The 57,671-nt window shown below is 38.5% G+C and carries 56 protein-coding genes and 2 riboswitches (1 of these 58 running past the window's edge); of the genes, 50 read left to right on the top strand and 6 right to left on the bottom strand.

Annotation, left to right across the window (positions count from 1 at the left end):
• The 23 genes from trpA to acpS form a co-directional block, all read left to right on the top strand.
• Positions 1-540, top strand: the 3' portion of a protein-coding gene (gene trpA / locus ACYQ1N_RS01490; RefSeq protein ID WP_459831899.1) for a tryptophan synthase subunit alpha. Its footprint begins 240 nt before the window's first position; 540 of the gene's 780 nt are visible here — the last part of the coding sequence; the start codon falls outside the window, past its left edge; it ends in the stop codon at positions 538-540.
• A gap of 102 nt (positions 541-642) precedes the next feature.
• Positions 643-739, top strand: a riboswitch (THF riboswitch).
• 79 nt (positions 740-818) lie between these two features.
• Complete coding sequence (locus ACYQ1N_RS01485; RefSeq protein ID WP_459831896.1) at positions 819-1,352, top strand: folate family ECF transporter S component; 534 nt, start codon at positions 819-821, stop codon at positions 1,350-1,352.
• A gap of 206 nt (positions 1,353-1,558) precedes the next feature.
• Positions 1,559-2,131, top strand: coding sequence for a DJ-1 family glyoxalase III (locus ACYQ1N_RS01480; protein ID WP_459831894.1), 573 nt, complete (start codon positions 1,559-1,561; stop codon positions 2,129-2,131).
• An 18-nt stretch (positions 2,132-2,149) separates the two neighbouring features.
• Positions 2,150-3,265 carry a D-alanyl-D-alanine carboxypeptidase family protein gene (locus tag ACYQ1N_RS01475; RefSeq protein ID WP_459831891.1) on the top strand — a complete coding sequence of 372 codons (1,116 nt, stop codon included), beginning with the start codon at positions 2,150-2,152 and terminating at the stop codon, positions 3,263-3,265.
• Between the two features lie 128 nt (positions 3,266-3,393).
• A complete protein-coding gene (gene tig / locus ACYQ1N_RS01470; protein WP_459831888.1) occupies positions 3,394-4,926 on the top strand; it encodes a trigger factor in 1,533 nt (510 codons plus the stop codon).
• A gap of 103 nt (positions 4,927-5,029) precedes the next feature.
• Positions 5,030-5,617 carry an ATP-dependent Clp endopeptidase proteolytic subunit ClpP gene (gene clpP, locus ACYQ1N_RS01465; protein WP_177956265.1) on the top strand — a complete coding sequence of 196 codons (588 nt, stop codon included), beginning with the start codon at positions 5,030-5,032 and terminating at the stop codon, positions 5,615-5,617.
• Positions 5,618-5,871: 254 nt separating this feature from the next.
• Positions 5,872-7,131 carry an ATP-dependent Clp protease ATP-binding subunit ClpX gene (gene clpX / locus ACYQ1N_RS01460; RefSeq protein ID WP_459831885.1) on the top strand — a complete coding sequence of 420 codons (1,260 nt, stop codon included), beginning with the start codon at positions 5,872-5,874 and terminating at the stop codon, positions 7,129-7,131.
• 17 nt (positions 7,132-7,148) lie between these two features.
• Positions 7,149-9,482 (top strand): endopeptidase La, encoded by a 2,334-nt coding sequence (lon, locus tag ACYQ1N_RS01455; protein ID WP_459831882.1) that lies wholly within the window; start codon positions 7,149-7,151, stop codon positions 9,480-9,482.
• A gap of 46 nt (positions 9,483-9,528) precedes the next feature.
• Positions 9,529-10,017 carry a MarR family winged helix-turn-helix transcriptional regulator gene (locus ACYQ1N_RS01450; protein WP_459831880.1) on the top strand — a complete coding sequence of 163 codons (489 nt, stop codon included), beginning with the start codon at positions 9,529-9,531 and terminating at the stop codon, positions 10,015-10,017.
• A 309-nt stretch (positions 10,018-10,326) separates the two neighbouring features.
• Positions 10,327-10,869: a biotin transporter BioY gene (locus ACYQ1N_RS01445; RefSeq protein ID WP_459831878.1), complete on the top strand. Its 543-nt coding sequence runs from the start codon at positions 10,327-10,329 to the stop codon at positions 10,867-10,869.
• 213 nt (positions 10,870-11,082) lie between these two features.
• Positions 11,083-11,307 (top strand): acyl carrier protein, encoded by a 225-nt coding sequence (locus tag ACYQ1N_RS01440; protein ID WP_459831875.1) that lies wholly within the window; start codon positions 11,083-11,085, stop codon positions 11,305-11,307.
• A gap of 266 nt (positions 11,308-11,573) precedes the next feature.
• Complete coding sequence (gene accB / locus ACYQ1N_RS01435; protein ID WP_459831872.1) at positions 11,574-12,044, top strand: acetyl-CoA carboxylase biotin carboxyl carrier protein; 471 nt, start codon at positions 11,574-11,576, stop codon at positions 12,042-12,044.
• Between the two features lies 1 nt (position 12,045).
• Positions 12,046-13,413 (top strand): acetyl-CoA carboxylase biotin carboxylase subunit, encoded by a 1,368-nt coding sequence (gene accC / locus ACYQ1N_RS01430; protein ID WP_459831870.1) that lies wholly within the window; start codon positions 12,046-12,048, stop codon positions 13,411-13,413.
• Entirely contained in the window at positions 13,397-14,260 is an 864-nt protein-coding gene (gene accD, locus ACYQ1N_RS01425) for an acetyl-CoA carboxylase, carboxyltransferase subunit beta (RefSeq protein ID WP_459831867.1), read from the top strand. The genes accC and accD overlap by 17 nt, the downstream gene beginning before the upstream one ends.
• Position 14,261: 1 nt before the next feature.
• Complete coding sequence (locus tag ACYQ1N_RS01420; protein WP_459831864.1) at positions 14,262-15,080, top strand: acetyl-CoA carboxylase carboxyltransferase subunit alpha; 819 nt, start codon at positions 14,262-14,264, stop codon at positions 15,078-15,080.
• Positions 15,077-16,045, top strand: coding sequence for a beta-ketoacyl-ACP synthase III (locus tag ACYQ1N_RS01415; RefSeq protein ID WP_459831861.1), 969 nt, complete (start codon positions 15,077-15,079; stop codon positions 16,043-16,045). The genes ACYQ1N_RS01420 and ACYQ1N_RS01415 overlap by 4 nt, the downstream gene beginning before the upstream one ends.
• Positions 16,046-16,186: 141 nt before the next feature.
• The gene (locus ACYQ1N_RS01410; RefSeq protein WP_459831859.1) at positions 16,187-17,077 is read left to right on the top strand and encodes a nitronate monooxygenase; all 891 of its coding nucleotides are present in this window, start codon (positions 16,187-16,189) and stop codon (positions 17,075-17,077) included.
• Entirely contained in the window at positions 17,074-18,159 is a 1,086-nt protein-coding gene (locus tag ACYQ1N_RS01405; protein WP_459832134.1) for an NAD(P)H-dependent flavin oxidoreductase, read from the top strand. The genes ACYQ1N_RS01410 and ACYQ1N_RS01405 overlap by 4 nt, the downstream gene beginning before the upstream one ends.
• 2 nt (positions 18,160-18,161) lie before the next feature.
• Positions 18,162-19,082: an ACP S-malonyltransferase gene (gene fabD / locus ACYQ1N_RS01400; RefSeq protein WP_459831857.1), complete on the top strand. Its 921-nt coding sequence runs from the start codon at positions 18,162-18,164 to the stop codon at positions 19,080-19,082.
• A complete protein-coding gene (fabG, locus tag ACYQ1N_RS01395) occupies positions 19,079-19,810 on the top strand; it encodes a 3-oxoacyl-[acyl-carrier-protein] reductase (RefSeq protein ID WP_459831854.1) in 732 nt (243 codons plus the stop codon). The genes fabD and fabG overlap by 4 nt, the downstream gene beginning before the upstream one ends.
• 9 nt (positions 19,811-19,819) lie before the next feature.
• Positions 19,820-21,058 carry a beta-ketoacyl-ACP synthase II gene (gene fabF / locus ACYQ1N_RS01390; protein ID WP_459831851.1) on the top strand — a complete coding sequence of 413 codons (1,239 nt, stop codon included), beginning with the start codon at positions 19,820-19,822 and terminating at the stop codon, positions 21,056-21,058.
• Positions 21,059-21,487 carry a 3-hydroxyacyl-ACP dehydratase FabZ gene (gene fabZ, locus ACYQ1N_RS01385; protein WP_459831848.1) on the top strand — a complete coding sequence of 143 codons (429 nt, stop codon included), beginning with the start codon at positions 21,059-21,061 and terminating at the stop codon, positions 21,485-21,487. It begins immediately after the preceding gene.
• Between the two features lie 132 nt (positions 21,488-21,619).
• On the top strand, positions 21,620-21,955 hold the full coding sequence (gene acpS, locus ACYQ1N_RS01380; RefSeq protein ID WP_459831846.1) for a holo-ACP synthase: 336 nt from the start codon (positions 21,620-21,622) through the stop codon (positions 21,953-21,955).
• A 128-nt stretch (positions 21,956-22,083) separates the two neighbouring features.
• On the opposite strand, the gene ACYQ1N_RS01375 is transcribed toward acpS, so the two are convergent.
• On the bottom strand, positions 22,084-23,022 hold the full coding sequence (locus ACYQ1N_RS01375; RefSeq protein WP_459831843.1) for a biotin--[acetyl-CoA-carboxylase] ligase: 939 nt from the start codon (positions 23,020-23,022) through the stop codon (positions 22,084-22,086).
• A 231-nt stretch (positions 23,023-23,253) separates the two neighbouring features.
• Between ACYQ1N_RS01375 and yihA the strand changes: the two genes are divergently transcribed.
• From yihA to ACYQ1N_RS01340, 7 genes are read left to right on the top strand one after another with little or no spacing between them, the layout of a single operon-like run.
• A complete protein-coding gene (yihA, locus tag ACYQ1N_RS01370; RefSeq protein ID WP_459831841.1) occupies positions 23,254-23,853 on the top strand; it encodes a ribosome biogenesis GTP-binding protein YihA/YsxC in 600 nt (199 codons plus the stop codon).
• Between the two features lie 9 nt (positions 23,854-23,862).
• The gene (gene trmD / locus ACYQ1N_RS01365) at positions 23,863-24,585 is read left to right on the top strand and encodes a tRNA (guanosine(37)-N1)-methyltransferase TrmD (protein ID WP_459831839.1); all 723 of its coding nucleotides are present in this window, start codon (positions 23,863-23,865) and stop codon (positions 24,583-24,585) included.
• A gap of 32 nt (positions 24,586-24,617) precedes the next feature.
• Positions 24,618-25,256, top strand: a complete 639-nt coding sequence (gene nth / locus ACYQ1N_RS01360) for an endonuclease III (protein ID WP_459831837.1) — start codon at positions 24,618-24,620, stop codon at positions 25,254-25,256.
• A 57-nt stretch (positions 25,257-25,313) separates the two neighbouring features.
• Positions 25,314-26,273, top strand: coding sequence for an AIR synthase-related protein (locus tag ACYQ1N_RS01355; protein WP_459831835.1), 960 nt, complete (start codon positions 25,314-25,316; stop codon positions 26,271-26,273).
• Positions 26,263-26,775: an Lrp/AsnC family transcriptional regulator gene (locus ACYQ1N_RS01350; RefSeq protein WP_459831833.1), complete on the top strand. Its 513-nt coding sequence runs from the start codon at positions 26,263-26,265 to the stop codon at positions 26,773-26,775. Before ACYQ1N_RS01355 ends, ACYQ1N_RS01350 begins: the two co-directional genes overlap by 11 nt.
• A complete protein-coding gene (locus ACYQ1N_RS01345) occupies positions 26,772-27,929 on the top strand; it encodes an aminotransferase class I/II-fold pyridoxal phosphate-dependent enzyme (RefSeq protein ID WP_459831831.1) in 1,158 nt (385 codons plus the stop codon). The genes ACYQ1N_RS01350 and ACYQ1N_RS01345 overlap by 4 nt, the downstream gene beginning before the upstream one ends.
• On the top strand, positions 27,922-28,422 hold the full coding sequence (locus ACYQ1N_RS01340) for a tRNA (cytidine(34)-2'-O)-methyltransferase (RefSeq protein ID WP_459831828.1): 501 nt from the start codon (positions 27,922-27,924) through the stop codon (positions 28,420-28,422). Before ACYQ1N_RS01345 ends, ACYQ1N_RS01340 begins: the two co-directional genes overlap by 8 nt.
• 662 nt (positions 28,423-29,084) lie before the next feature.
• Here ACYQ1N_RS01340 and ACYQ1N_RS01335 read toward each other — a convergent pair.
• From ACYQ1N_RS01335 to ACYQ1N_RS01325, 3 genes are read right to left on the bottom strand one after another with little or no spacing between them, the layout of a single operon-like run.
• Entirely contained in the window at positions 29,085-30,533 is a 1,449-nt protein-coding gene (locus ACYQ1N_RS01335; RefSeq protein WP_459831825.1) for a sensor histidine kinase, read from the bottom strand.
• Positions 30,534-30,537: 4 nt separating this feature from the next.
• Positions 30,538-31,233 carry a response regulator gene (locus ACYQ1N_RS01330; protein ID WP_459831822.1) on the bottom strand — a complete coding sequence of 232 codons (696 nt, stop codon included), beginning with the start codon at positions 31,231-31,233 and terminating at the stop codon, positions 30,538-30,540.
• Between the two features lie 24 nt (positions 31,234-31,257).
• Entirely contained in the window at positions 31,258-33,618 is a 2,361-nt protein-coding gene (locus ACYQ1N_RS01325) for an endonuclease MutS2 (protein WP_459831820.1), read from the bottom strand.
• A 385-nt stretch (positions 33,619-34,003) separates the two neighbouring features.
• Here ACYQ1N_RS01325 and ACYQ1N_RS01320 point away from each other — a divergent pair, with 385 nt between their 5' ends.
• The 3 genes from ACYQ1N_RS01320 to rlmD are packed head-to-tail and all read left to right on the top strand — an operon-like array spanning position 34,004 to position 37,745.
• Complete coding sequence (locus ACYQ1N_RS01320) at positions 34,004-35,230, top strand: S1C family serine protease (RefSeq protein ID WP_459831818.1); 1,227 nt, start codon at positions 34,004-34,006, stop codon at positions 35,228-35,230.
• A 41-nt stretch (positions 35,231-35,271) separates the two neighbouring features.
• On the top strand, positions 35,272-36,213 hold the full coding sequence (locus ACYQ1N_RS01315; RefSeq protein ID WP_459831815.1) for a 3'-5' exoribonuclease YhaM family protein: 942 nt from the start codon (positions 35,272-35,274) through the stop codon (positions 36,211-36,213).
• Complete coding sequence (rlmD, locus tag ACYQ1N_RS01310) at positions 36,213-37,745, top strand: 23S rRNA (uracil(1939)-C(5))-methyltransferase RlmD (protein ID WP_459831812.1); 1,533 nt, start codon at positions 36,213-36,215, stop codon at positions 37,743-37,745. The genes ACYQ1N_RS01315 and rlmD overlap by 1 nt, the downstream gene beginning before the upstream one ends.
• Positions 37,746-37,914: 169 nt before the next feature.
• On the opposite strand, the gene ACYQ1N_RS01305 is transcribed toward rlmD, so the two are convergent.
• Positions 37,915-38,505, bottom strand: a complete 591-nt coding sequence (locus ACYQ1N_RS01305; protein WP_459831810.1) for a class I SAM-dependent methyltransferase — start codon at positions 38,503-38,505, stop codon at positions 37,915-37,917.
• Between the two features lie 229 nt (positions 38,506-38,734).
• Positions 38,735-38,807, top strand: a riboswitch (Fluoride riboswitch).
• A 39-nt stretch (positions 38,808-38,846) separates the two neighbouring features.
• Here ACYQ1N_RS01305 and ACYQ1N_RS01300 point away from each other — a divergent pair.
• From ACYQ1N_RS01300 to ACYQ1N_RS01220, 17 genes are all read left to right on the top strand, one after another.
• Entirely contained in the window at positions 38,847-40,088 is a 1,242-nt protein-coding gene (locus ACYQ1N_RS01300; protein WP_459831807.1) for a chloride channel protein, read from the top strand.
• 346 nt (positions 40,089-40,434) lie between these two features.
• A complete protein-coding gene (locus ACYQ1N_RS01295; protein WP_459831805.1) occupies positions 40,435-41,484 on the top strand; it encodes an iron-siderophore ABC transporter substrate-binding protein in 1,050 nt (349 codons plus the stop codon).
• 3 nt (positions 41,485-41,487) lie between these two features.
• Positions 41,488-42,486: a FecCD family ABC transporter permease gene (locus ACYQ1N_RS01290; protein ID WP_459831803.1), complete on the top strand. Its 999-nt coding sequence runs from the start codon at positions 41,488-41,490 to the stop codon at positions 42,484-42,486.
• Positions 42,483-43,508 (top strand): FecCD family ABC transporter permease, encoded by a 1,026-nt coding sequence (locus ACYQ1N_RS01285; RefSeq protein WP_459831801.1) that lies wholly within the window; start codon positions 42,483-42,485, stop codon positions 43,506-43,508. Before ACYQ1N_RS01290 ends, ACYQ1N_RS01285 begins: the two co-directional genes overlap by 4 nt.
• Positions 43,509-43,513: 5 nt before the next feature.
• Complete coding sequence (locus ACYQ1N_RS01280; protein WP_459831799.1) at positions 43,514-44,350, top strand: ABC transporter ATP-binding protein; 837 nt, start codon at positions 43,514-43,516, stop codon at positions 44,348-44,350.
• 400 nt (positions 44,351-44,750) lie between these two features.
• Positions 44,751-46,562, top strand: a complete 1,812-nt coding sequence (locus ACYQ1N_RS01275) for a hypothetical protein (protein ID WP_459831796.1) — start codon at positions 44,751-44,753, stop codon at positions 46,560-46,562.
• 435 nt (positions 46,563-46,997) lie between these two features.
• Positions 46,998-48,008: a hypothetical protein gene (locus ACYQ1N_RS01270; protein ID WP_459831794.1), complete on the top strand. Its 1,011-nt coding sequence runs from the start codon at positions 46,998-47,000 to the stop codon at positions 48,006-48,008.
• Between the two features lie 109 nt (positions 48,009-48,117).
• Entirely contained in the window at positions 48,118-48,648 is a 531-nt protein-coding gene (locus ACYQ1N_RS01265; protein WP_459831791.1) for a hypothetical protein, read from the top strand.
• 72 nt (positions 48,649-48,720) lie between these two features.
• Positions 48,721-49,068, top strand: coding sequence for a hypothetical protein (locus ACYQ1N_RS01260; RefSeq protein ID WP_459831788.1), 348 nt, complete (start codon positions 48,721-48,723; stop codon positions 49,066-49,068).
• 5 nt (positions 49,069-49,073) lie between these two features.
• Entirely contained in the window at positions 49,074-50,684 is a 1,611-nt protein-coding gene (locus ACYQ1N_RS01255; RefSeq protein ID WP_459831785.1) for a caspase family protein, read from the top strand.
• Between the two features lie 191 nt (positions 50,685-50,875).
• Positions 50,876-51,304, top strand: a complete 429-nt coding sequence (gene rplM, locus ACYQ1N_RS01250; protein WP_459831782.1) for a 50S ribosomal protein L13 — start codon at positions 50,876-50,878, stop codon at positions 51,302-51,304.
• A 16-nt stretch (positions 51,305-51,320) separates the two neighbouring features.
• Positions 51,321-51,725 (top strand): 30S ribosomal protein S9, encoded by a 405-nt coding sequence (gene rpsI / locus ACYQ1N_RS01245; RefSeq protein WP_459831779.1) that lies wholly within the window; start codon positions 51,321-51,323, stop codon positions 51,723-51,725.
• 248 nt (positions 51,726-51,973) lie between these two features.
• Positions 51,974-52,204, top strand: coding sequence for a hypothetical protein (locus ACYQ1N_RS01240; protein ID WP_459831777.1), 231 nt, complete (start codon positions 51,974-51,976; stop codon positions 52,202-52,204).
• 215 nt (positions 52,205-52,419) lie between these two features.
• The gene (locus ACYQ1N_RS01235; protein ID WP_459831775.1) at positions 52,420-52,740 is read left to right on the top strand and encodes a phage scaffolding protein; all 321 of its coding nucleotides are present in this window, start codon (positions 52,420-52,422) and stop codon (positions 52,738-52,740) included.
• Between the two features lie 442 nt (positions 52,741-53,182).
• Positions 53,183-53,572 (top strand): hypothetical protein, encoded by a 390-nt coding sequence (locus tag ACYQ1N_RS01230; protein WP_459831773.1) that lies wholly within the window; start codon positions 53,183-53,185, stop codon positions 53,570-53,572.
• 257 nt (positions 53,573-53,829) lie between these two features.
• Positions 53,830-55,521 carry a CoA-disulfide reductase gene (locus tag ACYQ1N_RS01225; RefSeq protein ID WP_459831770.1) on the top strand — a complete coding sequence of 564 codons (1,692 nt, stop codon included), beginning with the start codon at positions 53,830-53,832 and terminating at the stop codon, positions 55,519-55,521.
• Between the two features lie 138 nt (positions 55,522-55,659).
• The gene (locus ACYQ1N_RS01220; protein ID WP_459831768.1) at positions 55,660-56,307 is read left to right on the top strand and encodes a trimeric intracellular cation channel family protein; all 648 of its coding nucleotides are present in this window, start codon (positions 55,660-55,662) and stop codon (positions 56,305-56,307) included.
• A gap of 253 nt (positions 56,308-56,560) precedes the next feature.
• Here ACYQ1N_RS01220 and ACYQ1N_RS01215 read toward each other — a convergent pair whose 3' ends face one another.
• Positions 56,561-57,220, bottom strand: coding sequence for a Crp/Fnr family transcriptional regulator (locus ACYQ1N_RS01215; RefSeq protein ID WP_459831765.1), 660 nt, complete (start codon positions 57,218-57,220; stop codon positions 56,561-56,563).
• Positions 57,221-57,671: the final 451 nt, after the last annotated feature.

Below are 57,671 nucleotides of genomic sequence, written 5' to 3'. Positions count from 1 at the left end.
ATGGTAGAGGAAATCAGGGAAAAAGTCAGTATACCCATGGTATTTATGACATATGCAAATGTTTTATATTCATACGGAATTGAAAAATTTGCAAAAAAATGTGAAAGTGTCGGAATACAGGGAGTAATACTTCCGGACGTTCCGTATGAGGAAAAGGAAGAATTTGACTCCGTTTTAACCTTGCACGGAGTAGACTTAATTTCTCTTATTGCTCCTACATCAGAAGACAGGATTACGGAAATAGCAAGTGAAGCAAAGGGATTTATATATCTTGTGTCATCTCTCGGAGTTACGGGTGTAAGAAGTTCCATAACAACGGATATCGGTGCCATTTGCAAAAAAATAAAAAGCGTAACGGATGTACCCGTAGGAGTCGGATTCGGTATATCCACGCCCGAACAGGCCGCAAAAATGGCGTCAACGGCAGACGGAGCGATAGTAGGAAGTGCGATAATAAAGATTATCGAAAAAGAGGGAGAGAACGCTCCGAAGCATGTGGGTGAGTATATAAAGAGCATGGCAGATGCCGTACATGCCTGAAAATCATCAGTCCATGTACTTGACTTTATTAGTTTCATTTGTTAACTTATCTTCGTAACAAATGATTTGTTGTTCATAATTTTGAATGACATAATATTATATTGCAGAGTAGAAATTAAAGCGTGAAGTGCTGTGCGGACGGGGAGTTGCTGCACAGACGAAGGATTTATCTGCGGTTTTAATTTCGCATCCCGCTGCTACATAGTTATAGAGAATTATCCTGAATATACAGATAACCTCCTATGTAGTTTACGAGAACTGCAAAGGAGGTTTTTTTTATGAAAAGTAAGAGTACAAAACTGATTGCCGTAGCCGGGCTTCTTATTGCCCTCGGAACGGTGTTGAGCTTCTTCAAGCTTCCGATAAGCAACATTGCGGAAGTAAGATTTACATCATTTGTATTTGCCGTGGCAGGTTATATAATCGGTCCGGTATGGGGCGGAGTAGTCGGAGCGGCAACAGACATTTTAGGTTGGCTTGTAAAACCGACGGGTGCTTTTTTCCCGGGATTTACAATCAGCAATGTGGTTACGGCCGTTATTTACGGACTGTTCTTTTATAAGAAAAAAGTCAGTTTGTGGAGAGTTATTCTTGCCGAAGTGATTAATATGGTACTTGTATATATACTTATGAACAGCTTATGGCTTAATATACTCTACGGAAAGGGATTCATCGCTCTTATGGGTGCAAGAGTAGTCAAGCAGCTTGTTTCGGCGCCTATATATGCGGCGGCAACCTACTTTATTCTTAAGATGCTGGAGAAAACTCCGGTTGTAAGGACATTTTTTATTCCGTCAAAGGAAAAAGGGTAAATAAGTCTTAGCAGTATAAATATTTTACGTTAATTACGAGATATAAGAAAAATCTCCTTAAGCAGAACTACTCTGTTTGGGGAGATTTTTTTGTAAAGTCGTGAAGTTTTCAAATTTATATTTTTGTATAAAAACTATATGAAAAAACATCCAAAACACATATAATAGAACCAATGTAAAATATATGTAATATTGGAGATAAAGATATGAAAGTAAATACATATTTAACAGACGGCTTTGAAACCGTAGAAGCCATGGCTGTTATAGATATATTAAGAAGAGCGGGTATAACAGTTGACATTGTCAGCGTTACGGGGGATACAAAGGTTACAAGCGCCCAAAATATTATTGTGGAAGCCGACAGACTGTTTAATGATGAAAGTGAAGAAGCGGACATCCTTTTTCTTCCCGGAGGGCCGGGCACACCTTCATATAAGGAGGTTGAGGGATTAAAAGAGCTTTTTATTTCGCAGTCGGATCAGGGGAAGGGAATAGCCGCAATATGCGCGGCTCCGAGTGTGCTGGGAGAATGGGGGCTCCTTGAAGGAAAGAACGCAACCGCATTCCCGGGATTTGAAAGTAAGCTTATCGGAGCAAAGGTACACAAAGCTCCTGCAAGGGTAGTTGCAGACGGGAATATTATAACGGCAAGAGGAATGGGAACTGCCGTGGATCTGGGGCTTGCATTGGTTGAATACCTTAAAGATGAAAACAGCGCAGTGGAACTCGGAGTGGAACTTCAATATCTCGAAGAATCCGAGAAAAAATTACTGAATTAAAGGGAAAAGGGATATTGAATGCAAAAAAATGACAACAGAGATAAGGAAAAAGAATACCTTAGAAAGTATAAATTAAACCTGAAAAAAAAGGAAAGAGCGCGGAAAAGAAGAATAAAGACAACGCTTTTTCTAACCGTCCTTGCGGCTGTTGCCGTCGTTGTTTCGGTGGTCTTATTTTCATTTGCCGGCGGAAGGACTTCTACCATGGCTGACGAAGCGCAGAGCGGCGCCGAATCCGGTGCAAACGGCGAATCAGATGTAAACAACGAAACAGAGGCATTTACGTCTCAAAATAATTCCAACAGGACAAAAACCATTTTGCAGGACATGGCATATCCGTACAGATCCGCATCATATAAAGAAATGAAAGATATAACATCGGATTTTGCGGCAGTGCTTGATGTTGAGAAAAATGAGTTTATCGCGGGTAAAGCGGATAGCGCAAAGATGTATCCCGCTTCCATGACAAAGGTTATGACTCTGCTTACCGCCAACGATTTTATAAGCAGTCCGGATAAAGTGTATGAATTTACATTGGAAGCATCCGACTATTGTTATGTAAGCGGCGCGTCGCTTGCGGGTCTGCTGGTAGGCGAAAAGGTCAGCGCAAAGGATTTGTATTACGGACTGATACTTCCGTCAGGCGGTGACGCGGCTCTCGGTATTGCGGCGGCAACCACTGATAACGTGGATTTTAAGTACTTTGCTGATCTTATGAACCTCGAAGCACTGATGATGGGTCTTAAGAACACCCATTTTACCAATCCGGTAGGTTTGCACGACGAGAACAACTATTCCACTGCCTGCGACATTGCCGTATTGTTAAATTATGCAATGCAAAATGTCGATGCGGCTCCGGTTCTTTCGGCCGAAAGATATTTTATGTCGACACCGTCCATGCATGAAAACGGTATCGGACTGTACAGCCTGGTTTATAAATATTTTTACAGATATAATATCAACAACGTAAAATTATTGGGCGGAAAGACAGGTTATACAACCGAGGCAAGGTCATGTATGGTGGTTGAAGTAGAGAAAAACGGCAAAAAGTACATTGTATGTACCGCTCACGCTCCTTCACAGTCCGACATGATGGAAGATCACAGAAAAATATATGATAACTATTGTATTTAATGGAGTCATTAAATGTTGTAATACTGATTATTTATATGTTATAATTCTCAGCATGTGAATTTTGAAAGTATTTTACATTTTAAAAGTATTTTACTATTTTAAATTTTTGGGAGGAATTCTTTAAAAACATGAACGTTAAGGTTGAGCAATTAGGTGATAAGAATATGTACCGTCTCGTTGTTGAGGCATCGGCTGAGGAAGTTGAAAAGGGTATTGAAAGAGCATATAAAAAGGTTAGAAACCGTGTTAATGTTCCGGGATTCAGAAAGGGAAAAGCTCCTCGTAAAATCATTGAGCAGATGTACGGAAAGACTGTTTTCTATAACGACGCTGCAGATGAGATAGTACCTGAATTATATGAAGCAGCCGCTAAAGAAAGCGGACTTGACATTGCATCACATCCAATCTTAAAGGTTATCAAGATGGATGATGAGAACCCAATGGTGTTTACGGCCGATGTTGCCGTTAAGCCTGAAGTTGAACTCGGTACATACAAGGGTGTTGAGGTTGTTAAGCAGGAAACATCCGTAAGTGATGACGAAGTTAACGCCGAAATCGAAAAGACACAGAATCAGAACTCAAGAACAGAGGCTGTTGAGGGAAGACCTGTTCAGGATAAGGATATCGTAACAATCGATTTTGAAGGATTTATCGATGATGTTCCTTTTGAGGGAGGCAAGGGTGAGAACTATCCTCTTACAATCGGATCACATACATTCATTGACAATTTTGAAGATCAGCTTATCGGTTTATCCGTAGGAGACGAGAAGGACGTTAAGGTTACATTCCCTGAAGATTACCAGGCAGAAGCTCTTAAGGGCAAGGAAGCCGTATTCAAGGTAGTTGTTAAGGAAATCAAAGAGAAGATTTTACCTGCACTTGATGATGAATTTGCACAGGATGTATCAGAATTCGATACATTTGCCGAATACAAAGATTCTGTTAAGAAGAATCTTGAAGAAAATAAGAGAATCAATGCAAAGAATCTTAAGGAAAGATTTGCCATCGATCAGGTTATTGCAAACGCTAAGATGGACATTGCAGAGCCTATCGTTAACGATCAGATTACAAGAATGATTAATGATTTCCAGAGAAGCATTGAGCAGCAGGGCATGTCCGTAGAGCAGTATCTCCAGTATGCAGGCGCAACAATGGATCAGTTAAGAGATACAATGAGACCGGATGCGTTAAAGAGATTACAGCAGAGATATGCGGTAGAAGCTATTGTTAAGGCTGAGGGAATCGAAGTTTCCGATGAAGAATTTGAAAAGGAACTTGAATCACAGGCTAAGAATTACAATATTGAATTGTCAGACTTCAAGAACATTCTTGACGATGAAGCAAGAGCTCAGATCAGAGAAGATGCCGCAATCCGTAAGGCAATAGACCTTGTTGTAGATACAGCTGTTGAGGTTGAGGCTAAGGCTGAAGAGGCTGCCAAGGAAGAAGCGGAAGAGAAGAAGCCTGCTAAGAAGACAACAAGAAAGACAACTGCAAAGAAGACTGCAGACAAGGAAGAAGCAGAAGAGAAGAAGCCTGCAAAGAAGACAACGGCAAAGAAAGCCGCAGATAAGGAAGAAGCTTCAGAAGAGAAAAAGCCTGCAAAGAAGACTTCAACAAAGAAGACTTCAACAAAGAAGGCGGAAGAGGCTGAAAACTAATATTTGCTGATTTATAAGCTGATATATAATAAGAATTAACACCGGCTGAATTTATAGTCGGTGTTATTCTACAATTTACATACATTGAAACGGAGGTGTAATTATGGCATTAGTTCCTTACGTCGTTGAACAGACAGGTCAGGGTGAAAGATCCTATGACATCTATTCCAGACTTTTAAAAGACAGAATTATTTTCTTGGGTGAAGAAGTTAATGACGCAACGGCAAGTCTTGTTGTTGCACAGTTATTATTCCTGGAATCCGAAGATCCGACAAAGGATATTTATTTATATATCAACAGTCCCGGTGGATCTGTAACAGCCGGCTTTGCTATATACGACACTATGAATTACATTAAGTGCGACGTATCAACAATATGTATCGGAATGGCCGCAAGTATGGGAGCATTCCTTTTATCCGGCGGTACAAAGGGCAAGAGACTTGCGCTTCCTAATGCTGAGATTATGATTCACCAGCCATCCGGAGGAGCGAGAGGACAGGAAACTGAAATCAGAATCGTTGCCGAAGAAATTTTGAAAACAAGAAAGAAACTTAATGAGATTCTTGCAGCTAATACAGGCAGGACATTTGAGCAACTTGAAGTTGATACCGAACGTGATAACTACATGACGGCGCAGGAAGCGCTTGAATACGGCCTTATCGACAGAATAGTAGAGAACAGGGAAAAGTAATTGACTGACAGATCAGATAATATCTAAATAAGTATTTATACCGTGTTCTTACCGTATAGCGGTTTTGTTATTATATTTTAATAAGGGGCTTGCCTTTTGTGGCACAGTCCCTTATTTTATCTATTATATGAATATTTAGTAATCAGGTAATATGTATAATTATTGCTTATATGAGCGTAATTGTGTATTGATATCAATATAATTTTATGCAATAAAATATATGTGGGTGATATTATATTTCGAAATGGAGTATTATGGCTGGAAAAAAGAATGATGATGAACTTCGCTGTTCGTTTTGTAATAAAAAACAGAGTTTAGTTAAAAAATTAATTCAAGGTCCTAACGGGGTATATATTTGCGATGAATGCGTAGATATATGCTCGGAAATCATTAATGAACAGTTGGTGAATGGAAGTGATTACGATTCCTTCGAAGGCGATCTCGAAGATATCAAGCTTTTGAAGCCAAAAGAGATAAAAGAATACCTGGACGACTTTGTTGTCGGTCAGGATGAAGCTAAGGTATCTCTTGCCGTAGCGGTATACAATCACTATAAAAGAATATTACATAAGACGGATTCCGATGTGGATATACAAAAGAGTAATATTTTATTACTCGGTCCTACAGGTTCCGGTAAGACTTTTCTTGCCCAAAACCTTGCAAAGCTTCTCAACGTTCCGTTTGCCATTGCCGATGCAACGGCCCTTACGGAGGCGGGATATGTAGGCGAGGATGTGGAAAACATCCTTCTTAAGCTCATTCAAGCAGCTGATTTTGACATTGAAAGAGCTCAAAAAGGAATTATATATATTGATGAAGTAGATAAGATTTCCAAGAAATCAGAAAATGTTTCCATTACAAGAGACGTGTCCGGAGAAGGCGTTCAGCAGGCCCTTTTAAAGATACTTGAGGGTACTGTTGCGAGTGTTCCGCCTCAGGGAGGAAGAAAACATCCTCAGCAGGAACTTATTCAGATTGATACAACGGATATTTTATTTATATGCGGAGGAGCATTTGACGGGCTCGGCAAGATAATTGAGAGAAGAATGAATTCCAATTCCATAGGATTCGGAGCGGAACTGGCTTCAAAGGAAGAGAAGACGGTAGGCGAATTGTATCATGAAGCATTGCCTCAGGATATTATCAAATACGGACTTATTCCGGAATTCGTCGGAAGAATACCTGTTATAGTGGCATTGGATTCACTTGATGAAGATGCTCTTATAAGAATTCTTACGGAACCTAAGAATGCAATAGTAAAGCAATACCAGGCTCTGTTTGAAATGGACGGAGTTGAACTGGTGTTTGAAGAAAAAGCCCTCAAAGCAATAGCAAAAAAGAGCTTTGAGAGAAATACAGGCGCCAGAGGTCTCAGGGCAATCCTTGAATCCGTAATGAGAAATGTAATGTTTAACATACCTTCCGACGATAACATTTCAAAGTGTACAATAACGGAAGAATCGGTTATCGAAGGGAAGGAACCGTTAATAGAATATAAAGATAAAAAAGAATAATTAAATCGGAGGTGGCCATGATAGATATAGAACTTGTTGATTATGAGTTGCCGCTTGTTGTTGTTGAAAAAGCAACGGTTATTCCGGGAGGTTTTCTTTCGGTAATAATCTCAGGTGACAAAAATATAAGCGCGTCAAAGAAAGGATTCGAAAGCGATAATAAGCTTGTATTTGTTGCAACAAAGAAGGAATCAGGACCACAACCTTTTTTCGGAACAGGAACAATATGCGAAGTAAATGATGTCATTGACAGAGAAAAGGGATATGCCCAATTCAATGTTAACGGCATAAGAAAAGCATTGATAAAAGATGTGCACATCGATGAAGAATACGACACGGTTACGGTACATCCCGAAGACATAAATATCATTCAAAGGGAAGAGGACAACGATCCGATAGTTACGGAGGCGCTTAAAAGAGAGCTCAGAACCATAATGGGTGAATATATGCAGCTTTCGGAAATGACGGATCAATATAAGAGAACGCTCATTTCAAAGTGGATAAAAATTGAAAGACTCTCGGAACTCATGGAATCAATTGTGGCAAATATTCCGATTGACTACAAGATTAAGCAGTCATTTTTGGAACTTTCAAGCCTTAATCCGCGTTTTGAGATATTAGGATCCACTATCTCCAATGAACTAAACATTGAGAGAATAAAGAGAAATATTGATCAGAGAGTCCGTCAAAACATGGACGAAAGCCACAAAAAGTTTGTCCTTAAGGAACAGCTTAAAGAAATTAATAAGGAATTGTACGGAGACGACGGCGAAACGGAGGATGAGGAATTCACCAGAAGACTCGAAGAGCTGGATGCTCCGGAAGAAGTAAAAGAGAAGATTGAAAAAGAGATCAAGAGATTTAAGAAATTATCCGACAGTTCTCCGGAATCAAATGTAAGCCGTACATATATTAATACTCTTTTGGATATTCCATGGGAAACGGAAACACCCGAGAGAAATGATTTGGATGTTGTTCAAAAGGTGCTTGACGAAGAACATTACGGTCTTCAAAAGGTGAAGGAGAGAATTATCGATTCTCTTGCGGTAAGAAATATTACAAACAGCGGAGATGTTCCTATAATATGTTTATTCGGCCCTCCGGGAACAGGTAAGACTTCCATTGCGCAATCTGTGGCAAAGGCTCTGGGTAAGGAATACGTAAGAATTGCTCTCGGCGGCGTTAAGGATGAAGCTGAAATCAGAGGACACAGAAGAACTTATGTGGGAGCAATTCCGGGAAGAATAATAAACGGAATAATTGATGCAAAGGTTAAAAATCCGCTTATATTATTTGATGAGATTGATAAAGTCGGAACGGATTACCGTTCCGATACATCCGCGGCACTTCTTGAAGTACTTGATGCCGAGCAGAACTCACATTTTGTGGATCACTATGTTGAATTGCCTTTTGATCTTTCAAAAGCATTATTTATATGCACTGCCAATGATTTATCCACAATGAGCGAACCTCTTCTTGACCGTATGGAAATTATCGAACTGAACAGTTATACGGAGAATGAAAAACTTCATATAGCAAAGGATCATTTAATTCCTAAACAGTTACAGAAAAACGGTATTACCGGCGACAATCTCGTAATAACGGATGATGCAATAAGTTCGATTATTAATGAGTACACCATGGAGGCCGGAGTAAGAAGTCTTGAAAGAAATATTGCAACCATATGCCGTAAGGCAGTAAGGAAACTGTATAATGAAGGAGTATTAAAGTCTGAGAAATTAACGGTTTCAAAGGATAATCTCGAAGAATACCTGGGCAGGCAGAAGATTCACAAACCTGAATTCAATCATGTTCCTATGGTCGGAAGAGTTCACGGCCTTGCATGGACCAAGGTAGGCGGTACCGTTATTGAACTCGAGGTAAATGAAATGCCTGGTAAGGGAGACCTTATTTTAACGGGACAGATGGGCGATGTTATGAAGGAATCAGCAAGAATTGCTCTTTCGTTTGTTCGCTCTATTGTAACGGATACGGAAGATGAGCGTTTCAACACTAAGACGATACACTTGCATATTCCGGCGGGATCCGTGCCTAAGGACGGACCTTCCGCAGGTGTTACAATGTCTACTGCTTTCTATTCCGTGTTAACGGGAAAGAAGGTTGCGGGAGACGTTGCCATGACGGGCGAAGTTACTCTTACGGGCATTGTACTTCCTATAGGCGGACTTAAAGAAAAACTTCTGGCAGCCAATAAGGCCGGTATGACGAAGGTCATCGTGCCTGCGGCAAACAGAGGGGACGTAGAGGAATTGGATCCTGAAATTATCGGCGATATGAAGATAGTTTATGCAATGACAATGGATGATGTTCTTAAAGAAGCGATAATATGATATACTGATAATTGTTTAATTCAACCGGTTCTTGAAGGAGATGGCAATGAGCACACCAAGGCATACATTAAATGAATTATTAGTGGGTCTGTTCCAGTTTATTTTATATATTGAAGAGAGGAATATCAGAAGCAAGGGCATAGACCTGTCCATGAATGATGTTCATATTCTTGAAAATATATCAAAAGCAAGCGATAACAGTATGTCTCATATTGCTGCAAGAATGATGGTTACACAGGGAACGATGAGTACCAATATTTCCCGTCTTATTAAAAAGGGATATGTCGTTAAATATCGTGATGACGCCGACAAAAGGGTTCAGAGATTAATTAATACCAACAAGGCAAAGCCGGTCCTTGAGATACATGAAGAATTCCATAAAAATATGATTGATAAAGTCATAAAAGATATGGGATTGGAAGAAAATGAATTATTAAATGAATCTCTGGAAAGAATTCTTGCTTATTTTAGAGAGCAGTATTCGGATGTGGAACTTACCCGAAACGAAGAAAAAGAAAAAGAAAAACAAAAGTAAAAAAAATCATATCAGGTGCATTTTGGGGATGACCTGATATGATTTTTTTATGTCTGACTAAATTTGATTATATATCGTGTTATCTGGAGCCTCGTTTAATTCGAAAATTTAATTCTTAAATAATCTGCAAGTCGGTTAGATTAATAATATTACTAAATAGAAAATAGAAAATAAAATAATAAATATAATATTGTAAATATTTTATATCATAAAAATGTTAACTAAAAATAAAAATAGGTTTACAATTATTTTATCGTATGTTATTCTAAAGAACATAAAATATTAATAATTCAAACAGGGAGAGAAGATATGAAATATACGACAAAAGAATTGACTCTGACTGCTTTGTTTGCGGCGCTGGTTGCCGTGGGAGCATTTATTAAGCTTCCTATATCCATAGTGCCGGTAACTTTGCAGACTTTATTCATTTTTTTGGTTACATTTACAACTTCGAGGAAAGTAGCTGTTTCCTCAATGATTGTATACCTTGCAATAGGACTGGCGGGCGTTCCGATATTCGCCAGCGGCGGCGGCTTCATGTATGTGTTGGTTCCTTCGTTCGGTTATCTTATAGGCTTTTTGGTTGCAGTTATTGTAGGCAGCACGCTTTTAAAAATAAAAAATAATATTTATACAAGATTTTTAATCGGTTTGCTTGAATTGGGAATTATTTATGCAATAGGAATATTATATTTTATATTCATTATGAATGTTCATTACGGAAAGACTTTTGATGCTCCGTATATTCTGTACAACTTATTCTGGGTATATATACCGGGTGACATTATAAGTCTTGCGGTAGCGGCATTTGCAAGCGCAAGATTAAGATTTCTCAATACTTCCGCCGCATAATTACAAAAATATATTTAAATCTATGTACCGTTTCCGTTGATGATAATATTTCATGCAGCGGAAGCGGTTTTTTATTTTAAAATAAATTGTAATTTGCTATTTACTTTGATTATCGAACTATGTATAATGAACAAGAAATTTTGAATATCAAACTATTTAATTTGATTTTCAAACTAAATAGAACATAACATGGAACGCTTTAGGAGGATAAGTATGTTAGAGCAGATTAAAAAGGTATTGACAGATGCAATCAATGTTGATGAGGCATTGGTTACGGAAGACGCAAACTTAAAGGACGATCTTGATATCGATTCTTTATCGGCCGTGGAGCTTGCTCTGGAACTTGAAACAGAGTTCAATATCACCATTGAAGACGAAGAACTGGCTAAGCTTGAGACTGTTAAGGATATTATGGATCTTATCGCTTCAAAGCAGTGATATGTGATTTAACATTTCGTTATTATTTTTGAATTATATTTTTAAAGCCCTTTTTGTAAGGAAGTCCGAAAATCAGATTAAGATCTGACGACGGGATCCGATACAAAAAGGGCTTTTTATTTCGATTACAAATTTAAAGTTTTGATAATCAAAGTATTTACTTTGATTATCTAAGTATGTATAATGATAAAGAATTTTGACTATCAAACTATTTTACCGGATGTTTTGACATTCGTGAATGTGTAAGTAAGTGTATGGAGAAGATTATGGAAACTAAGAATATAGAAGAGATTGTAAATATATTTGAAAAGAGCAATGTTGCCAAAATGGAGCTTGAGGCAGGCGACTTAAAGATTAAGCTTGAAAAAAACATTGTTGCACATTCGGAAGATACGACTCCCGTTGCTAATGCCGTATATGTCGGAGAGCAATCCGATTCAACGGTTGCAGATCGGAAGCCGGCGCAGGCGGGAAATGCAGCCGCATGTGAAGAAACACATAAAGCTTACATTAAATCTCCTATTGTAGGTACATTTTATCAGGCAGGCGCCGTGGGAGCGGAGCCTTTTGTAAAAGTCGGCGACATGATTAATGAAGGCGATGTTGTCTGTATAGTTGAAGCCATGAAGGTAATGAATGAAATAAAGTCGGATAAATCGGGGATTTTAAAAGAGGTACTTGTAAAAGACGGTTCGATGGTGGAATATGACGCACCGTTATTTGTAATCGGAGATTGATATGATAAAGAAATTACTTATAGCAAATCGTGGCGAAATTGCCATAAGAATAATAAGAACGTGTAAGGAAATGGGAATAAAGACGGTAGCCGTATACTCCAAAGCGGATGCGGAATCGCTTCATGTTCAGTTGGCAGACGAAGCCGTATGCATTGGAGCACCGAGAGCCGTCGACAGCTATTTGAATATGAACAACATTATACAGGCGGCATGTTCAACCGGATGCGACGCAATTCATCCCGGTTTTGGTTTTTTAAGTGAAAATCCGGAATTTGCGAGATTGGTAGAGAAATGCGGTCTGATATTTGTGGGGCCAAGCGCAGACATTATTGAGAAGCTGGGCAATAAGTCAACCGCAAAGAAAATTATGAAAGAAGCCGGAATCCCCGTGGTTCCCGGAAGCAGGGACGTTATTGAAACAGTTGAAGAAGGTTTGGAACGCGCAAAAGAAATCACATATCCTCTCATGATAAAGGCGAGCGCGGGCGGCGGCGGACGAGGAATGAGAATAGTTCACCGTGAAGATGAATTCGTAAATGCATTTAACAGCGCAAAAAGCGAGGCCTTAGCGTGCTTCAACAATGATGAGGTATATCTTGAAAAATTTATAGAAGATCCAAAACATATTGAAGTTCAGCTGATAGGAGACCGTTTCGGCAATGTAATTCATCTCTATGAAAGAGACTGTTCATTTCAAAGAAGAAATCAAAAGCTTGTGGAGGAGGCTCCCTGCTTTACATTAAGCGATGAAATAAGAACAAGAATGACTGATGACGCTGTTAAAGCATGTAAAGCCGTGGGATATGACTCTGTGGGCACCATAGAATTTCTTCTGGATAAGCACGGTAATTACTATTTTATGGAAATGAATACAAGAATTCAGGTAGAGCATCCCATTACGGAAATGATATGCAACATAGACATAGTAAAACAACAGATAAAAATTGCCGAAAATAACAGACTGACCATAAAGCAGGAAGATATAAAAATTAACGGATATGCTATGGAATGCAGAATAAATGCGGAAAATACAAAAGAAGATTTTAAGCCGTCACCGGGAAAGATAACATTTTTAAATCTCCCGGGAGGAAGAGGAGTAAGAAATGAAACGGGTGTATATAACGGATACACCATACCTCCGTTTTATGACGCGATGATTATTAAAGTCATAACATTTGCTCCCACAAGACTTGAGTGCATTAAAAAAATGCGTATTGCTTTGGAAGAACTGATTATTGAAGGTATAGATACCAATATAGAATTTCACTATCTGCTTCTTCACCATAAGAATTTTATAGACGGAAGATATACAACAGGTTTTGCGGCTGCTTTTATCGAGGAGTTAAAGGAAAATGAAGAATATATTTAAAAGAAGAAGAGAACGTATAACTTTATTTAACGTCCGCAGTAAAAGAGAGAATAATTACAGCGCAAAGGAAATTCCGGACGACCTGTTTAGGATATGTAAAAGATGCAAAAGCACTGTACAGACGGAAGTATTTAAAAGCAATTTATATGTATGTCCGGAGTGCGGCTCTCACGTAAGGATAGGCTCAAGGGAACGAATCAGGCAGATTGTCGATGGAGGGACGTTTAAAGAAACGGATGCGGATGTTACGACAACCGATGTTGACTTTGAAGGATATTCTGAAAAGCTGGATAAATACAAAAACGACACCGGTTTAAATGAAGCCGTAATATGCGGTATCGGCAAAATAAACGGCGAAGAAACAGCCATAGCCGTTATGGATTCCTATTTCATGATGGGAAGTATGGGAAGTGTGGTCGGAGATAAAATAACAAGGCTTATAGAAATGGCGGATGAAAACGCCTTGCCGTTGGTTATATTTTGTGCAAGCGGCGGAGCGAGAATGCAGGAAGGTATAGTGTCACTTATTCAAATGGCGAAAACAAGCGCTGCGCTTAAGCGGTTTGGCGATCACGGAAATCTTTACATAAGTGTCCTTACTAACCCGACGACGGGAGGGGTAAGCGCAAGTTTCGCAATGCTGGGAGATATTATTATTGCAGAGCCCAGGGCACTCATCGGATTTGCCGGAAGACGTGTTATTGAAAAGACAATAAACGAAGAGTTGCCTAAAGAATTCCAAAGAGCAGAATTTGTTAAGGAAAAGGGCTTTGTGGACATGATTGTTGAAAGAAAAAAATTGAAAAAGACACTTAGTGATTTAATCAGATTACACGGAGTTAAATGATATGGATATAAGCGTTAACGGGTCAAAGATTACCGCTTGGGAGAGAGTCGGGATTGCAAGGCAGACAGACCGCCCGAAATCACAGGATTTTATTAAAGAATTATTCAATGAATTCCATGAATTTGCAGGAGACAGGCTGTTCGGCGACGACAAGGCAATAATAGGCGGTATAGGTTCTTTTCACGGTATTCCGGTTACGATAATAGCAGAATCAAAAGGTAAATCATTGGAAGAAAATCTGAAGAAAAATTTCGGAATGGTAAGTCCCGAAGGTTACAGAAAGGCTCTAAGACTTGCAAAACAGGCCGAAAAATTCAACAGACCGATTATTACATTTGTGGATACGGCGGGAGCATATCCGGGCAAAGGAGCGGAAGAAAGAGGTCAGGCGAGCGCAATCGCCGAGTGTCTGTATACATTTTCCGACCTTAAGGTTCCCGTAATTGCCGTTGTAATATCAGAAGGCGGAAGCGGAGGAGCTCTTGCGCTTTCCGTGGCTGACAGAATAGTTATGTTTGAAAATGCCATATATTCCATTCTTTCACCGGAGGGATTTGCAAGCATACTTTGGAAAGACGCAACGAGAGCAAAAGAGGCAAGTGAAGTCATGAAATTAACTTCATTTGATTTATACGAAAAGGAAATAACGGACAAAATCATTGCCGAGCCGGAGGGCGGAATACAAAAAGGCATGGAGGATGCAGTCAGAGAACTGGACGAGTACCTCATAAAGGAGCTTAAAACACTTAAAGCCATGAAAACAGAGGTGTTGCTTGAAGACAGATATAACAAATATCGCAGAATAGGTAAATTTGTATGAAAAACATAAGAATAATCGGCGTAGGTCATAAGGCAGCGGAAACCTGCGTTACAAACGATATGTTGTCCGAAATCGTGGATACAAATGATGAATGGATAACCACGAGAACAGGTATCAGAACAAGATATTTCAGTGAAAATAAAAATACAAGCGAACTGGGATATGAGGCTGCGTGTAATGCAATAAAGGATGCGGGAGTTGATAAAAAAGAAATTGAAGCAATAATAGTTGCAACCATGACTCCGGACAATGCAATGCCGTCCACGGCCTGTCTTATTCAGGATATGTTGGGCCTGAATGAACAAAAAATTATGGCGTTTGACGTAAATGCCGCATGTAACGGTTTTATTACGGCTTTACAGGTGGGTTCGTCGTTACTTGGAAGATTTAAAACGGTTCTCATTATCGGAGCGGAAACCAACAGTAAAATACTTGATTATTCTGACAGAAGTACATGTATTTTGTTCGGTGACGGAGCGGGAGCCGCAATACTTAAATACGAAGAATGTGAAAAAGAAACATTTATGTACAGCAACAGCATGGGGGATAACAGAGGCGTATTAACATGTAAAAATAACGGCTTAACGCCTTTAATGATATCAAACCGAGCAACGAACAATTACATGACCATGCAGGGTAATGAGGTATTCAGATTTGCAATAAGAGTTATGGAAGAGGCCGTTGCGGAAGTACTTAAGGAAGCAAAACTTACGATAGATGACATTGATTGTATAATTCCTCATCAGGCAAATATAAGAATAATAAAGCATGTCGCAAAAAGTATGAACCTTCCGATGGAGAAGGTATTTGTAAATCTGGATAAGTACGGCAATACATCTTCGGCAAGCATCGGAATTGCGTTAAGCGAAGCCAAAGAGCAGGGCGTAATAAAAGAAAATGACAGAATCATACTGGTGGGATTCGGCGGAGGTTTTACTTACAGTTCCTACCTATATCAAGTATAAATTTAAAGACGATTAACATAATTATTACAATACCGCATTTGCACTGCGGAGGTTCAGAACAATCAGAGAATGTTGAGAAAGGCACATTTATATATGATTAATAAATTATTTGGTGTTAAATATCCCATTTTTCAAGGGGCAATGGCACATATAGCTACAGCCGAATTTGCGGCAGATGTATCTGAAGCGGGGGCAGTGGGAATAATAGGAACCGGAGCCATGAATGCCGAAGAAACAAAAGAAGCAATACACAAATGTAAAGAATTAACGGATAAACCTTTCGGTGTAAACGTTATGCTTATGAACCCACATACGGAAGAAATCATGAAAGTGATTGCAGAGGAAAATGTGGCGCTTGTAACAACAGGTGCGGGTAACCCGGGTGTCTATATGGAAATGCTGAAGAACAGCGGTGCAAAGGTAATTCCCGTGGTTGCAAGTGTTGCTCTTGCAAAAAGAATGGAACGTGTGGGCGCGGATGCTGTAATTGTTGAAGGAGGCGAAGCGGGCGGACATGTGGGTGAGCAGACAACAATGGCCCTTGTTCCGCAGGTTGTCGACGCCGTAAGTATTCCCGTAATCGCAGCCGGAGGAATAGGAGACGGAAGAGGCTTTGATGCGGCGATTTGTCTTGGTGCGGAAGGAGTTCAGCTCGGGACATGTCTTCTTGCAAGTAAAGAATGCCCGATTCATGAAAATTATAAACAGGCAGTTCTTAAAGCCAAAGATACGGATACGGTAGTTACGGGCAGAACGGCGGGTTCACCTGTAAGGGTGCTTAAAAACAGATTAAGCAGAGAGTACATGAAACTGGAAAAGCAGGAAGAAAGTCAGGAAGAACGCGAAAAACTCACCATAGGGGCATTGTGTAGAGCGGTAAAAGACGGAGACGTTCGGGACGGATCGGTTATGATGGGTCAAATCGCAGGAATGTGCAAAGAAATAAAACCTTTATCACAAATATTTGATGAAATGGTTACCGGATCTAAAACGGTATTAAGCGAATTAGAAAGAAAAATCAGAGATATATAATGTTAAAAGAAATAAAATTCAGAAATAGAAAATTATCGGTTCCCATTATACAGGGAGGAATGGGAATCGGAATTTCTCTGTCAAATCTTGCGGGGAGTGTAATGAGAGAGAGCGGAATGGGAGTTATAAGCGCTGCTCATCCGGGCTGTTACAAAGAGGGTTTCAAGACAAATACATTTCAATGTAACATGGATGCATTTGCGGAAGAAATACGTAAGGCAAGATATATTTCTGAGGGGAGAGGATTGCTTGGCGTAAATATTATGTGTGCAAGCGAAGACTATGACGATTATGTCAAAGTTGCATGCAGGGAAAATGTGGATGCAATCATATCCGGTGCAGGTCTTCCGCTTAAATTGCCTTCTGTTGCGGACAATAAAGATGTGCTTCTTGCCCCGATAGTATCAAGCGTTAAAGCCTTTAACGTAATTGCAAAGTATTGGGATAAACATTACGGAATATGTCCGGATTTTATAGTTATTGAAGGCAGTATGGCGGGAGGCCATTTAGGATTTAAAAAAGAACAGATATTAAACGGAAATTGCGAAAGCGCAGAAAGCATTTTATACGGAATAAGGGATGCAAAAATACCGTATGAAAACAAATACGGCTTTAAAATTCCGATATTCGTTGCAGGAGGTATATTTGACGGGAAAGATATTGCAAAATATTTAAAACTCGGAGCCGACGGAGTACAGATGGGTACCCGTTTTATTGCCACACATGAATGTGACGCAAGTAATGAATTTAAGAATGCGATTATTAACTGTAAAAAAGACGATATTGTGATTATAGATTCACCGACGGGATTTCCGGGGAGAGCATTAAAAAACAGGTTTACGGAGAGTATAAATCCTGATTTGAAAGCGGAGATAACTCACTGTTATAACTGCATGATACCGTGCAATCCGAGCAATACGATTTATTGTATAAGCGACGCACTGATAAATGCCGCAAAGGGCGATACGGAAAACGGAGTCGTATTTGCGGGAGAAAATGCTTACAGAATAAAAAAGGCTGTAAGCGTAAAGGAATTAACGGATGAACTGATCCGTGAAGCAAATGAATCATTAGGGAGGTAATAATGAAGACGGGTATTCTGTTTGCAGGGCAAGGCTCTCAATATGCGGGCATGGGCAAAGATTTTTATAATAAATATGATGAGTGCAGGGAAGTATATGACAATGTAAATGTCGATTTCAGTTTAAAAAATCTTTGCTTCGAAGGACCCAAGGAAATGCTTGATAATACTGCATACGCCCAAAGCTGTATTTTAACAACGTCCATGGCAATATCAGCATTACTTAAAAAAGGCGGTATAAAGGCAGATTACGTTGCGGGCTTAAGTCTCGGAGAGTATTCCGCACTTACATATGCCGGTGTATTAGACTTAAACGACGCCGTAAAGATTGTCAGGGAACGCGGGAAGATTATGGACAGTGCGTTCACGGGTAAAGAGGTCATGATGGCAGCGGTTCTCGGATCCGATGAAAATACAATTAAGGAAGTAATCGAAGAGGTCAGAACGTTGGGAGTTTTGGAAATCGCAAACTATAATTGTCCGGGGCAAATAGTAATAAGCGGTGAAAAAGCCGCCTGTGAAAAAGCTGCGGAAAAGTTATCGGAGAGAAATGCAAGAAGAATTATCCCTCTTCAGGTAAGCGGAGCTTTTCATACATCGCTTTTGGAAGATGCGTCGGTCAGTCTAAGTAAAGAGCTTTGCAAATATACATTCGGAAAACCGGAGATTCCCGTTGTTTATAATTATACGGGTGCGGAATCGGATGAAGATATCGTAAATATTCTTACAAAGCAGATAAAAAGCAGCGTACGCTTTTCTCAAACAATAGAATATATGATTTCACACGGAGTTGATACATTTATAGAAGTCGGCCCCGGTAAAGTATTGTCGGGATTCGTTAAAAAAATAAATAAAGACGTAAAAGTATACGGCATTGATACGGTTGAAGATTACGAAAAAATGATGAAAGGATTAGGTTTATGAGAAAAACGGCACTTGTAACCGGCGGTTCAAGAGGAATAGGTCGCGCAATCGCAACAGCACTGTCACATGAATATAATGTTGTAATTAATTATTGCGGAAGTGAAGAAAAGGCAAATGAAATACTTGCCGAATGTGAAAAAAACGGAAGCGACAGCATGATTTTTAAGGCGGACGTAAGCGACTCCTCCGCGGTGAGAAGTATGACAGAATCAGTTTTGGAAAAATACGGCAGTATTGACGTTGCGGTTAATAATTCAGGGATTACAAAGGATAACCTTATCCTCAGAATGAGCGAAGAGGATTTTGACAGGGTAATGGATATAAACTTAAAGGGATGCTTCAATGTAAGCAAAGCCGTTTTTAAACAAATGCTTAAGCAAAAGAGCGGATCCATAATAAATATGGCGAGTGTTGTGGGAGAAATCGGCAATATCGGTCAGGCAAATTATGCGGCAAGCAAGGCGGGAGTTATTGCATTGACAAAGACAATCGCCAGAGAAGGCGCGCATAAAAACGTGAGATGCAATGCAATAGCACCCGGATTTATACAGACGGAAATGACTGATGTTCTTTCGGACAGTGTTAAAGAATCGGTATTAGCAAATATTCCGATGAAGAAACTCGGTAAACCGGAGGATATTGCAAACCTTGTTTTATTTTTATCAGGTGATAACAGCCGATATATTACCGGACAGGTTATCAACGTGGACGGCGGAATGGTAATGTAAGGAGCACAAATGAAAAGAAGAGTTGTTATAACGGGATTAGGAGCATTGTCACCTGTCGGAAACGATGTTCCGACTCTTTGGGATTCAATAGTTAATTGCAAATGCGGTATAGATAAAATAACAAAATTTGATACATCCGAATATAAAGTTAAATTAGCAGGAGAGGTTAAGGATTTGGATGTTGAACGGTATTTTGACAAAAGAAGCGTAAAGTTCAACGACTTATTTACGGTATATGCAAGAATAGCCGCAAAGCAGGCGTTTGAAGATTCAGGTATAGATACGGAATCAATTGATAAGACAAGATTCGGCGTAATATTTGCAACGGGAATAGGCGGTATAAGAACAATCGAAGTAACGGAGGATAAATTGCAATCTCAGGGACCGGGAAGAGTATCTCCTTTCTTCATTCCGATGTCGATTGCAAATATGGCGGCGGGAAACGTGGCTATTGATTTAGACGCGCAAGGTCACTGTTCAAGCGTAGTTACCGCATGTGCGGCGGCCACAAACGCAATAGGTGAGGCCTTCCGTAAAATAAGAGACGGATATGAAGATATAATGATGGCGGGCGGATGCGAAGCGGCCGTTACGCCGTTGTCCGTTGCCGGATTCCAGGCCATGAAGGCTCTTCATGTGGGAGATGATGTTAATCGTGCAAGTATTCCTTTCGACAAGGACAGATCGGGCTTTGTTATGGGGGAAGGAGCAGGTGCTCTTGTTCTTGAAGAATATGAACACGCCAAAAGGAGAGGTGCAAAAATCTATGCCGAAATCGCAGGTTACGGTGCAACATGCGATGCTTTCCACATTACGGCTCCGATGGAAGACGGGGCAGGAGGTGCGAGAGCAATGATTAAAGCATTAGAGGACGCGTCAATACAACCATCTGACATTGATTATATTAATGCCCACGGAACAAGCACGCCTCTTAACGACAAGACTGAAACAAAGGCAGTTAAGACGGCATTCGGCGAACATGCGAAAAATCTGTTAATATCAAGCACAAAGGGAAACACCGGACATTTACTCGGTGCAAGCGGAGCCGTAGAATCCGTAATATGTGTAAAGGCAATAGAAAACAGCTTCGTTCCTCCTACAATAAATTATATAAATCCGGATGAAGAATGCGACCTTAATATTGTCGCGAATACTCCTATAAAAAAGGATCTCAGATATGTAATGAAAAATTCATTGGGATTCGGAGGACATAATGCATCGTTGATTTTTAAGAAAGCAGAGGATTAAATGTTATATAATTCAAACCAAATTCAGGAAATAATCCCTCACCGTTATCCTATGTTGTTGGTGGACACAATTGAAAGCATAAGTGAAGACAAAACATGCATAACGGGAACTAAATGCGTAAGCGCAAATGAGATGTTCTTCATGGGCCATTTCCCTCAGAAACATGTTATGCCTGGAGTTCTTATCGTTGAAGCTCTTGCGCAGACCGGATGCGTTCTTCTTTTATCTCGGGAAGAAAATAAGGGTAAAATAGGTTATTTCGCGGGAATCAATAAAATGCGTTTCAAGACACAGGTAGTTCCGGGAGACATTCTGACTCTTAAGGTTACTTTTACAAAACAGAGAGCGGGTATTTATTTTGCGGATGCGGAAGCAAGCGTAAACGGCAAAATTGCCGCAAGCGGTGAAATAATGTGTGCCATAGGCTGATTGTGCGGATGATGTCGAGGATGGGTTTATAAACTTAAAAAGTTCGGTTATAATTTAACCGTTAAGTTATAGAATATATTTTAACTTAATATGCCGATGTATTACGGTATATTATTTGATAAGGATTCAATTATGATTATAGGTGTCGGATGCGATATTTGCCAAATAAGCAGATTAAAACATAATTTCGAAAAGACGGCAGAGAGGCTGCTTACGGACAATGAATATAAGATATTTTCAGGCTTTCAAAGCGAGAGAAGAAAAATCGAATTTCTTGCCGGGAGATTTTCGGCAAAAGAGGCTGTTGTTAAAGCTTTAGACGTGCCAATGCTTATAAAAAACATTGAAATTTTAAATGATGAAAACGGAAAACCATACTGTACATTAGACGGATACAAGATACATATTTCCATATCCCACGAGAGAGAATACAGTTGCGCATATGCTTTATGTGAAAGCGCGGATTAATATTCAAAAAAGTGAAACATCTGAAAGCGGATCTTAATAAACATTTACAATAAGAATCCGTTTTATCAGATGTTTCACTTTTTAATTATTTGAGCTGAGCAAAATGCAGCCCGCACATAATATGACGTTTAAAGTCTTATGCTTATTTCGTTGCCGGAAAGTGTTACAGAGGCTCCGTCTTCCTTTCTGATAATAAGATTTGCCAAATTATCAATGTCTTCAACATATGCGTTATATGTATTATTTTTTTCATATACGGTAATATTCTTATGAAGCACTATGGAATATTTTTTATATTTTTCAATCAGAGAATCATCATATATGTTCTTATAGTTGTAATGAAAGTGATTGAGTACAGAAACTATCAAATCATTTCGGTGTCTGAATGTATCGGTAAAATCCTCAATGCTTGATGCAATACCGTTTGTAAATTGAGAGTTATTGATATGATGTACGTTTATTCCGATTCCGACTACCATATATTCAAGACTCATGGATTGAAGCTCAATGCCGGCTTCGCATAAAATACCGGCCAGCTTTTTCTTTTTATAATATATGTCATTTACCCATTTAATCCCCGTTTCTATTCCGTATACATCCTTTATTGCTTCAACAATGCTTACTCCGGCACATGCCGTAATAAGAAGAGAAAGATCAAGGGGTATATCGGGTTTTATCAGGACGGACATATAGATTCCTTTGTTTTTTTCGCAGTAAAACGGTCTGCCGTTTCTTCCCTTGCCTCCAAGCTGGTTATTGCTTATGAGTACAGAGCCTTCCGGAAGGGATGATGCACGTTCCTTTATGTCGGCATTTGTTGACGACGTGCTGTCAAGCACCGTTATATTTTTATAGAAAGAATCGGTATTATCTTTGATGTACTGGTCCGAAAGATAATCATTTTCATTTATAAGCATATATCCTTTGTTTTGCTTGGATAATATATCATATCCCTCATTTCTCAATGTTTTTATGTTTTTGGAGATGCTTACACGGCTGACATTTAATTCATTTGCGATACTTTCGCCGGATACATATTTATTTTCGTTGTTTATCAGTATATTCAAAATTTTGTTTTTCATGATTACAATTATATATTAACGGGAGTAAGTATCAAGTATATAGATGTATGTTTATTTATAACCGATTAAATAAATTCCCGATTAACAACGAAAAATAACATAACGGTATGTTATGATAGTAAATGCTTTAACAGTATATGTTTTATCTGATAATATACATACGGATAATTATTTAAAATAAACCGATAATCGGTTCTACAGGAGAACTTTTAATAAATGAAGATTAAAAAAGTAAATCTTGATACGGTAATAGGTATAACAAGCGATATTCCGGAAACGGAATATCCCGAGATTGCATTTGCCGGTAAATCAAATGTAGGCAAGAGCTCAATAATCAACGCCTTAATGAACAGAAAATCATACGCAAGAACATCCGAGAAGCCGGGTAAGACTCAAACCATTAATTACTATAACGTAAACGACGCCATATATCTTGTTGATCTTCCGGGATACGGATATGCGAATGTAAGCGTTAAAGTAAAGGAAAAGTGGGGGAAGATGATAGAGAAATATCTGTCAACCTCAGGGATGTTAAAAGCCGTGTATTTGTTAATAGACAGCAGACATGCCCCTTCGGCTAACGACAAATTGATGTATGACTGGGTTATATCCGTGGGATTCAGACCCGTAATAATTGCAACAAAGTCCGACAAACTCAAGAAAAACGAGCGAATAAAAAATGTTAACATGATAAGAAAAGAACTCGGTATGAGGCCGGAGGACAAACTTATTCTTACGTCAAGTCTGAAAAAGGAGGCCATAGATCAGGTGTGGGAATCACTTTGTGACGACGCCGGAATAGAAAATATGGAATAAAGGATTGCCATGAACTATTATGTACTCAGCCTGTTTCCGGAGATTATTGAGAATTCTCTGAACGCAAGCATAACCGGAAGGGCTATTGAAAAGGAAATAATTACTTTAACATCGGTTGACATAAGAGATTTTTCGGATAATAAGCATATGAAAGTAGACGATTATCCGTACGGAGGGGGCGCGGGACTTGTAATTAAGCCCACATGCGTATATGACGCATATTTACACACCCTTTCGCTTATTAAGAATAAAAAAAAGCCAAGGGTAGTTTATATGACGCCTCAAGGGTCAGTGTTCAATCAAAAAAAAGCGGCGGATTTTGCAAAGGAAGAAGACCTTATTATTCTGTGCGGTCACTATAAGGGCATAGATGAACGTGTGCTTGAGACCATCGTTACGGATTATGTATCAATAGGAGATTATGTTCTTACCGGGGGAGAAATTGCCTCCGTAATTGTAATGGATGCGGTTTCAAGACTGGTTCCCGGAGTATTGGGAAACAGTGAGTCGGCATTTACGGATACATTTTCGGACGGACTGCTGGAATATCCTCAATATACGAGACCGGAGGAATTTCTGGGGATGAAGGTTCCGGAGGTTCTTCGTTCAGGGCATCACGGAAATGTTGAAAAATGGAGACATGAGCAGAAATTAATAAGAACGAGAAAAAACAGACCGGATTTGTATGAAAAATATATAATGCTGCATCCGGAAGAAGAACTTAAAGATTAAGGCGGATATGAACCGAAAGCGGGGTGATTAATGTGAGGGTATCGGAAAGAACAAAAGAAATTCTGCGAAGACTTGACGATAAATACGGCTTGGAAATTAAATGTTCTCTTGACTATACTTCGGATTCTGAACTTCTTATTGCAACAATGCTTTCGGCGCAATGTACCGATGAACGTGTAAATATCGTTACGAAAGATTTGTTTGCCGTATATAAAAACATAAACGAATTTGCAAATGCCGATATTACGGAACTTGAACACATGGTTAAGCCCACGGGTTTTTTCAGGGCAAAGGCCGCACATATTAAAGAAGCCGCAATTATGATTATGACGGAATTCGGGGGAAAGGTTCCGGATAATATCGATGATTTAACAAAACTTCCGGGAGTGGGGAGAAAAACCGCAAATGTTATATTGACTCATATTTACAATATACCGGGAATCGTGGTAGACACTCATGTTAAACGTATTACGGGAAGACTTGGGCTGACTAAGGAGACGGAACCCGTAAAAATCGAATTTGATTTATATAAAAAGCTTCCGAAGGAGCATTGGGGAAGACTTAACTACCAACTTATTACTTTCGGCAGGGAGATATGCTCCGCAAGGTCGCCTGCGTGCAGAGAGTGCTTTTTGTCAGATTTATGCAAATCAAAGGACAAGAAAATATAAACGGATTCCGTTGAGTGAAAATATGGCGATTTTTACGAAAATCAAAGGAAAATGAGCATGGAAGAAGGTATTTTACGGGACAATATATACAGAAGAGCGGTTGAAAAGAACATTGTTAAAAAGAATAAATGCGATGAAGACAATGTGACTATCAGCTTATCTTCATTTGCGTCATACAGAGATATAAAGATTGACTCATATGACGATAAATTTCATTTTTGTGTATTGTCTCTTATTGAAGCGGCAAATAATCTGCGTATAAGATCCTCGGATGGACGTATATATGCAAAAATTAATATTTTAATACCGGAACATTATACTGAAAATGAATTAAAATCGATTATAATATTACTGAATGAGTATCTTACGCTTTCAAATATAAAAATTGCCGAATGCAGCGTAAATGTATGGAATTGCATAACATATCCGATAATGAATGCGGAAGTTTTTTTATTGAATGCGGAGAATGTAAAGAGGTTTTCATTTAAAGAAAAAGATATTCCGGCAGTTGCATTCGGGGAAATCGGTATTTCTTACGTTAAAGCGGCTTTGAAGGATATATCCGTTTTTGAAAAATGTAAAAAACGATTCAGTGACGAATACATTTCAGAAATGGATTACGACTTAAGTGATATGCTGACAGATGTAGGCGGAGATGTGATTCAAAAAAGCAAATTAATAATTAATTCATCGGAATGCGGCATTAACGGCACGCTTTGGAAGCTGGCGGAACTATCGGACTGCGGATTTGAAGTTGATTATAAAAGAATTCCCGTTAAACAGTCTGTAATTGAATTATGCGAATTGCTTAAGTGTGATCCCTACAATATGCATTCTCTGGGATCGGGAATAATACTTACGGAATATCCGGATGAAGTTGTTAAGAACCTTGCCGATAAGGGAATAATTTCCGCACAAATAGGTACGTTAACAAAAGAGAAAAGTAAGATTATATTGGGAGTTGAGACAAGAAGCAACATGAACCGTCCGAAAAAGGACGAAATATATGGAATATAACGGAGTTGGTATTATGGAATTAAGAAAAGAAATATTGGACACTTTGGAGCAGGATGCAAGAATTTCACCGCAGGAACTGGCAGTAAGACTTGGTGCCGATGAAGTTGATGTTGTAAATGAAGTGGCGGCTCTTGAAAAAGAGGGAGTTATATGCGGCTATCTTACTCTTATTGACTGGGATAAGACGTCTCATGACAAAGTCACGGCTCTTATAGAAGTTAAGGTTACGCCGACCAAGGGACTCGGTTTTGACAGCATTGCAAAAAGAATAGAACAATATCCTCAGGTAAGCGCAGTCTATCTCATGTCGGGAGGATTTGACTTCACTGTTATCATAGAAGGGCGAAGCATGAGACTTGTTGCGGAATTTGTACGAAATAATCTTTCGACACTTGAGGGAGTACTCAGTACGGCAACACATTTCGTACTTCGTAAATACAAAGATCACGGCGTGATTTTTGATGAGAAAAAATCAGATGAAAGGATTAACATTTTGCCATGAGAGAATATGTATCACAACAAATTAAAAATCTCGAGCCTTCAGGTATCAGAAAATTCTTTGATGTTGTAAATGACATGCCTGACGCAATTTCTCTCGGCGTAGGTGAACCGGACTTTGAAACTCCCATGAACATAAGGACTCAGGCAATATATTCATTAGAGCAGGGGAAAACATTCTATACGTCAAATGCCGGTCTTCCGCTTCTGAGAGAAGAGATATGTAACTATGTAAAACGTAAATATAATGTGTCATATAATCCTAAAAATGAAATATTGATTACGGTGGGCGGAAGTGAAGCCATCGATATGGGACTTCGAAGCGTTCTTGACCCGGGAGATGAAGTTATTATCCCGCAGCCGGCATATGTGTCATATGAACCGTGTACAATTATGGCGGGCGGAAAGCCGGTAATAATAGATTTGAAAGCGGAAAATGAATTCCGCCTCACACCGGAAGAACTGGAAGCTGCCATTACGCCTAAGACAAAGGTGCTTATATTGCCTTTCCCTAACAACCCAACGGGCGCAATTATGGAAGCAAAAGACCTGGAGGCAATTATACCTATCATTATTAAACATGACCTCATAGTAATGTCTGACGAAATATATGCGGAACTCACTTATACCGGTAGACACGTAAGTATAGCATCTTATCCGGGTATGAAGGAAAGAACCATTTTAATAAACGGATTTTCCAAAGCGTTTGCCATGACGGGATGGCGTCTGGGATATGCTTGCGGTCCGGCTGACATTATTGAACAAATGACAAAGCTGCATCAATATGCAATTATGTGTGCGCCTACTTTAAGTCAGTACGGAGCCATAGAAGCCGTAAAAAATTCGGATGAAGAAGTAGAAAACATGGTTAAACAATATGACCAGAGAAGACGTTTTTTGCTTAATGAATTTAAACGACTTAACCTTGACTGTTTTGAGCCGGGAGGAGCATTTTACGTGTTCCCGTCAATTAAGAAAACAGGGATGACAAGTGAAGAATTTGCTACAAAGCTGCTTGAGTCGCAGAAATTGGCGGTAGTTCCGGGTAATGCATTCGGAAAGAGCGGTGAGGGCTTCATCAGAATATCATATGCTTATTCAATTGATAATTTAAAAGAAGGAATAAGAAGAATAGAGGAGTTTTTAAAGAATGTTTAACATTGTACTTCTTGAGCCGGAAATCCCCGCCAATACCGGTAACATCGGTCGAACGTGCGTGGCATGCGGACTGAGACTCCATTTAATAGAACCCTTGGGATTTATCATTAATGATAAAAATCTGAAGCGTGCGGGCATGGATTATTGGAAGGATCTGGACTGGCATTTATATAACGACTATGAGGATTTTCTTGCAAAAAACCCGGATTCAATAGGCCGTACATATTATGCAACGACTAAAGCTCATAAAACATATGCCGATGCAGATTATAAACCCGGAGATTATATAATGTTCGGGAAGGAGAGTGCGGGAATACCTGAAGAGATTCTGGTTAGAAATGAGGAAGCCTGTATCAGAATACCGATGAAAGAAGAATACAGATCCCTCAATCTCAGCAATTCGGTGGCTGTTATTGCATATGAGGCCATGAGACAAAATGATTTTAAGTCCCTTGAAGAATACGGCAAGCTGCATCGCTTAAAATGGCAATAATATAATTATGTGATTATTCATACCCGTCTCTATATTTATAATTAAATATGTTCTGCATACGGAAAGCGATAATATGAAAGGCGGGTGACTGTTTGCCTTTTAGACTCATAACAGGCAACAATCCGGACGAAAAACAAATTCACGGCTTTAAGTTCGTGTAAAATATAATTTTACACGGATTTCTCTCAAAGCAGATAGAATCGCGGCATAATATCCTGTAGTATTCTATATGTCAACAGGAAATGTTGATATACATCCGATATCCGTATTACTTTTGGGGAAACAATCAAATGTTTCTGAATTTTGCCGATATATTAATATTTAATATATAACGGCAAAAATGTTTGTTAACTTGGTATGATTTTCATTTTAACAATTATGACCTGACTAAAAAGCTTTTGTTAAGAACAACATAAGACGAAATTAAAACAAACAAAACAACACAACAAATTAAATACCTACCAAAACAAACTTAAACAGATCTGCATGCCATACCGACATACAGATCTGTTTTTTGTATTTCAACTAAATGAGTTTAAATATCATGTATCACAACCTTGAACCGCATTACCGTGCGTGAGAGTTATGAAACTGCACAATCACCGTGAGTGAGAGTTATGAAACTGCACAATCACCGTGCATGAGAGTTTTGAATGGCATTATCATTGTGTATCGGAGTCCTGAATCTTATCATCACTTAAGGCTGCGGTGAATATAAATGTCGTTCCCTCACCGTATACACTTTTTATGTCGATGGTTTCATTGTGAGCCTGAATAATGCCTTTGACAATAGACAGTCCGAGTCCGGAGCTTTTCTTGTTCCGCCCTCTGCTTTCGTCCGATTTATAAAAACGATTCCATATTTTGTCAATGTCGGTTTCTTTAATACCTGAGCCGTGGTCTCTGATTGAGATTACGGCTTTTTTTGATTTTTCATCCGGTACTTCCACGTTGATATCGATGGATGAATTGTCTTTGCTGAACTTAATGGCATTATCCACAATGTTATAAATAATCTGTTGATATTTTGTTTCGTCTGCATAAATATATGTGGAAACAGAATCAAAACTTAGCTCAAAGTGAATATTTCTGCTTGAACATACACCCTCAAATGTCTCAATAACATGCTTGATAACATTGTTAATGTCAAAAGTGCTTTTTTCCAATCTCATGGTATTGGCGTCCAGCTCCCCGAGTATAAGTATATCCTGCGTCAAATCCTTTAATCTGTTAGCTTCAAACAAAACTATATTGATATATCGGTCAATATTTTCTTTAGGTATCGTTCCGTCTGATATTGCTTCAAGATAACCTATAATTGATGTAAGCGGAGAGCGGAAGTCGTGTGAGATATTGGATAAAAAGTCCTTTTGATATTCCTCGGCATCATTTATTTTCTTTGCCATATCGGAAAGAGCAAGTTCCAGTTCACCGATACTTCCGCCGTTATTACGGTCAAATTGCACGTCGAATCGCCCTTTGTTGTATGTTTCAACAGCTCTTGCAATATACATAATGGGGCGATTGATATAAATAATATAATACATAAAGAAAAGCAAAGATATTCCGATACCTATTAATATGAGCGTAAGATCTACAATAAGGTAGCTTTTTGTGGAATCGGATATATAGTGATCGGGGATATTTAACACAATATATCCGTTCGTATCAAAATCATTTGCAACAGGTGCAAACACACTCATGTACTTTTCATTGAAAATACCGTAAAAATCGCCTGTCCAAACATGTTCCTTACCCATAAGAACAGCGTCAAAGTTATTGATTTTATAATTAATTTCGTTGTCGCTGTATTTATCGCTGTCAAATACGACAGTTCCGTCTGTCTTAATAAGAAATATACGAATATCTTCCGAACCCGCAATACTGCTTAACACTTCATTTGTTTTATTTTTTGCGTTTTCATCTTCGGAAAAAAAATCCGCCCGGTGTATATTTGATAAATTTACGGCCTGCTTATAAAGAATATTCGACGTATTTTTGTATGCAGCCCGATAATTTAATGAGTTGGCAACGAACAGCAGCAGTATGGTGGAAGCTGCAACGAAAAAAATATATAAAAAAATAATTTTTGGGAGAGAATCGCGTTTCATATGATTACCTTACTTCAAATTTGTAGCCTATACCCCAAACAGTCTGTATAGACCAATGCTCAGTGTCTTTTATTTTTTCTCTTATTCTTTTAATATGAACATCCACGGTTCTTGTTTCTCCCACATATTCATAACCCCAAATATTATCCAGGAGCTGTTCTCTTGTGAATACCTGATTTGGAGATGATGCAAGAAAATACAGCAGCTCTATCTCTTTTGGAGGCATATCGATAAACTGACCGTTGTATTGTACCGAATAATTATCTAAATTGACGGTCAGGGACGGATATGACACTGTTTTTCCCTTCTTTTTTTCCTCGGAATTAAAACTTGTACTTCTTCGTAAAAGAGCTTTAACTCTTGCTATAAATTCTTTTGTTTCAAGAGGCTTTACCATGTAATCGTCAGCCCCAAGCTCCAATGCAAGAACCTTATCAAATGTTTCGCCTTTTGCGGACAGCATGATGATCGGGGTGGTGAGAGTCTTTCTGACTTCACGGCACACTTCATAGCCGTCTATTCCCGGAAGCATAATGTCAAGCACAATTAAATTGGGATTATATTCGGCAACGGCTTTGAGTGCGGATTCGCCGTCATATGCAATTTTTGTGTCAAAAAGTTCCTTTTTTAAATAAAGAGAAACAAGCTCGGCAATATTTTCATCATCGTCTACAATCAGGATTTTTTGTGTCTGTGGCATATATTATCCTTTCATAAGGGTTATTTAAAATGTTACTATGGTAACTCCGTCATCTCCTTCACCGTTTATACCGAGTCTGAAGTTACTGATATAGGGAAGTCCGGATAAATAATCGGAAACTCCCTTTTTCAATGCTCCTGTTCCCTTACCGTGTACTATGCGTACCTGTCCGACGCCGGCAAGATAAGCATCATCCAAATATTTATCCAATACGCCTATGGCCTCATCAACAGTCATGCCGAGAAGATTAATCTCGGGAGAAATTGAACGCGATTTGTTGGAACGTATTTTGGAAGCATATGATGAAGATGTATCGGTTTTCTTTTCCTTGGGTTTCGGAGTTCTGTCTATTTGAAGATTTTTTATATTCTGCTTTAATTTAAAGTTACCGATAAGAACGGTACATTCATTTTTCTTATCCGGAGGTGTAAGTATTTCTCCGACAGTATCCATATCGTGCACAAGTACCATAACGCCGGGTTTGAAATCTTCCGGTTTGTCAGAGGATTTTTTCTTTGCGGGAGCTTTGGATAAAGATTTTTCGTGTCGCATTTTTGTCTGCTCACGAAGTCTGGTTCTTTCCTCCTCCAGTTCTTTAACCGTAACACCCGACGTATTCATAACTTTTATTGCTTTATCTGCATATGCCTTGGCTTCCGCAAGAATATTTGCGGCCTGCTCATTTGCGTTTTTCAGAATTTTGTTCTTGGAATCATTGGTCTTTTGGCGTTCGTTTTTAATTTCTTCTCTCAGGCGCTCAATCTCCTGTTTGTACTTTTTGATTTCGGCCTCTTCCGATTGAGCTTTTCGTTTTGCCGCATCAAGATCCGTAATGATATCCTCAAATGCAACATCATTGTCTGTAAGTCTTTTTTGAGCATTTTCAATAATATAGTCGCTGATACCGAGCTTTTTGGAAATGGCAAATGCATTTGATTTACCGGGTACGCCGATAAGAAGCTTATATGTAGGCCGGAGAGTATCGATGTTAAATTCGCATCCCGCATTTACAACACCCGGAGTCGTAAGAGCATACATTTTAAGTTCGCTGTAGTGAGTGGTGGCAATGGTTGTTATATGCTTTTTTAAAAGATCGTCAAGTATTGATGTTGCGAGAGCGGCTCCCTCGGTAGGATCGGTTCCCGCTCCGAGTTCGTCGAATAAAACAAGACTTTTTTCATTTGAGTGCTTTAAAATACCGGAAATGTTGGTCATATGAGCCGAAAATGTGGATAAGCTCTGTTCAATTGATTGTTCATCTCCTATGTCGGCAAATATTTCCTTAAATACGGCGACCTTTGAACCCATGTCGGCGGGTATAAGCAGTCCGGAATATGTCAGGAGACAAAGAAGTCCCACGGTTTTAAGGGTTACGGTCTTTCCTCCCGTATTTGGACCTGTAATAACAAGTGTTGAAAATTCCTTTCCTATGTGAATATCAATAGGTACCACCTTTTCTGCAGGAATAAGAGGATGTCTTGCGCTTTTTAATTCAACATAATTGTCCGTATTGATTTCAGGCATCGAACATTTATTGGATTTGCACCATGCCGCTTTTGCGTATATAAAATCAAGGATAGACAGCGTTTTAGAGTCTGCGGCTATTGCATCCGTATACTCTGCGGCTTCCTCGCTTAATTTTTTCAATATTTTTTCTATTTCTTTCTTTTCGTCAATTTCCAGCTGTTTTAACTCGTTATTGAGATTGACCACAACCGAAGGCTCGATAAATAATGTGGAACCGGTTGCGGAGCGGTCGTGTATCATGCCGGTAATTCTTCTCTTATATTCTGCTTTGACCGGTAGACAGTACCTTCCCTGCCTGCTCGTAATAATAACGTCCTGTAAACATTCTCTTACCGACGGAGAAGATAACATACGGTTTAATTCCGAGGTTATCCTGTCTTTTGTCGATTCCTGTGCTTTTCGTATTTCGGAAAGAGCGGGACTTGCGTTACTTGCTATGTAATCTTCCGAAATAATACATTTTTTTATGGATTTGGAAAGATTACTCACGGGATCAAGTGAACCATACATTTCCGTTAATGAATCCTCAAACAAGTCTTCATAATATTTTACTGCATCTTCGGCACAGATAAGCAGTTCGGCTATGGCGAGTAATTCAGATGCGTTCAGGCTGCTTTCGGCGCTGAGTCTCTTTAACATATCGGTTACGTCCACAACATGCGTAAAATCCGGTTTTCCTTTTCTGAATAATCTGTTAACGGCGTCATCTGTTTGCTTAAGCAGTTGCTTTATTTTTTCTTTTGAAGAAAGGGGATGAAGATTTAAAACACGTTCCTTTCCGGGCTCACTGTCGGCGAGAGAAGCTATCATATTTAAAATCTTGTCGTACTCAAGAGTTCTTAATACCTTTTTGTTCATGTTATACATCCTTGACTGTATTAATATTTTACAGACAGATTGTCACAGTCCTGTCTGATAACTTTTAGTATTATATTTTACTACTTGTTATTGTTTTAATAAAGTTGTAATTATACATCTTCATATTACGGCGGGAATTTTACCGCATGAATATTTACATATAAATGACAATGAAATGGATCTATTGCAAGACGCTTTATATGCGGAAAAATGTGTTTGATATATATGGTTTAATATGTTACATTTTGTTTTTCATTCTGATAAAATTTTATGATTTATATTCACTTTGAAAATTAATGATATACATTATGTTCATATATTTGGTAATATAGAAATAACTGTATCTGAAAATGCCATAATCGAAAAGCTGTTAAAAGAGGCTGATATGAGTAATGATAATACTAAGAACAATAAGTTTAGTTTATATACGGAAAAAATAATACCGAAGAAGCTGAAAAAGAAAAGCAAGAAATTTATCATAGTGTTGATAATAATAGCTGCAGGCATTACGGCATTGTTTATTGTACCTTTCATAATCAATAAAGTTAATCATATGGTAGAAGTAAGCAATTCGGAACTGTCATTGGACAGGGATGATATTCAGGCCATTAATCTTAAGGAAATCAGCGAATCGGGAAGTGTTGACAACAAAGAAGCGTTTTCTAAAATGCCTCAGACCATTGAAAATATAAACAAGTCTGTCGTATATATTACACCGAAAGACACAGATCTTATCGGCTATATTTTACCTGACGGAAATAAAGCGGAAAATGAAACGATTAGTCCGGGGTCAGGTTTGATAATAGGAGAAACGGCTACAAGATATGTGATAATGTCAGGAAATTTATCTATAGATAAGGGACAGCATGTTGACGTAACCGTTGGAGGAGATGTTATTTCAGGTACATTTCTTGCCAAAAGTCCAAACCTTAACATTGCGCTTGTTTCAATAAAAAAGAAAGATCTTTCGGATAACGCAAAAAGGAATATAGTACCGATTAAGCTCGGTAATTCGAACAGGGCACCTCTGGGATCGTTTGTAATATCATACGGCGAAAGCGGTGATGAATCAGGGACATATAATTACGGAATTATTTCAAAAAAGTATAATTTGTCCATCATAGATGCAAACCTTACGATGATTAACACAAATATAGTTTCTTCCGTAAGCAAGGGAGGATTCCTGTTTGATTCAAACGGAAATCTTCTCGGAATAGGAACCGATAAGGGTTCCGGAAGCAATACTTTTAACGTTGTGGGAATTTCAGACATTAAAAGACTTATTGAAAAATTATCGGCTGATATTGATATAGTACTTTTCGGAATATACGGTGAAGACATTACCGAAAGCATTGCCGACAAATACGGTGTGCCTAACGGCGTATATATAACAGATGTTGAATTTGATTCTCCGGCATATAAGGCAGGATTACAGTCGGGAGATATTATAACGGCAATAGACGGCAACGAAATAAAAAATATGGATGATATAGAAAATATATTATCATCCTATAAGGCAGGAAAAACCATGTCGGTTGACATAAAGAGAAAAAACAAAGACGGATATTTTGACATGTCATTCGACGTTAATACAGTGAGATATAAGTTATAAAATAATTGTATATAGCAAATCAACGGAATTGAGGAATTGAAATGTATTTTATTGAGAATTTTAAAGACGGAGACAAGGTTTCCGGAATATATTACTGCAAATCCAGACAGTCGGCGGTTTCAAGAGCCGGCAAAGAATATGAAAATGTAATTTTAAGCGATAAGACGGGAAGTATTGACACAAAAATATGGGATCCTAATTCATTTGCAATAAAAGAATTCGGCGCTTCCGATTTCGTTGCCGTAAGCGGAACGGTTTCTCTTTATAACGGAAAGCTTCAGTTTAAATTGGACAGTGCAAGAATTGCGGAGGAAGGAGAATATAATACATCTGATTACATGGCTTCTTCGAGGTTTGACATTGATGAAATGACGAATGAATTTTTTGCGATGATAGGCTCAATTAAGAATAAATATTTAAAGGAACTTCTTGAAAATATATTTATAAATGATGAAGTTTTCTTCAACATTTTTAAAAAGGCATCTGCGGCAAAGAGTGTTCACCATGGATATGTGGGAGGACTTCTTGAACATTCGCTGAGCGTTGCAAGGCTCACATCACTTATATGCAGTAATTACGACTATGCCAACAGAGATTTGGCGGTTACGGCGGCAATGCTTCATGATGTGGGAAAGACAAGAGAATTATCGCCGTTTCCGGAAAATGATTATACCGATGAGGGAAATCTCATAGGTCATATTGTTATAGGATACGGTATGTTGGTTGAAAAAATAGCGGAGATAGACGGATTCCCTGCAATTTTGGCGCAGGAACTGGAGCATTGCATACTTTCTCATCACGGCGAGCTTGAATACGGTTCACCTAAGCGTCCTTCTCTTGTTGAAAGCTGGATTCTTGCAGCGGCGGATAAATTGGATGCAAATCTTGAAGTGATAAGAGAAGAGCTTAACGGCAAAAACAGCAACGCATGGCTTGATTACAATAAATTACTTGACTGTAAAATCAGAAGGACAGAAATATAATGCTGACTAAGGGAGATTTATTTGCGGAGACCATTGTTGATTTAACAAGCGAAGGACTCGGAGTTGCGAAAACGAATACGGAAGACGGCAGGCTGTATCCGGTGTTTGTGAAGGACACCGCAATAGGTGACAGGATTGAGGGAATAATAACCAAGACATCAAAAACATTTGCATACGGCAAAATGTTGAAGTTATTGAAAGAATCCAAAGACAGGACCGTTCCGAAATGTGAAAATGCGAAAAGATGCGGAGGATGCTCAATCCAACATATTTCATACAAAGCACAGCTTGAATGGAAAGAAAAATTCGTTGAGGAAACGCTCTGCAGAATAGGCGGAATTTCAAAGGATAAATATATCTTCAACAACATAATTCCTTCAGAATATAACGGAGAAATAAAGGAATACAGATACAGAAACAAAGGTCAGTATCCTGTATCCAAAGATAAAAACGGAAATATTATAACAGGTTTTTATGCAAGCAGAAGTCATGATGTTATTGAGTGCAAAGACTGCCTTATTGAAGACGAATATAATTCCGTTATATTGTCGCGCATACGGAAGTATTGTGAAAAAAATAATATTGAACCGTATGATGAAGACAGCAAAAGAGGTCTTATCAGGCACATACTTATCAGAACCGGTTTGGGTAAACGTCTTAATGACGGCATGCCTGCGGAAGTTATGGTTTGTCCGGTTTTAAATATAACACGTGATTCTTTTTTAAGAAATAAAAGGCTTAAACAATTAATACAAGGCTTGGCGGAATATATTGTTTCGTCGTTGGGAGATAATTTATCCGAAGGGAGTACAGTTAAAAAATATAAGATTACGTCGGTGGTACTTAACTTTAATAATAAAGATACCAATGTAATATTGGGAAAGGATGAGTATGTTTTATACGGTGCTGATCATATTAATGATAAAATCGGTGACAATACATATAAAATAAGCGCAAAATCATTTTTTCAGATTAACCCGTATCAGACTTATAATTTATACAACAAGGCTCTTGAGGAAGCGGGGCTGACAGGAAGCGAAACCGTTTGGGATTTGTATTGCGGAACGGGTACCATATCACTGTTTTTGGCAAAAAAAGCAAAAGAAGTATACGGAATAGAGATAATTGAACAGGCAATAGCGGATGCAAGGTACAACGCAATATCAAATAATATCAATAATGCATATTTCGCGTGCGGAAAAGCCGAAGATATAAAGGTTGCCTCTTACGGGGAAGAAATGAGTTCCTCAGATATACAACATTCGGTCGACAAACTTGAATTGCCTAAACCGGATGTAGTGGTGGTTGATCCTCCGAGAAAGGGGTGTGACAACAGGCTTTTGAATACGGTTTCTGATGTGAAGCCTGAAAGAATTGTATATGTATCTTGCAACATTTCCACATGTGCAAGGGATATAAGGTTTTTATCGGAGCGAGGATATAGATTAGATAAGGTTACGCCTGTGGATATGTTCCCGCATACAACAGGAATCGAGACGGTATGTTTACTGAGGAGGAGCCCACAGATTTAAGTAGAAATCATATATTATAACTGATACTGAGATGAACTGTTACTATCCGATAATGGAAGAACAAAATAATCATAATTCCGCAAATACGCCTAACAATTAAACAGTACTTTCAACATATAAGCTGCAGATTCGGAGACAATCCAAAATCTGCAGCTTATTATGTATCGAATTATCTTATTTTCTTACCGACAATCTGATAGATTTCCGAATCGGAAATACTTGTAGTTACGGTCAGATACTTTGAAAATATTTTTGACAACTCGTCGATTTCCATTAAACCGTTTGAAATATGCTTTGCCGAGCCTTTGTGATGAGCGTCTGTTTGTTCTCTGCTCATTCCGTGAGCAACGGTGAGATAACCTCCGTCTTTCAAATGTTCGGATAAATATTGTATGATTCTTTCTCCGTCTTTAAAATGCGGAAAAGCATTATATATGACAATCCCGTCATAATCACTTTCGATGGGAGATTTTTCCGCGTCACCGACATAAAAAGAAATGCGTGAATCATTAAAGGATCTCCTTGCAATTTCAATCATTCCGGGAGAAATATCAACTCCCAGAACGGATTGTACATTTCTTTCAAGATAATACGGAATAAGGACTCCTGTTCCGCAGGCAACATCCAAAATTTTCATATTTTCGGAAATATGTGCGTTATCAAGTATTTTATTTATTTTTTTATCGTTTATTACTATTTCATCGTTCCAATTCTCTGAACGGGCATTAAAATATTTTATTACTTCTTCATTTTCTATCATGGTAATCTCCGATTATATTCATATAACAAAAGGTAAAACAGTTCCTAATAATAAAATCAGGCAAAGTCCACGGATGTTTATTTAAGTTTAAAGCAGTGAACCGGACTACAGTTTATCATTGTATGTTTAAGAATTTATCCCATATGGGGGTATATAATTTAAAAGTGCACTGAATAAAAAACATAAATTTTATTTACAGTAAAAAAATAATTGTGATATAATTTTAAAAAATAAATAAGGGAATGATAATCTCCCTTGGGAAACCTAAACCGCTGATTAAGGCTGATGATATCTGCATTTATGTGCAGGTATTGTCAGCCTTTTTTGCATTGGAGGACAATATGTTGGAATTTAACAAAGAAAAAATGAAAAACCTGCTGATGTACCTTATATTGGCAGGAATTGTCGGAGTTTGTGTGGGTGCGATTGATGCGCTTTTCGGAAGAGTATTGATCGCCATAGGCGATTTCCGCACGACTTATTATCAGTTTTTGGTTCCGTTTTTACCGCTTGCGGGACTGTTAATTATCGGAATGTATTATAAGTTCAGTAAAGAAAGTCTGGGCGGAATGGGACTTGTGTTTGATACCGCATTAAATAAACGGGAAAATATTCCCGTTCTTCTGATTCCGCTTGTTATGGTAGGAACATGGATTACGCATCTTTTCGGAGGAAGTGCCGGCAGAGAGGGCGTTGCGGTTCAGATAGGAGCGACATTTTCACATACCCTCGGCAAAAAGTTTAAGCTGCCTGACAGTCGTATTTTGCTTGTTATCGGTATGGCAGCCGGTTTTTCGGGGCTTTTTCAGACACCTCTTGCTGCTGTATTCTTTGCGCTGGAAGTTATTATAAGCGGGGTATTGGTATATGAAGCTCTGTTAAGTGCGCTTGTTGCGTCATATATTGCATGCTTTATCTCGAATTCATTGGGACTTGAAAAGTTCTTTGTGCCTGTTACAAATACCGTGGACCTGTCTTTTGACACTGTTATTCCGCTTATTCTTATCGGTATTGCATTCGGCCTTACGGGTTTATTATTCAGTAAAGGACTTGCCTTTGGAAAGAAGAAAGCAAAAAGCTTAATTGAAAGCCCGTATAAAAGAATATTTTTCCTTGCAATACCTTTGGCTGCCATACTTTTCTTTGTATTGGGAGGAAGATATTGCGGACTCGGAACAAACCTTATAAGCAACAGTTTCCACGGCGGAGAAATATACGGATTTGACTGGATAGTGAAGCTTGCGTTGACAATATTTACTCTGTCAATAGGATTTCAGGGCGGTGAAGTGACACCTTTGTTTTCGATAGGTGCAAGTCTCGGATTCGTACTCGGTGCCGCTTTCGGATTCCCTCCTGAAGTTATTGCCGCAATGGGATATGCCGCAGTGTTCGGAAGTGCTACAAATACTCTTTTGGCTCCTATATTCATAGGGCTTGAAGTTTTCGGACCGGCAAATATTCTTCCTCTTTCGCTTGTATGTATAATTGCTTATATTGTTAACTTTAATTCGTCTATATACGGCGGTCAGATATCGGTGAAAGATTTTATTATCGGAAAACTTAAAAATTCCGAAAATAAATAATATTCGAAAACTTAAAGTGCAGTTGATAAACTGTATTCGGAAATTTTAAGGAATATTGACAATGATATAAATTAAAAAACCGTATTATCCGATTACATATCGGGTAATACGGTTTTTTATTATTTATCATGATTTATTTAAACATATTATTCACTATGTAATGAATTGAATTGTCGATAGGGATTAATATAATTATGTAAAGAACGGTTAGCGTAAGGTAACAATACTGTAATAATGACTACTACAACTAGCTCCGTAAATGTTGAAATAGTTTTTTTCATGTGGTATCTTATCGAAATATAAATTAGCAATAGCTAACTAAAAAGGTTATTATTTTGGAGGATATATGAGAAAAGGTTTATTGGTTACTTTACTTTCAGTAACGGCTATGGGAACAACATTAATGGCAGGATGCGCGTCAAACGCATCGACAAATAATAATACGGCGACAGAGTCACAGGCGAGTGATTCGCAGGTGTCATATCCATATACGATTAAACATGCATATGGTACGACAACTCTTAATTCCGAGCCTAAAAAGATTGTAACTCTCGGTTGGGGAAATCAGGATACGGCTCTTGCTCTGGGTATTGCTCCGGTTGGAGTATCCGCAGCCAATTTTGGATATATGACAAATCACAAATTGCACGAATGGACAGATCAGGCATTTGCATCACTGGGAGTAAGCAATCCGAATGTATTTAATGATACGGACGGTTTTGATTACGAAGCGATAAGCAATGCAGCGCCGGATGTAATCATAGCGTCATATTCCGGCATGACTAAGGACGAATATGACAGATTGTCACAGATTGCGCCTGTGGTGCCTTTCGCGGAAGCGGCTTGGAAAACAAGCTGGAGAGAGCAGACAATATTAAATGCAGAGGGAATGGGTAAGAAAGCTGAAGGTGAGAAGCTTGTTGCCGAAGCGGACAATCTAATAAAAGAAAAGATTGCGAATCATCCTGAACTGAAAGATATAAAGGCAGGATTTTTCTACATAAGTCCTGATGATTTCAGTACATTTTATGCATACCTTCCTGCAGATCCGAGAGCATCGTATCTTCAGGATTTAGGATTGGAACTTCCGGAAAGCATTTCAAAGCTTGCTCAGGCAACACCTGATGATTTTTCGGTAACAATGAGCAGGGAAAATGCATCTGATTTCTCCGATGTGGACCTGATGGTATTATACGGAGACGAATCGCTTCTTAAAGCTCTTCAGGCAGATCCTCTTATGTCCAAGATTCCGGCAATCAAAAACGGAGCGGTTGTACTGTTGGATTCCAACTCAAAGCTTGCGGCTTCAACAACTCCTACCATACTTTCAATACCGGCAACTATTGACGATTATTTAACACAGTTGTCTGCAGCCGCATCCAAGGTCGGTAAATAAATTATGAAAAACAGGAAAATATGGATATTCGGTATTGTTCTTGCGGCTCTCATACCGGTGAGCATATTGATTTCATTATCTTACGGCTCAAGGTCTGTAGGTATAGGCAGTGTATTCGGTGCTTTTTTTGAAAACGGCGCACCGCAAACGGAAGTTGACATTGTAAATGCGAGAATTCCGAGAACCGTATTCGGTCTTATAGCGGGAGCGGCACTCGGAACATCCGGACTGCTTATGCAATCCATAACAAGAAATCCGGTTGCGGATCCGAGTATTCTCGGCGTAAACACGGGTGCTTCACTGTTTGTTGTAATCGGAATGGCTTTTTTTAACATAGGCGACAAAAACCAATATATTTGGCTCGCTTTTATGGGAGCTGTTTTGACTGCGGCACTTGTTTTCGGCCTTGCGTCATCGGGGAAAGGCGGAGCGACTCCAATGAAACTTGCAATAGCCGGCGCTGCAACGGCGACGGCTCTGCAGTCGATTGTAAACACCGTAATGCTTCCGAATTCTCAGGTAATGGACAGGTTCAGATTCTGGCAAACCGGAAGTATAGGAGGAGCATCATGGGATGATATCAAAACCGTAATTCCATATCTTGCAGGAGGCTTTATTATCGCAATCGCACTGATACAGTCTCTTAATGCTTTGGCTCTCGGCGATGAATTCGCTGCGGGGCTCGGAGTTAACGTTGCAAGAACGAGAATACTCGGGATAGTTGCGGGGGTATTATTGTGTGCGGCAACAACCGCAATAGCCGGGCCTATCGGTTTTATAGGACTTATGATTCCCCATGTTATGAAGCTTGTTTTGGGACCCGACTTAAAGCTCCTGGTTCCGTTCTCGATGATGGGAGGTGCGATACTCCTGGTTTTATCGGATGTAGCCGGCAGACTGCTTGGAAGCCCGGGAGAATTGGAATCGGGAATAATAACTGCATTAGTCGGCGGTCCGGCATTTATTCTTATTGTAAGAAAGGTTAGGGTGCGTTCAGTATGAATACCATGAGCAGCAGCGTAATAATGGAAGGATACAACAGCAGAAAACGCAGATACATCATAACGGTGTCACTGCTGGGAGTTATTGTATTTTTGTTAGCCGGTTTTATGATGATGTACGGTAAAACCATATATTCGCCTGTTGATATTTTTAAAATTCTGTTTTCGGACGGATCCGCTGCGGGTTCTTTTACCGTGAAGACATTGAGACTGCCGAGAATGCTTGCCGCTGTACTTTGCGGTTTTGCGTTCGGTGCGGCCGGCAATGTATTTCAAAAGCTTTTGGGCAATCCGCTTGCAAGTCCGGATATTATCGGAGTCAGTTCTGGAGCAAGCGTTGCGGCCATATTCGGAATATTGATATTCCGCCTGGACGGAACAGTAGTGTCTTTGATAGCCGTGTTATGTGGAATAGCCGTTTCCGCGTTGATATACATAATTGCGAACGGGAACGGATACTCTGACAGTAAACTTATTCTTACGGGAATAGGCATGAATGCATTTTTAAATGCGATAATTTCATGGCTTCTTCTTAAGGCGTCAGAGTATGATGTAGGTTCGGCTCTCAGATGGATGAGCGGAAGTCTTAACAATGTTACTCTCGATCAGATTCCGAAACTTGCAATTGTCGTTATAGGCGCAAGTATTGCGGTTGCCGTGTTGACCGGACATTTAAAGGTTATGGAACTGGGAGATTCTTATGCGACGGTTCTCGGCGTAAGGTTGTCGGCGGTCAGAATATCATTAATAGTACTTGCTGTTTTGATGATTGCTTTTGCAACGTCCGTTACGGGTCCGATAGCCGCGGTTGCGTTTCTTTCCGGACCGATTGCATCGAGATTGTCCGGTTCCGGGCACGGAAATATGTTGCCTTCCGGTTTGGTCGGCGCATCACTTGTGCTTGCCTCTGACATGGTAGGTCAGTATGCTTTTCCGTCAAGATACCCTGTGGGTATAATAACCGGAATATTAGGAGCTCCTTATCTTATATTTTTATTATTTAAAATGAATAAACGAGGTTGAATGTATTGAACGGATATATATTAAAAGCTGACAATATAAGTGCCGGATATGACGGAAGAAAGATTATTTCCGATGTTACGATTACGGTACCGGAAAATAAAATCAGTGTAATACTCGGTGCAAACGGATGCGGAAAATCAACCATGCTGAAAACATTTTCAAGATTATTGCACCCGACCAAGGGAAAAGTACTGCTTAACGGAAACAGCATTACAAGCATACCGTCGAAAAAAGTGGCAAAGCACATCGGCCTTCTTCCTCAGACTCAGATAATACCGGAAGGTATAAAAGTAACGGATCTGATTACAAGAGGCAGATTCCCTTACAGACAACTCATGAAGGGCATGAGTGCCGAAGATTTTAAAGCTGTGGAAAAAGCCATGGAAATGATGGGAATTACGGAGCTGGCCGACAGAAACGTGGATGAACTTTCCGGCGGCCAGAGACAGCGTGTTTGGATAGCTCTTGCGCTTGCTCAGGAAACAGATATATTGTTACTTGACGAACCGACAACGTTTCTGGATATTTCATATCAGGTTGAGATATTGGATTTGCTGTATGAACTCAACAAAAAAGAACATACAACAATAGTTATGGTATTGCATGACATCAATTTGTCGGCACGTTATGCAGATTATATATTTGCAATGAAAAACGGAAAATTAATTGAAGAGGGAGCGCCTGAAGATATTATTACTTCGGAACTAATTGAAGAAATCTACGGTTTAAAATGTTCGGTCATTGAAGATCCCATATCCGGAACTCCTCTGATTTTACCTATCGGAAGGCACAAGACCATAAGGGGTGTAAATGACAGAAAAAGTACGGCTGCTTATGCTTGAAGAGCATGAGGACAAACAATTCTAAGACGGAATGTTTCGTTTCTAGAAAGTAATGAAACACAACTGAATTATTTAATGTATATATTAAAAAGCGTGTAAAGCAGAAATGCTATATACGCTTTTTATTTATGGGTCGAAACGTTGTTATGCATGTGAAATCTGCGAAGTCGTTTTCATATTTAATATTACGGCCGAAAAATATTTTTTAGCTTTGTGCAGCCTATCCATAATACATTTATTATTAATATGCTCAAGTTTATATTATAATAATTGCAGCAATATTCCATAATAATCATATAAGATATTAATAATTATTGATAAACGGAAATTTTTAAATCAAGGTTATTCTTGATAACGAAAATATTATTTATGAAAAAAGGATAAAGGATAAAGGATAAATATGAATTACGGAAAACTCAAAAAAGGAGCGTCGTTACTCCTGGTGTTGGGAATCGCTTCGAGGCCTTTTCTGTTTGGCGCTGTTCCCATAAGCGCTGCGGAATCGAATAATAAGGATATCGGTTTTAATGCCCGGGAATCGTATTTTAACGGAGAGAGCATGGCAGATACGGAAATAAAGCACAATTACGAAGGTGTAAAGTCAGGTGTTAACGAAGAAAATAAATTTGTCAAATCCGAAAGTAAGATTGCGGAAGTTTCCGATAAAGCGGCTTGGGCAGTTAATAAATCGGTAACGGTACCAAAGACAATTTATGTCGAGACATTTGCGGAAGGAACGGAGGATGGCACGGAAGCACATCCTTACAGTGACTTTAAAACAGCTTACAGAGCGGCAGCAGACGGAGATACCGTTGTTTTAAAGAACAGCGTAACAATTCAAAATGACGACAACGGCTCGGACAGAGGAGTATTTACATTAGATAAAGCCGTAAAAATAACGGGAACCGGTGACGGAAGTTCTTTGAACAGCAGGGTACCGATACAGCTTCGTGCCGATATTACAATTGAAAACACGAAGTTCTTTGCCGAGAAAATATATCTTAACGGATATTTGCTCAGCATGAATGAGGTGAAAACAAATACAAATAATATAGGCAGAGTCACGGTTTTCGGCGGTTCGTTTGAAGCCGGCACACACAATGGGAATCACTCCGTGCTGACGGTAACGGGATATGCTCAAAATCCGTTTGAATTTGAAAATATTTATGCAGGCTCGGAAACGGCTGTATCGGATATTCCGGTTACGATAAACCTGTTATCGGGAGCAAAGGTGATAGGCAAAACAGACGCTTCGGGAAAGAGTGCAAATGTAACGGGGGCTGTGGAAATTAATGTGAAAAATGCAAATGCATCCGTATTTGAAAACACATACCTCACCGATGATTCCGTTTTAAAACTCATAAGCTATTCCAATCAAAACAGCCCGGTTATTGACGATTATAAAGATGTAATATTACAGGATTCGAACATTAAAATAAATTCGGATAATTCCTTTTCATCCGTTTCGGGTAAATTGGAACTTCTCGGTAACAGTAAACTGGACATAAGCGGTATCGGAGGAGAATTTAACGCAAACAGTCTTAATGCCGAAAAAGGTTCTCTTATAATACTTAACAGAGAAACGGGATTAATGAAAATAAAAGATGTATTTACGGGAACAATCGAAATAAGGACTCCCGGTCAGGATATTTCTTCATCGGGAAATGTGATTCTTGACAAACCGTATATGGAAGCAGGGGTATCTTCTACGGGAACCGTTATATTTAAACCGTTTTTTACACAGGGAAAAGTACATATTCAGGAGCTTACGGGTACAGTTAAACAGTGGATTGTAACGGAAGAAGTGTATGATGAAAAAATTGATTCATTGAGCATTGTCGAAGACGGTAAGATAAATACAAATATAAGCAAACATGAACTTACACCGGTTGCAAAAGATAAATCAGGGAAAATAATTACATATAAACCTGATTATGTTTTGGAATTGAGAGACAAGGACGGATATATACTTACCGACGAAGAAACCGTTCTGTCATATACCGAGACGGATAATAAGATACATTTGAATATTGTTTATAATGACCTTGAAGAAGGTAATTATATTCTTGTTGTTTCGGAAAAAATATCCGGAAAAACATTTGAGATACCGTTGACATTTTTCAAATCACCTACTGAGAATCCGAAGGGAGATGAAGAACCTGTCATATGCGGAACTCCTTATTTGTATCCGTACAATATTAATAAGTTATAATGAGAAAAAAGTTAAATACGTATTGTTTTAAGTTTTAAGATTAAAAACTGCCGAATGCCGTAAGGTGTTCGGCATTTTTTATGTAAAAATGTCATTTTAAAATAAATAACTCACACATTTATCCGTTAAATATAATGTATGAAACATTTGAAAATAACGGATAAAGAAAACGGAAAGGTGAATCCGATTTGTCGTCTGAAATGCGACCGATTCATTAAATCGTGAAGATATAATGTGATAAGAGAACAGCCGGGGGAGGTGAATATGTGTATGATATGTGTTTGAAATTTCGGTCACATATCAGAATGTAGAATTAACAGAGTCGATTTAATCGAAAAGTGTTTTAAGGGAAATGGGATTATTCAGCCGTATCGTAGAACGACATGGATGAAAATGTATGCGGGTTTGTTTATCCAAACGGAAAGGAGGAAATCCATGGCAATGATTGTTTGTAGGAATTGCGGAAAACCGGTCTCGGACAAGGATAAGAAATGTATATATTGCAATGAAATTCTTATTCCAAATGACAGTAAGACTTTCGAAAACCGTAATGAAGAGTCCGTTGATGAATCCGAGAAAAGTAAAAACTCCGAATGTAAGTTCGAAATTAAAGCAGAAGCGAAAAAGGAAAACACGGAAAAAGATGAAAGTACGGAAAACAGCGAAGGAGCGGAAACGGAGGAATCCTCAGAGAACGGCGAAAATTCGGAAACACTCGAAACCCCGAATAATGAAAAAGGCGAGGAAACGGCCGGAAATACGGGAGAAGGCGAAAGTACGGAAATTGCTGAAATCCCGAATAATGAAGAAAACTCTGAAAATCCGGAAAACGCAGAAGACGGTGAAAGCACTGAAAATGATGAAAAAGGGAAAGGAAGAAAATTAAGCAAAAAAATAAAGATAATCATCGGTGTTGCCGCTGCAATTTCAGCAGCATTTATAATAATATTTATTTCCGTCGGACAATACCACAGAGGAAAGTCGAAAGAGTATTACGAAACGTTAAAATCAGCAACAACTTTAATGTATTTTGGTGCGTCAGATGCAGAAAAATGCGGTAAGTTGATCAGGGATGTATGGTATAACTCTATTTACAAAGAGAGTGATGAAAGAACGGATAAATATACAAAGTACAGGGGATACTTTTTACCTAGTTTTAATACCGCGCTGAGAAACCTGTACAATGACAGCGGTTTCATCAGCAAAGTAGAAAGTATCAAAACAAATCAAGAGGCAGTTAATTCATTGATGAAGAAGTTAAAAAATCCGCCGGAAGAGTATGAAGATGCTCATGAGGCAATTATAAAGCTTCATGATGCATATGTATCTCTTACAAATTGTGCCATCTCTCCGAGCGGAAGTCTTATAAAATATTCAAGCACGTTAAATGATGCGGATAATGATACGTATAATGCGTATAAAGTCATGGATATGTATATAGAATAAAAACGGGACACAGAAACCATATGAAATTAAAATATAATATAATTACAGTGACGGAATATGACAATTGCTGATTATTACCAAACAATGTATAACGGAACATGGATAAATTGTGAGTTATAATAACGGAGGATTGGCAATGCTTACAGATGAGATAAGAGCTGCCCTGAGAATATATATTTTAAATAATTATATTTTTATTAATGAAACCGAAAAATATAAATGGTTGTCCGATGAGATAACAAAGGATACCGGTATGCATTCCGGTAAAGGGGAACCTACTTTAGAACAGTTAATAAGCCAAATGGGTGAAACATTTACGGAAAGGCTGTTATCAATCATAGACAGCAGCGGAATGACCGATGTTGAAGTATATAAAAGGGCAAATATAGACAGAAAATTATTTTCTAAAATACGGGGCAATCCCGCATATCATCCAAGAAAACAAACCGTTTTGGCTTTGGCGATTGCGCTTCGGCTGAATCTTGAAGATACCGTCGACCTGTTGGCAAGAGCAGGATATGCTCTGTCCCCGGGCAGCAAAGGAGATCTTATAGTCAGATATTTTATAGAGCATGAGGTATTTGATATTATGACAATCAATTTTGCACTGGATGAGTATGAACAGCCTTTGCTTGGATGATTTATTTCACCGGTCGTTACATAATAAGCAATTTGCAATTGTTCTTTATATGAATAATATATGGAGGCTTATATGGAAGAATATATTACTGAAAAAGAATTAGCCGCATTATTGGAGGACATAGAGGATAAACTGCAAAACAACAGGGTGCAGGAGTGCAAAAGCATGCTTGAACAGATAATGGAGGATAGGAGAGAACATGGCAAATATATTGACCGTACATATATAGGAGCGGTTAAAGCAAGAAAAAGAGTTAACAGAATAGCGGATATAAACGAAATATTGTCAAAAATGTCAAATGAGCAGATTGAAAATGTACATCGTTATACTGTAGACGAATACGATGAGCCTAATCATGAGGCGGAAGCGTTGGAAGCAATTATGAGTTTGAGCAGAAAAGAAACCGGGAAGGAACCATAATAATAATGAATAATAATATTTTTGCACTTCTTGTCGGAGTCGGAAATTATACCGAATTAAATATTCCGAACCTGCCATCATATAGAACAGACCTGACTCTTATGTCTGATGCGTTAATAAAGGGTTTAAAATGCAACAGGGAACACATTCGCATAATGGCCGGGGAAGATTATAACGGAATTGTAAATGTGAATGATTTTGTTCAAGGAATAGGCAATTTCGGAAGAAGGCTGTCGAAGCAGGATACTTTTATATTTTACTTTTCAGGACACGGAAGCGCAGATACATTGACATTCAGCAATTCCCATCTAAATCAGCAGAGTGTGATAGATTATATAGACAAAATACCGTGTAAAAACAAAATAGTATTTTTGGATTGCTGTTACTCCGGAAATTTCGAACCGTTGGAAGCAAAACATATAAATATGGAAAAGTCTGTTGATTATTTTGCCGGACACGGAATTGCAATATACGCTTCTTCTTCCGCAAATGAATTATCGGGAATAGGATCGGATGGCAACCACAGTGTATTTACAGGAGCATTGGCATCTGCCGTTACTTCAAAATATATAATTCATAACGGAAAAATCGAATTAAACGACATATATAAGGAAACAGACAGATTAATAAGGGATTGGAACAGGAAAAATCCCGAGAAAAAACAGAATCCCGTATATCGCAGCAGTATAGGCGGTACAATATATTTTCAGGCGGAAGATCGTGATGAATATGAATCCGAAAAATATTCATTTAACGCCGATGAATATGATGTTATCAGCGTAAAACCCTTAAATTCTTCAAGAGAAAAGCGTTTGTGCGCATTTGTTGTATTACATGAAAAAGCCGATGATAAACTGTTGGTGCACATTACAGGAGAGATTGCCGAACGTCTGAAGGAGGCACAAGTGTATTTATGCAAAAGCAGTGAGGAAAAGTATAAAGATAAGCCTGTAAGCGTTGTATGGTGTTATTTCGGTAACAGTGAGAGTGATATAGTAAATGGCAATCATCAATATTATACAATTTGGGCTTTGCCGGATATGAGAAAAACATATTTTCATGTAAACAATAACTCAAGAACAGTTGACGATGTATATATTTATGAAAACCGTTCATATGATTTGATAAAAAGAATGCATGAGAATACCATATCCGAAGCCGAGTATGTAAAGAAGTGCAGAGAATTTTTAAAATTATTTGTTGATATGGCCGAAGACTTTTTGATTGATCTTCAGGAAGCGGATAACGGGTTTCTTTCATATGAACAATTACAGATTAAATATGCTGACAGGATGAATACGGTAAAAAGGGATTATATATCCCTTACCGATATGGAGGCTGCGCCGGACGGCTTGCATGATTGGGTGAAGGAAATATTACTTATGTCAGGCTGTGTATTGGATCTCAGTATTTTACTTGAAGGAGATATGCTTTCAAAGCGTATAACGGAACGGGAGAAATGGCTTATTGACAATGCAAGGAAGCAATACAACGAAAGCATTGAAAGAATTAAAAAAACAGAAAAGGAATTAAATATAAATATACGGTTTAAATTTATGACAAATTTGTACGACACAATATATCTGTACAACAATAAGTACAAAAATATTAGTTAAATTCAGTAATTCGGTATTGAAAAATATTTCTGCTTATAATATAATTTTTAACCGAGTGCATGAGAAGCGGTTTTCATGCACCCGGTTATTTATGAGATAGTAATGTACGCTGATTAGCCCCGGTTTATGTTATGTGTCTTATAGAACTTTTAAATATAAATAATTGAGCATTTAATTATTGGAGGAATATAATGAGCACAACAATAACTAAAGCTGCAGACATCGAGAGAAAGTGGTATGTAATCGATGCGTCAAAGTATACATTAGGACGTTTATCTGCTAAGGTTGCTTCTATTCTCAGAGGCAAGCATAAACCAACATTCGTTCCGTTTCTTGACTGTGGCGATAATGTAATCGTTATCAATGCTAAGAACGTTAAGCTTACAGGTAATAAGCTTGAGCAGAAAGAATATGTTCGTCACTCAGCTTATATCGGCGGTGTTAAGAAAGAAACTCTTAAGGTTGCACTTGAGAAACATCCTGAAAGAGTTATCGAGCATGCAGTAAAGGGAATGCTTCCAAAGGCTGCATTAGGTCACGCAATGTTCAAGAAGCTTCATGTTTATGCCGGTCCGGAGCATAATCATGCAGCTCAGAAGCCTGAAGAGTTAAATTTCTGATTGAGGAGGGTTCAAATTGGCTAAAACAGCAAACGGTGCATTTTACGGTACAGGAAGAAGAAAAAGCAGTATTGCAAGAGTATATGTAACACCCGGTACAGGCGTAGTTACAGTTAATAAGAGACCTTTAGACGAGTATTTTGGCGATGAGACACTTAGAACAATTGCTCTTGAGCCATTTGTTGCTACTCAGACAGAGGGTAAATATGACGTTAAAGTTAATGTTCACGGCGGTGGTACAACAGGTCAGGCCGGTGCTATCAGACACGGAATCTCAAGAGCTCTTCTTGAGGCTAACACGGAAGAATTCCGTCCGATCTTAAAGCAGGCAGGATACCTTACAAGAGATCCAAGAACTAAAGAGCGTAAGAAGTACGGTCTTAAGAAGGCTCGTAAGGCACCACAGTTCTCAAAGAGATAATTCAAACCGAATATCAGAAGAACATCAAAACCCTTGGAAATCCAGTATTTTCAAGGGCTTTCTTATGTTTTGGATTCATAAAGAATTTGTATGAAAAAGGGTCAATTTATATGCGTGAAACACAAGTGACACATTGACCAATTAAAGAAGTATGGTTTTAAGTATGTGCAGGAACATTTGGATGAAATGGAAGCTGAAGCATATTCTGTTGAAGAAACATGGTTCAAAAATCGAAAGAAAGTGAAATGATGAAGTGGTTAGGCAATCTTAATAGTATAGCAACAAATGGTCAACCTGGTACATGTCCATATTGTAAAAGTGAAAATGTGAACTACACATTGAAGATAGTTGATGAAAAAAGCAAAATGGGATATGGTGCAATTTGGTGTAATGATTGTAAAAAGGCATTTCATATTTCACGAATAAAAGTAGATGAAGAAATTATAAAAGAAATTCCATCTGATTTGGAATTTGATTAAAAGCATCCTGAAAAGGGTGCTTTTTTAATGCGTTAAAATATCAGACCTATTGAAAAAATCTATGAAGAAGAAAATGTGCAGAGGTGACACAGAAATAACTTCCTTTCAATAGGTCTGATTTTTTATTGACCTGGTTTGAAGTCGAGAAAAGACAACAGTCAAAAAATCTAATGGTGAAAGAAACACCGAAAACAAACTGAAAGGATGATTTGAACATGAAAAGAAAGTTTTTAGAAGACATGGGATTAACAAAGGAACAGGTTGACAGTATTCTTGATGAAAATAGTCAGGATATAGGTAAGGTAAAAGGTGACCTTGATACTGCTAATCAAGAAATTACATCTTTAAGAGAGCAGATTGTTGATAGAGATAGTAAGCTTGAAACTTTGAAGAATTCCACAGGTGATGTTCAGGCAGTGTTGGATGCAATTGATGATGTGATTGTGGACAACATACTTGCAAACAATGATGAACCTGATGATGAAGGTGTAAAACTTCAAAAGATATATGATGAAATTTTCAATGAAAATTTATAATGATATGCGATAGTTTCAGTTAGTATGTGTGCAACATTGGTGAAACACAAAAGTCTTGAAAAGCCTTGTTTTTTTAAGGGTCGGAACTATCAAAGAGATAATTTTCAAAAAAGCCTTGTATTTGCTTGGTTTTCAAGCATTTACAGGCTTTTTTTTTGCTCTTAAACCACGGAAATCAAAAATCAACAGGTGCCCGGAAAACAATAACGGTTATAATATTGTGCAGAAACGCTATAATGTGTAAGATGTATTTAATAAAACTCAGCAGTGTATTTAGGGGTGTGTGGTGTTAAAATATCTCAGTAACTTATTATTCACATATATAATAATCGGTTTTGTATTGTTTTTTATAATATTGGTAATGGCAAACAACAAATGCGATCATAATGAAAAACAAAGACGCTTTCACTTTGTTGCAGAAAACAGCTCGGCAAATAGCGATATGGCTGTATTTTGTAAAGTGTGCGGCGAACAATTAACAACTTATGCGCAGTTTAAAGGTACACCGGATGATAAATCTTATTTAAGCGCATTCTCAGGATATATCGACAGTAACGAGATAATACCGGGAGAATACTATACTGTGACCGCCGCTGTTAGGGGAGAATTTCACGGCATTAGAATCGAAGAGCCAAGGCTCACATGCCAAGAGGAAAATGATGATTATGAAGTACTCTTCAGCGTGGGATTTAAAGAGGAATACAGAGATTTAATTTCATCGGTAAAAGAAGGGGAAGAAATAACTTTCCGTGGAAAATTCTACACCGAAGGATGCGGATTCTCCGATTGTGAGCTGATTTCACGCAACAATCAGAACAAAGGAGCGGCATAAAATGATATTCTCGATGTTTGATATAACCGGTATTGGAATGAAGCACTGAAAACTTATCAATTTGAAGGTAAGAATATATAACAGTTTAGTATGTATCAATTAAATGAGAGCGTTATATATTATGACAGAACAAATAAAGTAAAAGCGCATCCGAGAACTTTTGTGATTTTATCACGGAAGTTCATTTTTTATTTGGTAAAATATATTCAGAAATAAATATTTTCGAAAAAATAATGAAAGCTGAAAGGGGCATATAAATGAAAGTCGTAATAGTGGGCGGTGTGGCAGGCGGAGCAACAGCTGCCGCAAGAATACGAAGATTGGATGAAAATGCGGAAATTATCGTATTTGAGAGAAGCGGATACATATCTTATGCGAATTGCGGTCTTCCGTATTACATAGGAGGAACCATTGAAGATAGAAAAGCTCTTACGCTGCAGACACCGGAAAGCTTTGACAGGCGTTTTAACGTGACAATGAAAGTCAATCACGAAGTGACAAAAATAAATCCGGACAAAAAAACCGTAGAGGTTAAGGATTTGATTTCTGGAGAAGAATTTGAAGAAAGTTATGATAAGCTCCTTCTTTCTCCGGGAGCAAGATCTGTAATACCGGCTGTTCCGGGTGTGGAGTCCGATAAAGTATTCTACTTAAGAACCGTGGAAGATACATTTAAAATTAAAGATTATGTAAATGAACACAGTATAAAAAATGCGGTACTCATAGGAGGAGGATTTATAAGTGTTGAGTTGTCGGAGAATTTGACGGAGTCAGGTATAAAAACAACCATTGTTCAAAGACCGAAACAGCTTATGAATATATTTGACGGAGACATGGCTGCGTTTATTCACGGGGAAATGCGTAAGAACGGAGTCGAACTTAAGCTTGGAAGGGCGCTTACGGCTCTTGAGGAATCCGAAGAGGGAATCGACGTAATACTTGACGGAGTCGAAAGGCTTCATGCGGATATTGTTGTAATGGCAATAGGTGTTTCACCGGAAAACGAACTTGCGAAAAAAGCCGGATTGGAACTTGGAGTAAAGGGAAGTATCGTTGTAAATGAAAAAATGGAGACTTCCGTAAAAGATATTTACGCCGTGGGCGATGCCGTTCAGGTGAAAAATTTTGTTACAAAAGCGGATACCGTAATACCGCTTGCGGGACCGGCCAATAAACAGGGAAGAATTGCGGCGGACAATATCTGCGGCGGAAACAGTGAATATAAGGGAAGTCAGGGAAGTTCCGTTCTTAAAGTATTTGAATTAACGGCTGCCACAACCGGAATAAACGAAAAAGAGGCTGACAGAGCAGGAATAGAATATGAAAAGATAATTATATCGCCGATGAGTCATGCATCGTACTATCCCGGCGGGAAACTTATGAATGTTAAGTTTTTATATGAAAAGGGAACATACAGAATTCTCGGAGCTCAGATTGTGGGTTATGACGGAGTCGATAAGAGAATCGATGTTTTGGCAACGGCTTTAAGAGCAGGTTTAACAGCCATAGACTTAAAAGAATTGGAACTGTCGTATGCTCCGCCTTATTCGTCTGCCAAGGATCCCGTAAATATGCTCGGATATATAGCCGAAAATATTAAAACGGGAGTAGTAAAACAATGGCATACGGAAGATATTGACAGAGTTCAAAGTGACAATAATTCAATAATTCTGGATACAAGAAGCGTAAAGGAATATGAGAGAGGCCATATGGAGAATTCCGTCAATATCCCGGTTGACGAAATCAGGAAAAGAATAAATGAAATTCCGAAAAATAAAAAAATATATGCAATATGTCAAAGCGGTTTAAGAAGTTATGTTGCAACAAGAATTCTTATGGGACACGGTTATGACGCATATAATTTTTCCGGCGGATACAGATATTACAATACGGTAAAAGACGAAAAGACTCTTGTGGAAGCTTCCACTCCGTGCGGAATGGATAAATAAACAGGCATCCGTAAATAAAAAATGCATTTTAAACTGCTGATTATGGATTAAGGATATATTCAATGTTATAATTTTAAAATATGAATTTGTAATTATAACATTGAATCAACCAAATATTTTATTCAGCAGGAAACAAACATGACGGATATAATTATTTTTGTCATAGAAATAATAGGTACAATAGCATTTGCCGCTTCGGGAGCCATGCTTGCAATAGAAAAAAACATGGATGTGTTCGGTGTATGTGTACTCGGAGTTGTTACGGCTGTCGGAGGAGGCATGACAAGGGATGTCATACTCGGAAATATACCTTCGTCTCTCACAGATCCGATATATATTACAACGGCCGCAATAGTTTCGGTTGTGATATTTATTATAGTATATATTAACAAAAGTCTGTTAAGAGGCGGCCATAAGGCATATGATTTTGTTATATCGGTTATGGATGCAATAGGTCTCGGAATATTTACAATTACGGGGATAACCGTAGGTATAAATGAAGGACACGGGAACGAAATATTTTTAATTGTATTTCTCGGAGTTATCACCGGAGTCGGCGGCGGACTCATCAGAGATATAATGGCAAGGCAAAAACCATATATATTACATAAAGATATTTACGCCTCTACTTCCATTGTAGGCGCGGTTCTGTACATAATATTATTAAATACCGCGGGTGAAACAACGGCGCTCTTAATCTCTCCTATAACAGTATTTGTGCTCAGAATGTTGTCAACCCGTTATAAGTGGAATCTTCCTAAGGTAATTAATAACAGAAGGAAATAAATATCAACAATAAGTCAAAACATTTGAATATCGTAAAAAAATGAAAACATTAACCGGAAATAATACTTGCATTAAAGCAATACTGTTATAAAATAACAATTCAAAACGAAAGCATAAATTCAAAACGAAAGTATAAAAATCAAAGCAAAAGCATAAATTCAAAAAGGACTTTGCACCGTTTGGGTTAACCCAAACGGTGCAAAGTCCTTTTATATGCTTACACAGTATAAGAATATATATGAATAAATTAATATTAATCTGATTCGGCAACGCGTCGAAGCTTATCCATATCGGTTATTTCTATTATTCCTCTTGATAGCTTAACAATATTTTCATTCTGAAAATACTTAAGCATTCTGCTTACAACTTCTCTCGGATTTCCCATATGATTGCCTATTGTCTCGTGAGTGATATTAAGAGTTAACGAATTTTCTATCTCAGATTCTTTTATAAGAAAATCAGCAAGTCTTTTATCAAAACTTTTCCATGCAATTTGTTCCATAAGCCACATAACATCAGAAAATTTCTCCGCCATTAATTCATTGGTGAAATTGGAAAGGGATACGGAATGCTTCATGATATTTTTATAAATTTCTGAGGGAATTAGGATAAATTCGCTGTTTGATTCGGCCTCGATTACTATGTCAAATGAAATGTTGTTAACTATACATGATGCGGAGAACAGACACATGCTGTCGGAAGCAAGTCTGTACAGAGTCATTTCTTTGCCGCTGTCGGATATGACATATGCACGAAGAATTCCGGATTTAATCATAATAAGACCGGTACACTCGTTGCCGTTATGAATAATATCGCCCTTTTGAACTTTCATTAATACAGCTGATGATTTCAATATGTCCTGTTCACTTTTAGTAAGATCGTCCCACATTGGGAAATAAATTGATATATCCATAAATACAGTCCTTAAAAGTAAAATTTATAACATATTATAGCCTGAAATAAAAATTTATATAAGAGTTTTGACTTAATTTATTAAAAAAATAAATTCACTTATATGATTTATTTTGGGAAAACGGCAAAAAAGCGTGGATTTACCTGTGTTTGCAGCAAATAAGCAATGTGAGAGAAGTGTAATTAAGTTTTGACCCCCTTTGCAATAGTAAGTAAGGGCGAAGAGAGCTAGTACCCTACGGGAATGTACGGAGCACCTGCTAACTTGTTTGAGTCCCCCTTACAGTAGTAAGTAAGGGCAGAGGGAAGCTGTCCCTTACGAAACCGGGACAAGGCAACGCAGCTTTTGACCCACCTTGCAGTAGTAAGTAAGGGCGGCAGGTTAGTACCCTACGGAATGTACGGGCACACGCTAAAGTTTGACCCCCTTTGCAGTACGCAAGTGAAGGGCG

This window comes from Howardella ureilytica (assembly GCF_054657495.1).
Note: the sequence above shows the minus strand (reverse complement) of the source record. Positions and strands in the feature narration are given on the sequence as shown.

Excerpts from the sequence above, each read along its gene's own strand:
- lon (WP_459831882.1), top strand. The coding sequence starts at position 7,149 with ATGATAGATATAGAACTTGTTGATTATGAGTTGCCGCTTGTTGTTGTT.
- clpX (WP_459831885.1), top strand. The coding sequence starts at position 5,872 with ATGGCTGGAAAAAAGAATGATGATGAACTTCGCTGTTCGTTTTGTAAT.
- ACYQ1N_RS01340 (WP_459831828.1), top strand. The coding sequence starts at position 27,922 with ATGTTTAACATTGTACTTCTTGAGCCGGAAATCCCCGCCAATACCGGT.
- ACYQ1N_RS01480 (WP_459831894.1), top strand. The coding sequence starts at position 1,559 with ATGAAAGTAAATACATATTTAACAGACGGCTTTGAAACCGTAGAAGCC.
- ACYQ1N_RS01260 (WP_459831788.1), top strand. The coding sequence starts at position 48,721 with ATGGAAGAATATATTACTGAAAAAGAATTAGCCGCATTATTGGAGGAC.
- ACYQ1N_RS01345 (WP_459831831.1), top strand. The coding sequence starts at position 26,772 with ATGAGAGAATATGTATCACAACAAATTAAAAATCTCGAGCCTTCAGGT.
- fabD (WP_459831857.1), top strand. The coding sequence starts at position 18,162 with ATGAAGACGGGTATTCTGTTTGCAGGGCAAGGCTCTCAATATGCGGGC.
- acpS (WP_459831846.1), top strand. The coding sequence starts at position 21,620 with ATGATTATAGGTGTCGGATGCGATATTTGCCAAATAAGCAGATTAAAA.
- ACYQ1N_RS01235 (WP_459831775.1), top strand. The coding sequence starts at position 52,420 with ATGAAAAGAAAGTTTTTAGAAGACATGGGATTAACAAAGGAACAGGTT.
- fabF (WP_459831851.1), top strand. The coding sequence starts at position 19,820 with ATGAAAAGAAGAGTTGTTATAACGGGATTAGGAGCATTGTCACCTGTC.
- accB (WP_459831872.1), top strand. The coding sequence starts at position 11,574 with ATGGAAACTAAGAATATAGAAGAGATTGTAAATATATTTGAAAAGAGC.
- tig (WP_459831888.1), top strand. The coding sequence starts at position 3,394 with ATGAACGTTAAGGTTGAGCAATTAGGTGATAAGAATATGTACCGTCTC.
- yihA (WP_459831841.1), top strand. The coding sequence starts at position 23,254 with ATGAAGATTAAAAAAGTAAATCTTGATACGGTAATAGGTATAACAAGC.
- ACYQ1N_RS01220 (WP_459831768.1), top strand. The coding sequence starts at position 55,660 with ATGACGGATATAATTATTTTTGTCATAGAAATAATAGGTACAATAGCA.
- ACYQ1N_RS01325 (WP_459831820.1), bottom strand. The coding sequence starts at position 33,618 with ATGAACAAAAAGGTATTAAGAACTCTTGAGTACGACAAGATTTTAAAT.
- accD (WP_459831867.1), top strand. The coding sequence starts at position 13,397 with ATGAAGAATATATTTAAAAGAAGAAGAGAACGTATAACTTTATTTAAC.
- ACYQ1N_RS01255 (WP_459831785.1), top strand. The coding sequence starts at position 49,074 with ATGAATAATAATATTTTTGCACTTCTTGTCGGAGTCGGAAATTATACC.
- ACYQ1N_RS01410 (WP_459831859.1), top strand. The coding sequence starts at position 16,187 with ATGGCACATATAGCTACAGCCGAATTTGCGGCAGATGTATCTGAAGCG.
- ACYQ1N_RS01450 (WP_459831880.1), top strand. The coding sequence starts at position 9,529 with ATGAGCACACCAAGGCATACATTAAATGAATTATTAGTGGGTCTGTTC.
- ACYQ1N_RS01240 (WP_459831777.1), top strand. The coding sequence starts at position 51,974 with ATGAAGTGGTTAGGCAATCTTAATAGTATAGCAACAAATGGTCAACCT.
- ACYQ1N_RS01335 (WP_459831825.1), bottom strand. The coding sequence starts at position 30,533 with ATGAAACGCGATTCTCTCCCAAAAATTATTTTTTTATATATTTTTTTC.
- ACYQ1N_RS01215 (WP_459831765.1), bottom strand. The coding sequence starts at position 57,220 with ATGGATATATCAATTTATTTCCCAATGTGGGACGATCTTACTAAAAGT.
- ACYQ1N_RS01285 (WP_459831801.1), top strand. The coding sequence starts at position 42,483 with ATGAATACCATGAGCAGCAGCGTAATAATGGAAGGATACAACAGCAGA.
- ACYQ1N_RS01295 (WP_459831805.1), top strand. The coding sequence starts at position 40,435 with ATGAGAAAAGGTTTATTGGTTACTTTACTTTCAGTAACGGCTATGGGA.
- ACYQ1N_RS01445 (WP_459831878.1), top strand. The coding sequence starts at position 10,327 with ATGAAATATACGACAAAAGAATTGACTCTGACTGCTTTGTTTGCGGCG.
- ACYQ1N_RS01485 (WP_459831896.1), top strand. The coding sequence starts at position 819 with ATGAAAAGTAAGAGTACAAAACTGATTGCCGTAGCCGGGCTTCTTATT.
- ACYQ1N_RS01300 (WP_459831807.1), top strand. The coding sequence starts at position 38,847 with ATGTTGGAATTTAACAAAGAAAAAATGAAAAACCTGCTGATGTACCTT.
- ACYQ1N_RS01290 (WP_459831803.1), top strand. The coding sequence starts at position 41,488 with ATGAAAAACAGGAAAATATGGATATTCGGTATTGTTCTTGCGGCTCTC.
- rlmD (WP_459831812.1), top strand. The coding sequence starts at position 36,213 with ATGCTGACTAAGGGAGATTTATTTGCGGAGACCATTGTTGATTTAACA.
- ACYQ1N_RS01305 (WP_459831810.1), bottom strand. The coding sequence starts at position 38,505 with ATGATAGAAAATGAAGAAGTAATAAAATATTTTAATGCCCGTTCAGAG.
- ACYQ1N_RS01415 (WP_459831861.1), top strand. The coding sequence starts at position 15,077 with ATGAAAAACATAAGAATAATCGGCGTAGGTCATAAGGCAGCGGAAACC.
- ACYQ1N_RS01355 (WP_459831835.1), top strand. The coding sequence starts at position 25,314 with ATGGAAGAAGGTATTTTACGGGACAATATATACAGAAGAGCGGTTGAA.
- ACYQ1N_RS01420 (WP_459831864.1), top strand. The coding sequence starts at position 14,262 with ATGGATATAAGCGTTAACGGGTCAAAGATTACCGCTTGGGAGAGAGTC.
- ACYQ1N_RS01475 (WP_459831891.1), top strand. The coding sequence starts at position 2,150 with ATGCAAAAAAATGACAACAGAGATAAGGAAAAAGAATACCTTAGAAAG.
- ACYQ1N_RS01350 (WP_459831833.1), top strand. The coding sequence starts at position 26,263 with ATGGAATATAACGGAGTTGGTATTATGGAATTAAGAAAAGAAATATTG.
- ACYQ1N_RS01270 (WP_459831794.1), top strand. The coding sequence starts at position 46,998 with ATGGCAATGATTGTTTGTAGGAATTGCGGAAAACCGGTCTCGGACAAG.
- clpP (WP_177956265.1), top strand. The coding sequence starts at position 5,030 with ATGGCATTAGTTCCTTACGTCGTTGAACAGACAGGTCAGGGTGAAAGA.
- ACYQ1N_RS01275 (WP_459831796.1), top strand. The coding sequence starts at position 44,751 with ATGAATTACGGAAAACTCAAAAAAGGAGCGTCGTTACTCCTGGTGTTG.
- ACYQ1N_RS01440 (WP_459831875.1), top strand. The coding sequence starts at position 11,083 with ATGTTAGAGCAGATTAAAAAGGTATTGACAGATGCAATCAATGTTGAT.
- fabG (WP_459831854.1), top strand. The coding sequence starts at position 19,079 with ATGAGAAAAACGGCACTTGTAACCGGCGGTTCAAGAGGAATAGGTCGC.
- ACYQ1N_RS01225 (WP_459831770.1), top strand. The coding sequence starts at position 53,830 with ATGAAAGTCGTAATAGTGGGCGGTGTGGCAGGCGGAGCAACAGCTGCC.
- ACYQ1N_RS01320 (WP_459831818.1), top strand. The coding sequence starts at position 34,004 with ATGAGTAATGATAATACTAAGAACAATAAGTTTAGTTTATATACGGAA.
- ACYQ1N_RS01230 (WP_459831773.1), top strand. The coding sequence starts at position 53,183 with ATGGCTGTATTTTGTAAAGTGTGCGGCGAACAATTAACAACTTATGCG.
- fabZ (WP_459831848.1), top strand. The coding sequence starts at position 21,059 with ATGTTATATAATTCAAACCAAATTCAGGAAATAATCCCTCACCGTTAT.
- ACYQ1N_RS01315 (WP_459831815.1), top strand. The coding sequence starts at position 35,272 with ATGTATTTTATTGAGAATTTTAAAGACGGAGACAAGGTTTCCGGAATA.
- accC (WP_459831870.1), top strand. The coding sequence starts at position 12,046 with ATGATAAAGAAATTACTTATAGCAAATCGTGGCGAAATTGCCATAAGA.
- ACYQ1N_RS01330 (WP_459831822.1), bottom strand. The coding sequence starts at position 31,233 with ATGCCACAGACACAAAAAATCCTGATTGTAGACGATGATGAAAATATT.
- trmD (WP_459831839.1), top strand. The coding sequence starts at position 23,863 with ATGAACTATTATGTACTCAGCCTGTTTCCGGAGATTATTGAGAATTCT.
- rplM (WP_459831782.1), top strand. The coding sequence starts at position 50,876 with ATGAGCACAACAATAACTAAAGCTGCAGACATCGAGAGAAAGTGGTAT.